The 50,332-nt window shown below is 65.3% G+C and carries 50 protein-coding genes; 34 read left to right on the top strand and 16 right to left on the bottom strand.

The genetic code is table 11. The features are described 5' to 3' along the window. The 3 genes from BLT50_RS17370 to tspO all read left to right on the top strand — a co-directional run. Positions 1-1,499: phytoene desaturase (locus BLT50_RS17370; protein ID WP_090030327.1), on the top strand; the 1,499-nt coding region annotated here is incomplete at its 5' end. Beyond that, entirely contained in the window at positions 1,496-2,539 is a 1,044-nt protein-coding gene (crtB, locus tag BLT50_RS17365) for a 15-cis-phytoene synthase (RefSeq protein ID WP_090030313.1), read from the top strand. The genes BLT50_RS17370 and crtB, both read left to right, overlap by 4 nt. Positions 2,540-2,542: 3 nt before the next feature. Further along, complete coding sequence (tspO, locus tag BLT50_RS17360) at positions 2,543-3,025, top strand: tryptophan-rich sensory protein TspO (RefSeq protein WP_090030312.1); 483 nt, start codon at positions 2,543-2,545, stop codon at positions 3,023-3,025. 136 nt (positions 3,026-3,161) lie between these two features. Here tspO and crtC read toward each other — a convergent pair whose 3' ends face one another. Beyond that, entirely contained in the window at positions 3,162-4,037 is an 876-nt protein-coding gene (gene crtC, locus BLT50_RS17355; protein WP_090030325.1) for a carotenoid 1,2-hydratase, read from the bottom strand. A 41-nt stretch (positions 4,038-4,078) separates the two neighbouring features. Further along, on the bottom strand, positions 4,079-5,584 hold the full coding sequence (gene crtD / locus BLT50_RS17350; protein WP_090030310.1) for a 1-hydroxycarotenoid 3,4-desaturase CrtD: 1,506 nt from the start codon (positions 5,582-5,584) through the stop codon (positions 4,079-4,081). Between the two features lie 95 nt (positions 5,585-5,679). On the opposite strand from crtD, the gene BLT50_RS17345 reads away from it, so the two are divergent. The 13 genes from BLT50_RS17345 to dxs all read left to right on the top strand — a co-directional run bounded on the left by BLT50_RS17345 (position 5,680) and on the right by dxs (position 18,750). Then, complete coding sequence (locus BLT50_RS17345) at positions 5,680-6,552, top strand: polyprenyl synthetase family protein (protein ID WP_090030308.1); 873 nt, start codon at positions 5,680-5,682, stop codon at positions 6,550-6,552. 5 nt (positions 6,553-6,557) lie between these two features. Then, the gene (locus BLT50_RS17340; RefSeq protein ID WP_175491522.1) at positions 6,558-7,685 is read left to right on the top strand and encodes a methyltransferase; all 1,128 of its coding nucleotides are present in this window, start codon (positions 6,558-6,560) and stop codon (positions 7,683-7,685) included. Between the two features lie 133 nt (positions 7,686-7,818). Beyond that, entirely contained in the window at positions 7,819-8,760 is a 942-nt protein-coding gene (bchC, locus tag BLT50_RS17335) for a chlorophyll synthesis pathway protein BchC (RefSeq protein ID WP_090030304.1), read from the top strand. Then, positions 8,757-9,758, top strand: a complete 1,002-nt coding sequence (locus BLT50_RS17330) for a chlorophyllide a reductase iron protein subunit X (protein WP_090030302.1) — start codon at positions 8,757-8,759, stop codon at positions 9,756-9,758. The genes bchC and BLT50_RS17330 overlap by 4 nt, the downstream gene beginning before the upstream one ends. Positions 9,759-9,836: 78 nt before the next feature. Next, positions 9,837-11,399 carry a chlorophyllide a reductase subunit Y gene (bchY, locus tag BLT50_RS17325; protein ID WP_090030300.1) on the top strand — a complete coding sequence of 521 codons (1,563 nt, stop codon included), beginning with the start codon at positions 9,837-9,839 and terminating at the stop codon, positions 11,397-11,399. Continuing rightward, positions 11,399-12,868: a chlorophyllide a reductase subunit Z gene (gene bchZ, locus BLT50_RS17320; RefSeq protein ID WP_090030298.1), complete on the top strand. Its 1,470-nt coding sequence runs from the start codon at positions 11,399-11,401 to the stop codon at positions 12,866-12,868. Before bchY ends, bchZ begins: the two co-directional genes overlap by 1 nt. A 17-nt stretch (positions 12,869-12,885) precedes the next feature. Continuing rightward, the gene (gene pufQ / locus BLT50_RS17315; protein WP_090030296.1) at positions 12,886-13,113 is read left to right on the top strand and encodes a cytochrome PufQ; all 228 of its coding nucleotides are present in this window, start codon (positions 12,886-12,888) and stop codon (positions 13,111-13,113) included. A gap of 126 nt (positions 13,114-13,239) precedes the next feature. Continuing rightward, positions 13,240-13,389: a light-harvesting antenna LH1, beta subunit gene (gene pufB / locus BLT50_RS17310; protein ID WP_090030294.1), complete on the top strand. Its 150-nt coding sequence runs from the start codon at positions 13,240-13,242 to the stop codon at positions 13,387-13,389. A gap of 13 nt (positions 13,390-13,402) precedes the next feature. Beyond that, positions 13,403-13,570 carry a light-harvesting antenna LH1, alpha subunit gene (gene pufA / locus BLT50_RS17305; RefSeq protein ID WP_090030292.1) on the top strand — a complete coding sequence of 56 codons (168 nt, stop codon included), beginning with the start codon at positions 13,403-13,405 and terminating at the stop codon, positions 13,568-13,570. Between the two features lie 121 nt (positions 13,571-13,691). Next, positions 13,692-14,531, top strand: a complete 840-nt coding sequence (pufL, locus tag BLT50_RS17300; protein ID WP_090030290.1) for a photosynthetic reaction center subunit L — start codon at positions 13,692-13,694, stop codon at positions 14,529-14,531. Positions 14,532-14,533: 2 nt separating this feature from the next. Continuing rightward, positions 14,534-15,520, top strand: coding sequence for a photosynthetic reaction center subunit M (gene pufM, locus BLT50_RS17295; RefSeq protein WP_090030288.1), 987 nt, complete (start codon positions 14,534-14,536; stop codon positions 15,518-15,520). Positions 15,521-15,523: 3 nt separating this feature from the next. Then, entirely contained in the window at positions 15,524-16,651 is a 1,128-nt protein-coding gene (pufC, locus tag BLT50_RS17290) for a photosynthetic reaction center cytochrome PufC (RefSeq protein ID WP_090030286.1), read from the top strand. A gap of 173 nt (positions 16,652-16,824) precedes the next feature. After that, the gene (gene dxs, locus BLT50_RS17285) at positions 16,825-18,750 is read left to right on the top strand and encodes a 1-deoxy-D-xylulose-5-phosphate synthase (protein ID WP_090030284.1); all 1,926 of its coding nucleotides are present in this window, start codon (positions 16,825-16,827) and stop codon (positions 18,748-18,750) included. 197 nt (positions 18,751-18,947) lie between these two features. Here dxs and idi read toward each other — a convergent pair whose 3' ends face one another. From idi to BLT50_RS17255, 6 genes are all read right to left on the bottom strand, one after another. Next, the gene (idi, locus tag BLT50_RS17280) at positions 18,948-19,478 is read right to left on the bottom strand and encodes an isopentenyl-diphosphate Delta-isomerase (protein WP_090030282.1); all 531 of its coding nucleotides are present in this window, start codon (positions 19,476-19,478) and stop codon (positions 18,948-18,950) included. Continuing rightward, complete coding sequence (locus BLT50_RS17275; protein WP_090030280.1) at positions 19,475-20,653, bottom strand: geranylgeranyl diphosphate reductase; 1,179 nt, start codon at positions 20,651-20,653, stop codon at positions 19,475-19,477. Before BLT50_RS17275 ends, idi begins: the two co-directional genes overlap by 4 nt. 6 nt (positions 20,654-20,659) lie before the next feature. Further along, the gene (locus BLT50_RS17270) at positions 20,660-21,964 is read right to left on the bottom strand and encodes a BCD family MFS transporter (RefSeq protein WP_090030278.1); all 1,305 of its coding nucleotides are present in this window, start codon (positions 21,962-21,964) and stop codon (positions 20,660-20,662) included. Next, on the bottom strand, positions 21,964-22,869 hold the full coding sequence (gene chlG, locus BLT50_RS17265) for a chlorophyll synthase ChlG (RefSeq protein WP_090030276.1): 906 nt from the start codon (positions 22,867-22,869) through the stop codon (positions 21,964-21,966). The genes BLT50_RS17270 and chlG overlap by 1 nt, the downstream gene beginning before the upstream one ends. A gap of 116 nt (positions 22,870-22,985) precedes the next feature. After that, complete coding sequence (gene ppsR, locus BLT50_RS17260; protein WP_175491521.1) at positions 22,986-24,362, bottom strand: transcriptional regulator PpsR; 1,377 nt, start codon at positions 24,360-24,362, stop codon at positions 22,986-22,988. Between the two features lie 44 nt (positions 24,363-24,406). Beyond that, positions 24,407-25,189, bottom strand: a complete 783-nt coding sequence (locus tag BLT50_RS17255) for a cobalamin-dependent protein (protein WP_175491520.1) — start codon at positions 25,187-25,189, stop codon at positions 24,407-24,409. A 317-nt stretch (positions 25,190-25,506) separates the two neighbouring features. Between BLT50_RS17255 and bchF the strand changes: the two genes are divergently transcribed. From bchF to BLT50_RS17180, 15 genes are all read left to right on the top strand, one after another. Further along, entirely contained in the window at positions 25,507-25,995 is a 489-nt protein-coding gene (gene bchF, locus BLT50_RS17250; protein WP_175491519.1) for a 2-vinyl bacteriochlorophyllide hydratase, read from the top strand. Beyond that, positions 25,992-27,272: a ferredoxin:protochlorophyllide reductase (ATP-dependent) subunit N gene (locus tag BLT50_RS17245; protein WP_090030270.1), complete on the top strand. Its 1,281-nt coding sequence runs from the start codon at positions 25,992-25,994 to the stop codon at positions 27,270-27,272. The genes bchF and BLT50_RS17245 overlap by 4 nt, the downstream gene beginning before the upstream one ends. Further along, positions 27,269-28,816 carry a ferredoxin:protochlorophyllide reductase (ATP-dependent) subunit B gene (gene bchB / locus BLT50_RS17240; RefSeq protein WP_090030268.1) on the top strand — a complete coding sequence of 516 codons (1,548 nt, stop codon included), beginning with the start codon at positions 27,269-27,271 and terminating at the stop codon, positions 28,814-28,816. Before BLT50_RS17245 ends, bchB begins: the two co-directional genes overlap by 4 nt. Next, a complete protein-coding gene (locus tag BLT50_RS17235) occupies positions 28,806-32,378 on the top strand; it encodes a magnesium chelatase subunit H (RefSeq protein ID WP_090030266.1) in 3,573 nt (1,190 codons plus the stop codon). Before bchB ends, BLT50_RS17235 begins: the two co-directional genes overlap by 11 nt. 169 nt (positions 32,379-32,547) lie before the next feature. Beyond that, positions 32,548-33,468 (top strand): ferredoxin:protochlorophyllide reductase (ATP-dependent) iron-sulfur ATP-binding protein, encoded by a 921-nt coding sequence (gene bchL, locus BLT50_RS17230; RefSeq protein WP_090030321.1) that lies wholly within the window; start codon positions 32,548-32,550, stop codon positions 33,466-33,468. Then, entirely contained in the window at positions 33,468-34,166 is a 699-nt protein-coding gene (gene bchM / locus BLT50_RS17225) for a magnesium protoporphyrin IX methyltransferase (protein ID WP_090030264.1), read from the top strand. Before bchL ends, bchM begins: the two co-directional genes overlap by 1 nt. Next, positions 34,163-35,602, top strand: coding sequence for a PucC family protein (locus BLT50_RS17220; protein ID WP_090030262.1), 1,440 nt, complete (start codon positions 34,163-34,165; stop codon positions 35,600-35,602). Before bchM ends, BLT50_RS17220 begins: the two co-directional genes overlap by 4 nt. Positions 35,603-35,624: 22 nt before the next feature. Then, complete coding sequence (gene puhA / locus BLT50_RS17215; protein WP_090030260.1) at positions 35,625-36,395, top strand: photosynthetic reaction center subunit H; 771 nt, start codon at positions 35,625-35,627, stop codon at positions 36,393-36,395. 35 nt (positions 36,396-36,430) lie between these two features. Then, the gene (puhB, locus tag BLT50_RS17210) at positions 36,431-37,072 is read left to right on the top strand and encodes a photosynthetic complex putative assembly protein PuhB (protein WP_090030258.1); all 642 of its coding nucleotides are present in this window, start codon (positions 36,431-36,433) and stop codon (positions 37,070-37,072) included. Positions 37,073-37,084: 12 nt separating this feature from the next. After that, the gene (puhC, locus tag BLT50_RS17205; RefSeq protein WP_090030255.1) at positions 37,085-37,549 is read left to right on the top strand and encodes a photosynthetic complex assembly protein PuhC; all 465 of its coding nucleotides are present in this window, start codon (positions 37,085-37,087) and stop codon (positions 37,547-37,549) included. A 21-nt stretch (positions 37,550-37,570) separates the two neighbouring features. Continuing rightward, a complete protein-coding gene (locus BLT50_RS17200; protein WP_090030253.1) occupies positions 37,571-37,867 on the top strand; it encodes a hypothetical protein in 297 nt (98 codons plus the stop codon). Next, on the top strand, positions 37,864-38,988 hold the full coding sequence (gene acsF, locus BLT50_RS17195) for a magnesium-protoporphyrin IX monomethyl ester (oxidative) cyclase (RefSeq protein ID WP_090030251.1): 1,125 nt from the start codon (positions 37,864-37,866) through the stop codon (positions 38,986-38,988). Before BLT50_RS17200 ends, acsF begins: the two co-directional genes overlap by 4 nt. Before the next feature lie 88 nt (positions 38,989-39,076). Continuing rightward, positions 39,077-39,889, top strand: coding sequence for a putative photosynthetic complex assembly protein PuhE (gene puhE / locus BLT50_RS17190; protein ID WP_090030247.1), 813 nt, complete (start codon positions 39,077-39,079; stop codon positions 39,887-39,889). Next, entirely contained in the window at positions 39,879-41,093 is a 1,215-nt protein-coding gene (gene hemA, locus BLT50_RS17185; protein WP_090030245.1) for a 5-aminolevulinate synthase, read from the top strand. Before puhE ends, hemA begins: the two co-directional genes overlap by 11 nt. 69 nt (positions 41,094-41,162) lie before the next feature. Next, positions 41,163-41,621, top strand: a complete 459-nt coding sequence (locus BLT50_RS17180) for a c-type cytochrome (protein ID WP_139170561.1) — start codon at positions 41,163-41,165, stop codon at positions 41,619-41,621. A gap of 63 nt (positions 41,622-41,684) precedes the next feature. Here the strand turns inward: BLT50_RS17180 and BLT50_RS17175 are convergent, their stop codons facing one another. The 4 genes from BLT50_RS17175 to BLT50_RS19390 form a co-directional block, all read right to left on the bottom strand. Beyond that, the gene (locus BLT50_RS17175; RefSeq protein ID WP_090030243.1) at positions 41,685-41,981 is read right to left on the bottom strand and encodes a CcdB family protein; all 297 of its coding nucleotides are present in this window, start codon (positions 41,979-41,981) and stop codon (positions 41,685-41,687) included. Further along, the gene (locus BLT50_RS17170; RefSeq protein WP_090030241.1) at positions 41,978-42,214 is read right to left on the bottom strand and encodes a type II toxin-antitoxin system CcdA family antitoxin; all 237 of its coding nucleotides are present in this window, start codon (positions 42,212-42,214) and stop codon (positions 41,978-41,980) included. Before BLT50_RS17170 ends, BLT50_RS17175 begins: the two co-directional genes overlap by 4 nt. A gap of 44 nt (positions 42,215-42,258) precedes the next feature. Next, positions 42,259-42,945, bottom strand: coding sequence for a DnaA N-terminal domain-containing protein (locus BLT50_RS17165; RefSeq protein ID WP_090030239.1), 687 nt, complete (start codon positions 42,943-42,945; stop codon positions 42,259-42,261). A gap of 237 nt (positions 42,946-43,182) precedes the next feature. Further along, complete coding sequence (locus BLT50_RS19390; RefSeq protein WP_175491518.1) at positions 43,183-43,341, bottom strand: hypothetical protein; 159 nt, start codon at positions 43,339-43,341, stop codon at positions 43,183-43,185. A 102-nt stretch (positions 43,342-43,443) separates the two neighbouring features. On the opposite strand from BLT50_RS19390, the gene BLT50_RS17160 reads away from it, so the two are divergent. Together BLT50_RS17160 and BLT50_RS17155 are read left to right on the top strand one after the other, a co-directional pair. After that, the gene (locus BLT50_RS17160; RefSeq protein WP_090030237.1) at positions 43,444-44,748 is read left to right on the top strand and encodes an AAA family ATPase; all 1,305 of its coding nucleotides are present in this window, start codon (positions 43,444-43,446) and stop codon (positions 44,746-44,748) included. Continuing rightward, positions 44,745-45,812 (top strand): ParB/RepB/Spo0J family partition protein, encoded by a 1,068-nt coding sequence (locus BLT50_RS17155; protein WP_090030317.1) that lies wholly within the window; start codon positions 44,745-44,747, stop codon positions 45,810-45,812. Before BLT50_RS17160 ends, BLT50_RS17155 begins: the two co-directional genes overlap by 4 nt. Here BLT50_RS17155 and bchO read toward each other — a convergent pair. From bchO to crtA, 4 genes are read right to left on the bottom strand one after another with little or no spacing between them, the layout of a single operon-like run. After that, positions 45,782-46,678, bottom strand: coding sequence for an alpha/beta fold hydrolase BchO (gene bchO, locus BLT50_RS17150; RefSeq protein ID WP_090030235.1), 897 nt, complete (start codon positions 46,676-46,678; stop codon positions 45,782-45,784). The two genes, BLT50_RS17155 and bchO, sit on opposite strands and share 31 nt — an antisense overlap. Position 46,679: 1 nt before the next feature. Continuing rightward, positions 46,680-48,347, bottom strand: coding sequence for a magnesium chelatase subunit D (locus tag BLT50_RS17145; RefSeq protein ID WP_090030233.1), 1,668 nt, complete (start codon positions 48,345-48,347; stop codon positions 46,680-46,682). Further along, positions 48,344-49,348, bottom strand: coding sequence for a magnesium chelatase ATPase subunit I (gene bchI / locus BLT50_RS17140; RefSeq protein WP_090030230.1), 1,005 nt, complete (start codon positions 49,346-49,348; stop codon positions 48,344-48,346). Before bchI ends, BLT50_RS17145 begins: the two co-directional genes overlap by 4 nt. After that, positions 49,345-50,055 (bottom strand): spheroidene monooxygenase, encoded by a 711-nt coding sequence (crtA, locus tag BLT50_RS17135; RefSeq protein ID WP_090030315.1) that lies wholly within the window; start codon positions 50,053-50,055, stop codon positions 49,345-49,347. Before crtA ends, bchI begins: the two co-directional genes overlap by 4 nt. Positions 50,056-50,164: 109 nt before the next feature. On the opposite strand from crtA, the gene BLT50_RS17130 reads away from it, so the two are divergent. Further along, a partial coding sequence (locus tag BLT50_RS17130) for an NAD(P)-binding protein (protein WP_139170560.1) occupies positions 50,165-50,332 on the top strand: 168 nt, incomplete at its 3' end.

Here is a 50,332-nt window from a genome sequence, read left to right as displayed (position 1 = left end):
CGGGGCTTGGCGGGCTGTCGGCGGCGATGCGCCTGGGGGCCAAGGGGTATCGCGTGACGGTGCTGGACCGGCTTGACCGGGCAGGGGGGCGCGGGTCGTCCCTGATGCGCAACGGCCACCGGTTCGACCTGGGCCCGACAATCGTGACGGTGCCGCAGGTATTCCGCCAGCTTTGGGCCGAATGCGGGCGCGATTTCGATCGCGATGTCGATCTGCGCCCGGTGCATCCCTATTATGAAATCCGCTGGGACGACGGATCGCACCTGACGGTGCAGCAGGACGAACAGGCGATGATTGCCGAGGTCGCCCGCCTGTCGCCCGGCGACGTGGCCGGCTATCGCAAGTTCCTGGCCGATAGCGAGGCGCGGTATCGGTTCGGGTTCGAGGGGCTGGGCCGGCGCCCGATGAACAAGCTGATGGACCTGATCCGCGAATTGCCCGGTTTCGTGCGGCTGCGTGCGGATCGCTCGGTCTATGGGCACGCGGCGGCGCGGGTGCGCGACCCAAGGCTGCGCATGGCGCTATCGTTTCATCCGCTGTTCATCGGCGGCGATCCGACCAACGTCACGTCGATGTACATCCTGGTCAGTCACCTGGAAAAGGAATTCGGCGTGCATTACGCGATGGGTGGCGTGCAGGCGATGGCCGACGCGATGGTGCGTGTGATCGAGGATCAGGGCGGCACCGTGCGGCAGGGCGCCGAGGTGGACGAAATCACCACGCAGTCGGGCCGCGCGACGGGTGTGGTGCTGAGCGATGGCGAAAGGCTGCCGGCGCGGGTCGTCGTGTCGAACGCCGATCCCGGCACCACGTATGACCGGCTGCTGCGCAACCACCCGAAACGGCGGTGGACCAAGAAAAGGCTGGACGGCGCGCGCTGGTCGATGGGCCTGTTCGTCTGGTATTTCGGCACGCGCGGCACGCAGGGCATGTGGGGCGACGTGGGCCATCACACCATCCTGAACGGGCCACGCTATCGCGGGTTGTTGCGCGATATCTTTCTGAAAAAGCACCTGGCGGGCGACATGTCGATCTATCTTCATCGCCCGTCCGTCACCGATCCGAGCGTCGCGCCACGGGGCGACGACACGTTCTATGCGCTGTCGCCGGTGCCGAACCTGCACGGCAAGGAGGCGGTCGACTGGTCAGCGATGGCCGAGACCTATCGCCAGAAAGTGGCGCAGGTTCTGGACGAAAAGCTGATCCCGGGTTTTCAGGATCACCTGTCGGCCAGCGAGGTCTTCACGCCGGAAACATTTGAATCGCGCTATCTGAGCCCGCATGGCGCGGGGTTCAGCCTGGAGCCGCGGATTTTCCAAAGCGCCTGGTTCCGTCCCCACAACATCTCGGAAGAGGTGGAAGGGCTTTACCTTGTCGGTGCAGGCACGCATCCCGGTGCGGGGATTCCGTCGGTCGTGACCTCGTCCGAGGTTCTGACGCAGCTTGTGCCCGATGCGCGCGGCGCGGTCGCCGCCCCGATGAAGGTAGCGGCAGAATGATCGCGCCGGCCGATCTTGATCATTGCCGCGAGGCGATCCGCCACGGATCGCTGTCGTTTCACGCGGCCAGCCGTGTGCTGCCCGCGCGGGTGCGCGACCCGGCGCTGGCGCTTTACGCGTTCTGCCGCCTGGCCGACGACGAGGTGGATCTGAAACAGGACAAGGCGGCCTCGGTGCTGGCGCTGCGCGAAAGGCTGGACATGGCCTATGCCGGGCGTCCGCGCAACGCCGCGCCCGACCGTGCCTTCACCGCCCTGATCGAGGATTTCGACATGCCGCGCGCCCTGCCCGAGGCCATGCTGGAAGGGCTGGCCTGGGACGCGATGGAGCGCCGCTATGCGACGCTGTCCGATCTCAACGCCTATTCCGCGCGGGTGGCGAGCGCCGTCGGCGCGATGATGTGCGTTCTGATGCGGGTGCGCGATGGCAACGCGCTGGCGCGGGCCTGCGATCTGGGCGTTGCGATGCAGCTGACGAACATCGCCCGCGATGTCGGCGAGGACGCGGCCGAGGGGCGGCTTTATCTGCCCACCGACTGGCTGAAAGAGGCCGGAATAGAGCCTGATGCCTTCCTGGCGGACCCGCAGCCGACAGCCGCCCTGCGGGGCGTCGTGCGGCGGCTTCTGTCGCGGGCCGATGCGCTCTATCACCGGGCCGAGGCCGGGATCGGCGCGCTGCCGGTGGATTGCCGGCCGGGCATCTTCGCCGCGCGGCACATCTATGCCGGGATCGGCGGGCAGGTGCGGGCGCGCGGATATGACCCGATCAGCGGCCGGGCGCGGACCAACACGACGCAGAAACTGGGTTGGCTGGGGTTGTCGATGCTGCGCGCGGGCGTCACGCTGGTGATGCCGCGTCAGGCCACGATCTATGCCCGCCCGCTGCCCGAGGTGGCATTTCTTGTCGATGCGGCGGCGCGTGTCCGGCCCCGGCAAGAGGACTGGTCGGATCGGGTCGTGTCGCTGTTGGGTCAACTCGAGGCGCAAGACCGGGCGCGCAAGGCAGCCTTGCAAGCGGGGGCGGTTCGCTCTACCTCCTAACGCATGGTCTGGCTTTACTTCGTCATTTTCCTTGCGGCCTGTTTCGGGGCTGGGGCAACCGGTGCGATCTTTCCGCCGGGGCCGTGGTACCGGTCCCTGTCCAAGCCGCGCTGGACGCCGCCCGACTGGCTGTTCCCTGTCGCGTGGACCACGCTTTACATCTGCATGGCGGCGGCGGGCGCGCGCGCGGCGATAAGCGGGCAAGGCACGCTGGCGCTGGCGCTGTGGTCGGTGCAGATCGCGCTGAACGGGCTATGGACGCCGGTGTTCTTCGGGCTTCAGAACATTCGCGGCGGCATGATCGTCCTGTCGCTCTTGTGGTTGAGCGTGGCGATCACGATGGTGGCGCTGTGGCAGGCCGACTGGATCGCGGGCCTGCTGTTCCTGCCCTATCTGGGCTGGGTCACGATCGCAGGGGCGCTGAACCTGTCGGTGATGCGCCTGAATCCCGACGCCGCGGCCAACCCGCCCAAGCCGCAGCGATAGGCGCGCGCATCGGACGCTTGCGCGCCCTTTTTGGCTTTCTCTTTCTGCAAATATCCCGGGGGAGTCCGCCAGGGGCGGACGGGGGCAGCGCCCCCATTTGCGCGCAGAAAGCCCGCAAGGGCTTGATAAGCGCGGCCTAACCCGGAAATTGCCACCCGCTCCGGCGGGGCACGCGCACCGCCAGCATCGGTTTGAGCAGCGGCGAGCGGAACCGGCGCAGGTCCAGCGCCTCGTGCACGCCGATGCTTTGCTCGCCGTTCAGCACCGTTCGCACCATCGAACGGGAATAAAACGGCGCATCCAGCATGTTCATCACCTGCTGTGGGGCGCAGCCGGCATCGCCGCGGGTTTCGCGGCGCACCGCCCAGAGGCTGCGTTTCATCTTTTGCAGCGGCGGCGGGTCTATTTCGGTGGCGCGGCCGTCATGGTCGAAATGGACGGCCTGCGCCAGCCGCGACCCGTCAAGCCGGGTCGCGTCGTAGAAACAGGTCGCCCCGTCTGCCACGGGAAAGCGCCCCCAAGTCCAGAAGGCGAAATCCTGTTCCAGGGCGCGGGTGCCGAAATTGGCGTCGAAATAGCCATGCCCCCGCCATTGCCAGCCTTGCGATTCCAGCGCCACCTCGACACGCGCCACCGGGGCGAAGGGCCGCCAGACATGCGCGCCATCGGGCGTGAGCGGCAGTTCGACCGATGTCAGCGCCCCGGGCACCACCTCGATCGTGCCGCGCACGGGCGTGACCATGGGCAGCGCGCCCCATTCGTTCACCTCGATCACCAGTCGGTCGTCGGTCCAGCGCATGGCCGATGGCCCCACGGTCAGCGCGCCGCCATCGGTGCACAGCGCTGTGCGCCCCCTGTCGGTCATGGTGAAGCGTCCGCCGGGGCCGTATGTCGCCACGTTGATGCAGCAATGGTTCGCCGGGTCGCGCCGGCCCGACCAGGCGTACCAGGGCGAAAAGACCGAGCCGATGAAGCCGATCACCGAAAGGGCGCGTGTGCCGCAATCGCTGATCGCGTCGACATACCACCAGGCATAGCCGTTAGGCGGCACGTCTAGGTCGAAATTGGGGCCTTCAGTATCGCCGCGGCCGCGTGCGCGCCTGAGAGCGTTGCCATCGGCACGCCCGCGCCCGGATGCGTCCCCCCGCCTGCCAGGAAAAGCCCCGTCACCGCCGTCCGCGCCCGTGGCCGTTTCAGCGAGGCGGTCATGCCGTGCGGGCTCTGCCCGTAAAGCGAACCGGCGCTGGCCGGAAACAGGCGGTTGAACCCCGAGGGCGTGGTCAGCGCCTCGGGGCCGGGCTCCGGCGTGAAGGTCAGGCCGAAGCGGGCGAGTGTCGGGAATGTCCTCTGGTGGCATGTCTGGGCCTCCTTGTCGGGGCGCTGCGCGTCGGTGAGGGGGGCGGCGTTCAGGATGATTTCGAACCGTTCGGTTTCCGGGGCAGGGCGGGTCTGGCCGCGATCCTCGGCGCAGATATAGATCGTGGGATCGGCAGGCATCCGGCCCGCGGCGATGGCAGTGAATTCCTCGTCCGGGTCGGCGGCGAAAAAGACGTTGTGATGGGCCAGCTCCGGCCCGGCAACGGTGCTGGCAAAGGTCCAGACGCGGGCCGACAGGCTGCGCGCGGTGGTGCGCGTCTGCGGCGCGACATGGGCGACGCCGGTGCCAAGCGCACAGGTCGCCAGGGCGCGGGGGTCGCCGTTGAAAACGACCGTGTCCGCGGCGATGCGTTCGCCGGTTTGCAGTGTCACGCCCGTGACGCGGTTTTCGCTCACGTCGATGCGGGCGACATCCGCGCCGAGCCGCACTATCGCGCCTTTCGTCTGTGCAAGATCGGCCACGGCGCGGGCCAGCGCGTGCATACCGCCCTGAACGCACCAGACGCCCGATTCTTCGGCGCGCCAGATTAGCGACAAAAGCGCCGGGGTCTGGCCGGGATGCCCGCCGACATAGGTGGCGTAGCGTCCGAACAGCTGGGCAAGGCGAGGGTCATCGAAGCGGCGGCGCAGATCGCCGCGCATGTTCGACAGGGGCGCCATGCGGGGCAGAAGGCCGGGGTCGCGCAGGACGCGCGCCGTCAGCGCGGCGACGGAGGGTTCGGGAGCCCGCATCATCGGCGCGTCGAAAGCGTCGAACAGCCGCTCGGCATCGGTGCAGAAGCGGCGAAACTGGTCGGCGGCCTTGGACCCCGCAAATTCGGCGATGGCATCGGCATTGACCGCGCGGTCATTGGTCAGTGTGAGATGACTGCCGTCGGGCCAGAAATGGCGGGCCAGAATGTCCTGTTCGATCAGGGTGACGTGATCGTCCAGCCGTTCGCCCACATCCGCGAACAGGTTTTCGAAGACGGGCCGCATGGTCAGGACGGTCGGTCCGGCATCCACGGGTCCGGCGGGCGAGGGCAGGGTGCGCATCTTGCCGCCTGGTGCCGCGTGACGGTCCAGTATCGTGACCTCGTGCCCGGCATGGGCAAGGCGCAGCCCGCAGGCCAGGCCGCCGATGCCCGCACCGACGATCACGCAACGGGGCCGGGACGGCCTGGAATTGGAGCTGTCGAACATGGAGACAATTCTTGACTCGTATCGCAAAACTGTCCAGTCTGATTTACACATTGATGTAACATCAAACTGACATTCCACGGCGCAGCGAGGGCAGTATGGGACTCAGCGAACGCATCGACAAGGCCGTAACCGACGCGGTGGCGATAGGGCAGGGCGGTGTCGCGCCGCGGCAGTTGAGCACCGCTCTCAGTTACGCCACGACGCCCGGCGGGGCACGTATCCGGCCCACGATCCTGACCTCGGTCGCGATGGCCTGTGGTGACGACCAGCCGGAGATCACCGATGCGGCGGCCGCGGCGCTGGAGCTGATCCACTGCGCCAGCCTGGTGCATGACGATCTGCCCTGCTTTGACGATGCCGAGTTTCGCCGCGGCAAGCCAAGCGTCCACCGCGCCTATTCCGAGCCGCTTGCGGTACTGACTGGCGACAGCCTGATCGTCCTGGCGTTCGAGGTGCTGGCCCGTGTCGCGCATCTTGACCCGATGCGCAGCGCGCAACTGGTGCTGACGCTGGCGCGGCAGACCGGGATGCCCGGCGGCATCTGCGCAGGGCAGGGGTGGGAAAGCGAACCCGCCGTCGACCTTGGGGCCTATCACCGGTCCAAGACAGGCGCGTTGTTCGTGGCCGCCACCCAGATGGGAGCCATCGCTGCGGGGCAGGACGCGGAAGATTGGGAAGAGCTGGGCGCCCGCATCGGCGAGGCGTTCCAGGTGGCCGACGATCTGCGCGATGCGCTTTATGATTCCGAGACACTGGGCAAGCCGGCGGGGCAGGACGATCTTCACGGTCGTCCGAACGCGGTGGCGCAACTGGGTGTCGAGGGCGCGATCAAGCGGCTGACCGATATCCTGTCCGGGGCGATCGCCTCGATCCCGTCCTGCCCGGGCGAAGCGGCGCTGGCGCATATGGTGCGCATGCAGGCCGAGCGGCTGACCCCCGTCGTCAGCCCCGCCGCAAAACAGGCGTAACAGGCATGGCCGATGCCGCTGCGCCCCGACCGGCAAATGGTATGCGTGGGGTGCTGGCACGACTGATCGCGCGCCCCGGCTTTCAGGCCTGGGCCGCGCGGTTTCCGTTGACGCGCGGCATGGCGCGGCGCGATGGCGCCGAGATTTTTCGCATTGTGCAAGGGTTTGTCGAGGCGCAGGCGCTGGCCTCGCTGGTCGAACTGGATGTGCTGAACCGGTTGACCGGTGGGCCGATGCGCGTAGCCGCGCTGGCCGCTGGCGCCGAGATGCCTGAGGACCGGATGCTGATTCTGTGCCAGGCCGGTGCGGCGATGGGGCTGCTGAAGCGTCGGCGGGACGGACGGTTCGCGCTGGCGCGCAAGGGAGCGGCATTGCTGGGCGTGCCCGGATTGCGCCAGATGATTCGCCATCACCGCGCCTTCTATCGCGATCTCGAAGATCCGGTGGCCTTGCTGCGCGGCGGGGCCGAGACCGAGCTGGCGGCCTTTTGGCCCTATGTCTTCGGGGCGCGCGGTGCGGTCGATCCGACGGTGACGGCCACCTATTCCGACCTGATGGCCGACAGTCAGGCATTGGTGGCGCAGGATACGCTGCGCATGGTGTCGCTCAAGAATGTACGGCGCCTGATGGATGTGGGCGGCGGGACGGGTGCGTTCCTGTCGGCCGCGGGGCGTGCCTGGCCGGGGCTGGCTATGACGCTTGTCGATCTGCCCGCGGTGCTGGAGGGCGCCGGCGCGCGGTTGGCGCGAGCCGGGGTCAGCGATCGGGTGCGTCTGCATCCGGCGTCCTTCCGCGACGATCCGCTGCCAGAGGGTGCCGATGCGATCAGCCTGATTCGCGTGCTTTACGATCACCGCGACGACACGGTGCGGGCGCTTTTGGCAAAGGTGCATGACGCGCTGCCCGCCGGCGGCCGCCTGATCATTTCCGAGCCGATGTCGGGCGGCGACCGCCCCGATCCGATCACGGATGTGTATTTCGCCTTTTACACGATGGCGATGGGCACAGGCCGCACACGCAGCGCGGATCGAATCGCCGAACTGTGCCGGGAGGTCGGATTCGAAGACATCGCGATTCCCCGTGCCGGGCGCCCCTACGTCACCTCTGCGGTGACATGTGTCAAAGCAGCTTGACGGTTTCTGGCGCCAAACAGTCAATAATTATTGACAGACCAAAGTGTAAAGTTAAACTGACACTATCGAAAAAGCGGTGCGCCTGAGTCTTCCACAGGGACGGCGCCGCGCCAGTGGACAGAGTGAGGGGGCCATGCAGACATCCGTCGTCCTCCTGAACGGACCAAAGGATCTGAAGATCGAAACCGTGCCGCTGACGGCGCCGGGGCCGAACGATCTGGTTGTCCGCATCGCGCATTCCGGCATCTCCACGGGCACCGAGAAACTTTTCTGGTCCGGCCAGATGCCGCCGTTTCCCGGCATGGGGTATCCGCTTGTGCCCGGTTACGAGGCCGCGGGCGAGGTGGTCGAGGCCGGTTCGGAAACCGGGTATCGCCCGGGCGACTGGGTCTTTGTGCCCGGCGCGAATTGTTACGAAGGGGCGTTCGGCCTGTTCGGCGGCGCAGCCAGCATGCTGGTGACGGACGCCGCGCGCGTATGCCGTATAGATGCGGGCCTGGGTGCGCAGGGGGCCTTGCTGGCCCTGGCGGCCACGGCGCGTCACGCGCTGGCGGGGCTGGACAAGGCGGTGCCCGACCTGATCGTGGGCCATGGTGTCCTGGGCCGGCTGCTGGCGCGGCTGACCGTTGCCGCCGGTGCGCCCGCCCCCACCGTGTGGGAGGTGAACCCCGACCGCGCCACCGGCGCCGAAGGATACGACGTGATCCACCCCGATGCGGATGAGCGCCGGGATTACACCGCGATCTACGACGCCTCGGGCAACGGGGCGCTGCTGAACGATCTGGTGGGCCGCATCCGCAAGGGCGGCGAGATCGTGCTGGCCGGCTTTTATACCGAGCCGCTGCAATTCGCCTTTCCGCCCGCATTCATGAAAGAGGCGCGGTTCCGCGTCGCCGCCGAGTGGGAGCGTGACGACTTGTCCGCCACCCGCGCGCTGATCGAGAACGGCGCGCTGAGCCTGGGCGGGCTGATCACACACGAAGTTCCGGCGGCCCGTGCCCCCGACGCCTACACCACGGCGTTCGAGGATCCGGCCTGCCTGAAGATGATACTTAACTGGGAGCAAGCCGCATGAAGGACGAAGTGCCGAACCTGAAAGGGTATGACCAGCGGCTGAAGGATGAAGCCACGCAGGAGATCGAAGAGATCCCCGTCACCGAACCGACCAGCAAGACGCAGATCATCGCGATCTACGGCAAGGGTGGGATCGGCAAGTCGTTCACGCTGGCCAATCTCAGCCACATGATGGCCGAGCAGGGCAAGCGTGTGCTGCTGATCGGCTGCGACCCGAAATCCGACACCACCAGCCTGCTGTTCGGCGGCAAGGCGTGCCCGACGATCATCGAGACATCGACCAAGAAGAAGCTGGCCGGCGAAGAGGTGCAGATCGGCGACGTGTGTTTCAAGCGTGGCGGCGTCTTTGCGATGGAGCTGGGCGGGCCCGAGGTGGGCCGCGGCTGCGGCGGGCGCGGCATCATCCACGGTTTCGAACTGCTGGAAAAGCTGGGCTTTCACGACTGGGATTTCGATTACGTCCTGCTGGATTTCCTGGGCGACGTCGTGTGTGGCGGGTTCGGTCTGCCGATTGCGCGTGACATGGCGCAAAAGGTGATCCTAGTCGGGTCGAACGACCTGCAATCGCTCTATGTGGCCAACAACGTCTGTTCGGCGGTCGAGTATTTCCGCAAGCTGGGCGGCAATGTCGGCGTGGCGGGTCTGGTCGTGAACAAGGACGACCATTCCGGCGAGGCGCAGGCCTTTGCCGAAGCGGCGGGCATCCCGGTGCTGGCCTCGATCCCGCAGGATGACGACCTGCGCAAGAAATCCGCCAATTACCAGATCGTCGGCACCGATGCCTCGCCCTGGGGAGCGCTGTTCGCGGAACTGGGCCTGAACGTGGCCGAGGCGCCGCCGATCCGCCCCAAACCGCTGAGCCAGGATGAATTGCTGAACCTGTTCGACGGGTCCGACACCGGTGCGGGCGTGGTTCTGGAACCGGCAAGCGATGCCGACATGCGCGGCAAGTATGCAGCGCCGAAGAAATCCCTCGAAGTGGTCTACGACGATGTTTGATCTGGATGAACTGGCCCGCTGGGACCGGGCGCTCAAGCAACTGGAACGGGCGCCGCAGCCGGCGCCGAAGGGCAAGGAATGAGCCGCGAAGAAACATACGACACCGCCCATGAGGCCGAAGTGATCGAGGGCGCCCCGCGCGAGGACGCGCCGGTGCTGGAGGGCGATCCCGGCCTTGGCTGTCATTCCGGTTCGACCATGGCCGAGGCCGCGCGCGCGGCCGGCCAGTCCGAGTTGCTGGACAAGTTCGCCGCCGATTATCCCACCGGCCCGCATGACAAGCCGCAATCCATGTGCCCGGCCTTCGGGTCGTTGCGGGTGGGTCTGCGGATGAAGCGCGTGGCCACGGTTCTTTCGGGTTCCGCCTGCTGCGTTTACGGCCTGACCTTCGTGTCGCATTTCTATGGCGCGCGCCGGTCGGTCGGTTACGTGCCGTTCAATTCCGAAACCCTGGTGACCGGCAAGCTGTTCGAGGACATCCGCGACGCGGTGCACGAACTGGCCGATCCCGACCGCTATGACGCGGTGGTCGTGACGAACCTGTGCGTGCCAACCGCAAGCGGCGTGCCGCTGCGGCTGCTGCCGGACGAGATCAACGGCGTGCGCATCGTGGGCATCGACGTGCCAGGTTTCGGTGTGCCGACCCATGCCGAGGCCAAGGACGTTCTGGCCGGTGCAATGCTGAAATACGCCCGCGAAGAAGCCGAGGCCGGCCCCGTGCCGCGCCCAGAAGGCGGGGTCGAGGACCGACCGACCGTATCGCTGTTGGGCGAGATGTTCCCGGCCGACCCGATGATGATCGGCGCGATGCTGGCGCCGCTTGGCCTGGCCGCCGGCCCTGTCGTGCCATGCCGCGAATGGCGTGAATTGTATTCGGCGCTGGATTGCGGGGCAGTGGCGGCGATCCATCCGTTCTATACGTCTGCCGTGCGCGAATTCCAGGCGGCGGGCCGTCCGGTTGTGGGCTCTGCCCCGGTGGGCATTTCCGGCACGCATGACTGGCTGGCCGCCATCGGCGACGCCTTCGGCCTGTCCGAGGCACAGGTCGGCGCGGCGCAGAACGCCTTTGTTCCCGCGATCAAGGGCGCGCTGGCGCAATCGAAGATCGAAGGCACGATTACGCTCTCGGGCTATGAAGGCAGCGAATTGCTCGTCGCGCGGCTGCTGATCGAAAGCGGTGCGGACCTGCCCTATGTCGGTACGGCCTGCCCCAGGACACCCTGGAACGCGCAGGATGCCGCCTGGCTGGAGGCGCATGGCGTGAAGGTCAAGTTCCGCGCCTCGCTGGAAGACGACTGTGCCGCGATGGAGGCCATCCGCCCCAACCTTGCGATCGGCACGACGCCGGTGGTGCAGAAGGCCAAGGAACTGACCGTTCCGGCGCTCTATTTCACCAACCTGATTTCCGCGCGCCCGCTGATGGGGCCGGCCGGTGCCGGCAGCCTGGCCGAGGTCATCAACGCCGCGATGGCCAACAAGGACCGCATGGATCACATGGCCGAGTTCTTTGACGGAGTGGGCGAAGGCGACACCGCCGGTATCTGGGAGGGCAGCCCCAACCTGCGCCCCGATTTCCGCGCCCAGCATCAGAAAAAGCTCGATAAACTGGCGCGTGCCGCCAAGGCGCAGGAGATGATCTGATGCTTATCCAGGATCATGACCGCGCCGGGGGATATTGGGGGGCCGTCTACGCCTTTACCGCGGTGAAGGGGTTGCAGGTGGTCATCGACGGCCCGGTAGGCTGCGAAAACCTGCCGGTCACGTCCGTCCTGCATTATACCGACGCGCTGCCGCCGCATGAATTGCCCATCGTCGTCACCGGCCTGGCCGAGGAAGAGCTGGGCCGCGACGGCACCGAAGGCGCGATGAAACGGGCCTGGGAAACGCTCGACCCGGCGTTGCCGTCGGTCGTCGTCACCGGGTCGATCGCGGAAATGATCGGCGGGGGTGTCACGCCGCAGGGCACGAACATCCAGCGCTTCCTGCCGCGCACCATCGACGAGGACCAGTGGGAAAGCGCGGATCGCGCGATGACCTGGATCTTTACCGAGTTCGGGATGACCAAGGGCCGGATGCCGCCCGAGAAAAAGTGCGAAGAGGGCGCCGCCCCGCGCGTGAACATCCTGGGCCCGATGTACGGCACCTTCAACATGCCGAGCGACCTGGCCGAGATCCGCCGCCTGGTCGAAGGGATCGGCGCCGAGGTCAACATGGTGATGCCGCTTGGCAGCCACCTGGCCGAAATGCGCAACCTGGTGAACGCCGACGCCAATATCGTGATGTACCGCGAATTCGGACGCGGCCTGGCCGAGGTTCTGGGCAAGCCCTATCTGCAGGCGCCCATCGGGATCGACAGCACGACGAAATTCCTGCGCAAGCTGGGCGATATGCTGGGGCTCGACCCTGAACCGTTCATCGCGCGCGAAAAGCATTCGACGATCAAGCCGGTCTGGGATCTGTGGCGCTCGGTCACGCAGGATTTCTTTGCGACCGCCAGCTTCGCCATCGTCGCGAACGAAACCTATGCCCGCGGCATCCGCCACTACATGGAAAGCGACCTTGGCCTGCCTTGCGCCTTTGCCGTGGCCCGCAGCGCCGGCACCAAGACCAACAACGAGGAAGTGCGCGCCCTGATGGAGCAGCGCCGCCCGCTGATCGTGATGGGGTCGATCAACGAAAAGATCTACCTGGCCGAGATGAAGGCCGGGCACGGGCCGCAGCCGGCGTTCATCCCGGCGTCGTTCCCCGGTGCCGCGATCCGGCGCGCGACCGGTACGCCGTTCATGGGCTATGCCGGCGCGACCTACCTGCTGCAGGAAGTATGCAACGGGCTGTTCGATGCGCTGTTCCACATCCTGCCGCTGGCCAGCCAGATGGATGCCGCGCCCGCGACGCCCACGCCGCTGCGCCGCGATTTCCCCTGGGATGCCGACGCCCAGGCCGAGCTGGACCGCATCGTGGCCAGCCACCCTGTTCTGACCCGCATTTCCGCCGCCAAGCAATTGCGCGACGCCGCCGAAGAGCGCGCGCTGGCGCAGGGCGACGAGCGCGTGGTGATCGAAACCATCCGGGCCCTGGCGCCAAGCCGCGCCCCGGCCGCAAGCGAATAACGAGAGGAGCAAGACACATGACAGATGTGACCTCGAAACTGCCGACCCGGGCCAGCCGGAACATCTCGCGCCGCAGCGCCGAGTTCCGGGTGTTCTTTGCCCTGTTCTTCGTCGTGGCGATCCCGTTCGCGACGATTTCATGGGTCCGGGCCGTGGCGCGGGAACGCACGCTCATCACGCGGGGGCCGCTGGCCCGCGCATGGGCCGAGGCGGACCGCATCACGCCGATCGTATTCTCGGTCTGAAAGGACCGAACCCGAGACTGGCCATTCCGAGAGGGGTGGACAGGCCCGAAGGGCCCGGCAACGGGCCCCGACGGACCCTGCCGCGAGGGGTTCGCGGCGTCAGCATAACGTTCCGGAGGAAAGTTCATGGCTGATAATAACGACCTGTCCTTCACGGGTCTTACCGACGAGCAGGCTCAGGAGCTGCACTCCGTCTATATGAGCGGCCTCTGGCTGTTCGTGGCGGTCGCAGTGGTTGCCCACCTGGCAACCTACATCTGGGCTCCGTGGTTCTGAGGGGAGCGAAGAAATGGCAAAGTTCTACAAGATCTGGCTCGTCTTCGATCCGCGCCGTGTGTTTGTCGCACAGGGCGTCTTCCTTTTCCTGCTGGCTGTGATGATTCACCTGGTGGTTCTGTCGAACGGTATCAACTGGTTCGAGAACGCCGCCGCATCGCGCGCCGCAGCAAGCGAGTGACCACGGGCGAGAGCCTGGAAAAGACCGCTGCGGGCGGTGCGCCCGCCCGCAGCGAACCCAACCAAAACACGACGGCTAAGGTCTGAACAGGCCGCGCCGCCAAACGCGGAGACTTAGGAAGATGGCGCTGCTCAGCTTCGAGAAAAAGTATCGCGTCCGCGGAGGGACGCTGATCGGCGGCGATCTGTTCGACTTCTGGGTGGGGCCCTTCTTCGTGGGCTTCTTCGGGGTCACGACCGCCTTTTTCGCTACTTTGGGGACGATCCTGATCCTGTGGGGCGCGGCCCAGCAGGGAACGTGGAACCCCTGGCTTATCAACATCGCGCCGCCCGACCTGTCCTATGGTCTGGGCATCGCACCGCTGAACGAGGGCGGGCTTTGGCAGTTCATAACGATCTGCGCAACGGCCAGCTTCATCAGCTGGGCGCTGCGCGAGGTCGAGATCTGCCGCAAGCTCGGGATCGGCTATCATGTGCCGTTCGCCTTCAGCTTCGCGATCCTGGCCTATGTCACGCTGGTGATTTTCCGCCCCCTTCTGATGGGCGCCTGGGGGCATGCGTTTCCCTATGGCATCTTCAGCCATCTCGATTGGGTGTCGAACACTGGCTACGCCTATCTGCACTTCCACTACAACCCGGCGCATATGCTGGCGGTGACGCTGTTTTTCACCACCACCCTGGCGCTGGCCCTTCATGGCGGCCTGATCCTGTCGGCGGCGAATCCCGAAAAGGGCGAGATCGCCAAGACGCCGGATCACGAGGACACGTTCTTTCGTGACTTCATCGGCTACTCGGTCGGCACGCTGGGCATTCACCGGCTGGGGTTCCTGCTGGCGATCAACGCCGTGTTCTTTTCGGCGGTCTGCATCATCATCTCGGGCCCGGTCTGGACCAAGGGCTGGCCGGAATGGTGGAACTGGTGGCTTGAGCTGCCGATATGGCCCTCTCAGGTGGGGATGTAACAATGGCTGAATATCAGAACATATTCACACAGGTGCAGGTGCGCGGCGCCCCGGAATGGGGCACCGACGACCTGGGCACCCTGACAGAAGACCGCGCAGGCACGCCGTTCTTTTCCAACCTCATGGGCTGGTTCGGCAACGCGCAGATCGGGCCCATCAACGTGGGCATGGTCGGGATCGCCTCGATCGCGTCGGGCCTTGTCTGGTTCGTCATCGTCGGCATGAACATGCTGGCGCAGGTCGACTGGTCGATCCCCGAGTTCATCCGGCAGCTTTTCTGGCTGGCGCTGGAGCCGCCCAGCCCCGAATACGGGCTGCGCATCCCGCCGCTGAATGACGGGGGCTGGTACATCATCTCCAGCTTCTTCCTGCTGGTGTCGGTGATGTTGTGGTGGTTGCGGTCCTGGCAACTGGCGGCCGAGCAGAAGATGGGCAAGCACATCTTCTGGGCCTTCGGGTCGGCGATCTGGCTGTTCCTCGTGCTGGGCCTGTTCCGCCCGATCCTGATGGGATCGTGGTCAGAGGCGGTGCCTTACGGGATCTTCCCGCACCTGGATTGGACCACGGCCTTCTCGATCCGCTACGGCAACCTCTACTACAACCCGTTCCACTGTCTTTCGATCGTGTTCCTTTATGGTTCGGTGCTGCTGTTCGCAATGCACGGCGCCACCATCCTGGCCGTCACCCGCTTCGGCGGCGACCGCGAGCTGGAACAGATCTACGACCGGGGCACGGCCACCGAGCGGGCGGCGCTGTTCTGGCGCTGGACCATGGGCTTCAACGCGACGATGGAAGGCATCCATCGCTGGGCGTGGTGGTTCGCGGTTCTGACCCCGATCACGGGCGGTATCGGCATCCTGCTGACCGGCACCGTGGTGGACAACTGGTTCATCTGGGCGCAGGAGCACAATTTTGCCCCCATGTATGACGGCTCCTACGGATACGAGGACTTCCGGTCCTACGGATCCTTCATCGGACAGGAGGGCTGAGTTATGCTGCCTAAATGGTTCAACGAATGGAACCGGGACAACCCGACCAACATCTACACACCGGGTATCCTGGTGGGTGTGGTGGGTGGCGCGGTGTTCGTCGCGGCGATGCTGGTGGCCTGGGGGCAGCCCTTTGCCACGGACAGCCTGCAGACCGGCCCACGCGGGACGGGGATGTCGGTGCCCGAGTTCAAGGCCGACCTGGCCACGCCGGACCCCGATATCGCCAACATCATCCCTGACGAGCCGTATGTGCCGGCCGGGGGTGAGCCGCTGGCCCGCGACATCTATCAGAACGTCCAGGTGCTGGGCGATCTGACCGAGGACAATTTCAACCGCCTGATGAACGCGATGACCACCTGGGTCGCGCCGGATGCGGGCTGTGCGTATTGCCACGGGGATGTCGCGCTCGAGGAATACGGCAACGACGACCTTTACACCAAGGTCGTGGCGCGCCGCATGATCGAGATGACGCAGAACATCAACGAAAACTGGGATGGCCATGTGAACGCCAACAAGCAGGTGGGCGTGACGTGCTTTACCTGCCACCGTGGCCAGAACGTGCCCAGCGAAATCTGGTTCCGGCTTGGCCCGGTAAACACGGCGACGGCGGGCTGGTCCGCCAACCAGAGCAGGGTGACGGTGCAATCGCAATACACCTCGCTGCCCTCGGATGCGCTGGAAAGCTATCTGCTGAACTACGAGCGGATCGCGGTGCATGACCTGGAAAGCCGTGTGGCAGGCAGCCCGTCCAACCCGGACATCCCTGCCATCCAGAACGCCGAGCGCACCTATTCGCTGATGAACTATTTCGCGAACAGCCTCGGGGTGAACTGCGTCTTCTGCCACAACACGCGGGCCTTCTATGACCCGGCGCAGGTGACGCCGCAGTGGTCCACGGCCAGCCTGGGCATCGCCATGGTGCAGGAGCTGAACAACGACTACCTCGTGCCGCTGCAGGATGTGTATCCGCCGCATCGTCTTGGCCCGGTCTTCGGCGATGCGCCCAAGGCTGCGTGCAAGACCTGCCACAAGGGATACCAGCAGCCCTTGCAGGGCACCAACGTGATCGCCGACTGGCCCGAACTGGCCACCACCGGCGCGCCGTCCTACGAGGCGGCAACGCAATAGGGCGGGGCGGCCGGGCGCGGCCGCACCCCCTTGCCACGTTCGGTCCCTGATTGTGTCCCAGGGGCCGGACATCGGGGGAAACCCCGGGTCCCTTCCTGTTGGCGACAGGAACCTGGCGCCGCATCCGGGACATCTGGATGCGGCGCCTTGTACTTCACGAAAGGAATTCTGCCATGACCCGTCCCGTTACACCGCTTCTCGATCGTGTGGCCGGCCCGGCCGATCTGCGCGCGCTGAGTGATGGCGATCTGCGGCGATTGTCCGACGAGTTGCGGGCCGAACTGATCTCGGCCGTCAGCGAAACCGGCGGGCATCTCGGATCGTCCCTGGGCGTTGTGGAACTGAGCGTGGCGATCCACGCGGTGTTCAACACGCCGATGGACAAGCTGGTCTGGGACGTGGGGCATCAGTGCTATCCACACAAGATCCTGACCGGCCGGCGCGACCGCATCCGCACGTTGCGGCAAAAGGACGGGCTGTCCGGTTTCACCAAGCGCGACGAAAGCGACTACGATCCGTTCGGCGCGGCGCATTCCTCGACCTCGATCAGCGCGGCGCTGGGGTTCACCCTGGGCCGGGACATGGGCATGCCCACCGGCGATGCGATCGCCGTGATCGGGGATGGTGCGATTTCCGCCGGCATGGCCTATGAGGCGCTGAACAACGCAGGCGCCGAAGGGCGTCGGATGTTCGTCATCCTGAACGACAACGAAATGAGCATCGCCCCGCCCGTGGGCGCGATGTCGGCCTATCTGTCGCGGCTCTACGCCAACGAACCGCTGGCCAAGATGCGCGCCCTTGCCGAAGGGTTCGAGGCCGCGCTGCCCCCGCCGATGCGCGAAGGCGCACGCCGGGCCAGGCAGCTGGTGACCGGCAGCATGGGCGGGCAGGGCACCTTGTTCGAGGAGCTGGGGTTCGACTATATCGGTCCGATCGACGGGCATGACCTGTCGCAGCTTTTGCCCGTTCTGCGCGCCGCCCGTGCGCGGGCGACGCGGCCGACGCTGATCCATGTCTGCACCGTCAAGGGCAAGGGATACGCGCCCGCCGAAAGCGCCGCCTGCAAGTATCATGGCGTGTCCAAGTTCGACCCTGCGACCGGCACGCAATCGAAATCAGGCGGAGGCGCGCCCAGCTATACCTCGGTATTCGGCAAGGCGCTGACCGACGAGGCCGCGCGAGATCCGCGCATCGTCGCCGTGACCGCGGCGATGCCGGGCGGCACCGGCGTCGACATCATGGCCGAGCGGTTCCCCGCGCGGGTGCACGACGTAGGCATCGCCGAACAGCATGCCGTCACATTCGCCGCCGGGATGGCGGCCAGCGGGCTGCGGCCGTTCTGCGCGATCTATTCGACCTTTTTGCAACGCGGCTATGACCAGGTGGTTCACGACGTTTCACTGCAAGGGCTGCCCGTGCGGTTCGCCATCGACCGGGCCGGACTGGTGGGCGCGGATGGCGCCACCCATGCCGGCGCCTACGACCTGGCCTATCTGTGCAACCTGCCCGGCTTTACCGTGATGGCGGCCGCCGACGAGGCAGAGCTGATGCACATGGTCGCCACCGCCGCCGCCTTTGACGAGGGGCCGATCGCGTTCCGTTATCCGCGCGGCGCAGGCGAGGGGATCGAGATGCCCGAGCGCGGGCAGATCCTGGAGATCGGCAAGGGCCGCATCATTTCCGAAGGCACCGACATCGCGATCCTGTCGCTGGGCGCGCATCTGGGCGAGTGCCGCCGCGCCGCCGCCGAATTGGAAGGCGAGGGCGTCAGCGTGACGCTGGCCGACGCGCGTTTCGCCAAACCGCTGGACCGTGACCTGCTGCAGCGGCTGGCCCGCGAACACCGTGCGCTGATCACGGTCGAGCAGGGGGCCCAGGGCGGGTTCGGCGCGATGGTCCTGCACGATCTTGCCGCCAGTGGCCTGTTGGACCGCGGGCTTGCCGTGCGGACGATGACGCTGCCCGACCGGATCATTCCGCAGGCAAGCCCGGCGCACATGTATGCCGACGCGGGCCTGACGGCCGACAGCATCGCACAAACCGCGCGGAGCATCCTGCGCCCCGCTGCAAGCGTCGTGAGTTTGTCGAGCGTCGTCTGATCCAAATGCGCGCCTTGCGGCGCAAGCTGTATCTCGGAACCGGGCCTTTGGCCCGGCCCTCGGGCCGCCTGCGGGCAGCCTTGCGTCCAACGCAGGCGCTGCGCCCGTTCCGGTCGTCGCATGAGTATTTTCAGCAAGATGAAGAGGCGGGGTCGCGCCCTATGCGCGCCTAGGCGCATAATCCGTCTTATGGTAAGTTACTGCGCGGGCTGCGTGGCGAAGATCTTGTCGCCGTGTTCTGCAAGATAGATCCGCAGCCACGGCGTGAACCGTTCGGGATGCTGCGCCACCTCTTCGGCCAGCACGTCGGCGGCCACCCAGCGTGTGTCCATCACTTCGTCCGGGTTCGGTGACACCTTGAGATCCGCGCCCGCACGGGCAAGGAAAAGTTCGACGACTTCGTGCTCGATCAAGCCGCCGCCGACATCCGCCCGGTATTCGACCTGGCCGCGGTAGTCGCATGTCACACCGGTAATCCCCAGCTCTTCGCGCAGGCGGCGCGTGGCGCAGGCGGCCGCGTCCTCGCCCCAATCGGGGTGGGTGCAGCAGGTGTTCGCCCACAATCCCGGCGTATGATACTTGCCCAGGGCGCGGCGCTGGATCAGCACGCGGTTGCCATCCATGACAAAGACCGAAACGGCCTTGTGGCGCAGGCCGCGTTTATGCGCGTCCAGCTTTTCCACCGGTTTCAGATCTCCGTTCACCCAGGCCGGGATCATGATCGTCATACATACTCCGCCCGTACGAGCCCTGTCAGATGTGCGAGGTTCTTAACCCCAATCTTGAGGTGGGCCAAGGGCCGGGCCTTGACCAGTTCCTTGTTCATGTACGCCTCGAACGTCAGGCGCTGCACGTCGATATCGTGGCACAGGCTGACGAACCTTTCGCGGCGCTCGTCGGATTTGTAATAGGCGTTCTGCATCGCGCCCAGCACCTTGAAGACGGATTTATGCTCTTTCATGAAGAGCTTGCGCGCCAGGCCGAGGTCGCGGATCAGACCGGTTTTCAGCTTGGATTCGGCCGCGGTGGCGGCGACGCGGCCGCCCATCATTGCGTAATATATCCCTTCGCCCGAGCTTGGCGCGACGACCCCGGCGGCATCGCCCGCCAGAACGACGTCGCGGCCATTGTCCCACCGGTCGAGCGGTTTCAGCGGTATCGGCGCGCCTTCGCGGCGGATCGTCGGGCAATCGGACAGGCCCGATGCCGCGCGCAGATCGGCGGTGGCCTTTTTCAGATCGACCTCTTTCACGAAAGAGCCCATCCCGATCGAGGCCGATTTGCCATGCGGGAAAACCCAGCCGTAGAAATCTGGGCTGATCCGCCCGTCATAGATCACGTCGCAGCGGTCGGGATGATAGTCGCCGCGTGGGCCGGGGGCCTCGATGATCTCGTGATAGGCGATCACGTAAGGGATGCTGTCGCCGCCCGGCACTTCGGTGCGGGCCACGTTCGAACGCGCGCCATCGGCGCCGATGACCAGTTTCGTGGTCAGGCTGCGTTCCTCTCCGCTTTGCTTGTCGCGATAGATGACATGCGTGCCGGTCCTGTCGCGCGCGATGCGCAGGTAGGTGCCTGTCAGGCGCTCGGCCCCGGCATCGGCGGCGCGGGCGCGCAGGTATTCGTCGAAATGCTCGCGGTCGACCATGCCGACGAATCCGTTTTCGATCGGTATGTCCACGCGGCGTCCGGTGGGCGAGATCATGCGCGCGGTGGTGATCTTGGCGACCAGCTGGCTTTGGGGGATGCGGAAATCGCGGATCAGGCGCGGCGGGATCGCGCCGCCGCAGGGTTTGATCCGCCCGCCCCGGTCGATCAGCGCCACCTTGCGGCCCAGCAGGGCCAGGTCTTCGGCGGCTGTGGCGCCGGACGGCCCCCCGCCCACGACAACGACGTCAAACATGTGTCCTTACTCCCCCGGTATCAGGTCGGCGGCAGGCGCCTGTTTCGGTTGGGTTCCCAACGACATGGCCAGGAATGCGGCAATCAGGAATACGCCCCCTTCGGCGGCAAAGACGCTGCCATAGGCCAACGCGTCCGAGGCGGTCAGGCTGCGCATGATGTCGGCGGCCGCCGTCCCCAGGAACGACCCCGCGCCAAAGGCGATGGCCTGTGCCGCGCCGAACAGGCCCATGCGGATGCCTTCGCGGGATTCGTCGCCTTCGCGGGCAAGGCCCATCATCGCGCCGATGGCGGCCACGGCAAAGGCGCCGTTGGCCAGCCCCAAAGTGAAGATGTTGGGCGCGATGGGCCAGCTTGCCGCATGCAGCCCGCCCCAGGCCAGCGCGATCAGCGCTGCGCCGGACAACAGGCAGCCGCCCACGATCCAGACCCGGATCGGCACGGTGAACCAGCGCGACAAAAGCGTGCCCGACAGAAGAACCGCGATCATGCCCACCAGCGCCCCGGCATGGTGCATTCCGCCCAACTGCGTGCTTTCGCCCACCGTCATGCCGAATACATGGCCGGCAAAGGGTTCGAGGATCAGATCCTGCAGGTTGTAGGCCAGCATCGAGGCGAAGACGAAGATCGTGAAACCCCGCACCCGGCGGTCGGCCCAAAGCTCGGCCGCGGAGGCACGGAACGCCAGTTTGCGGTTCTGGTTGGGTTTTTGCGGTGCGGGGCTGCGTTCCTGGCCCACCACGCCGACCAGCGTCAGCAGCAACGCCACGCCCGACACACCCGCCGTCACGGCCAGCAGCCGCGCGGGGCTGTAGGGATCGAGAAGCAGGCCCGCGGTGATGCCCGTGGCGGCAAGGCCGAAGATCATCATGATCCAGACCGCGCTGCCGGCGGCGGCCTGCCGCCCTTCGGCCACGCGGGCGGCCAGCAGCGCCAGCAGGTTCGTGCCCGCCGCGCCAATGCCCAGGCCGATCAGCAGAAAGGCCGGGACAGCCGTGGCAATCCCCAGCGCCGTAGCGCGTTCCATCACCCCGACGGCAAAGGCCGCCAGCATCGCGCCTGCGCCCAGAACGGCCACGCCGCCAATGATCCAGGGGGTGCGCCGCCCGCCGGCATCGGCCCCGTGTCCGAAATGCGGGCGCAGAAACTGCGTGCCGTAATAGAGCGAAACCAGAAGGCCCGGCAGGATCGCCGGCAGGGCCAGCTCGACCACCATCACGCGGTTCATCGTGGCCGTGGTCAGCACCACGATCATGCCAAGCGCCATCTGCACAAGGCCCAGACGCAGGATCGACAACCAGCTGAGTGTCATCACATCACCTCCAACCCGCGCAGGGCGAAGGCGGCAACCATCATCCCCGAAATATACATCAAGACGCCTGTTCCGTTGTACCAGGGCGCCTTGGCCCTTGGGTCGCGCAGCATGACGGACATCGCCCAGACCTGCCCGAGACCCAGCGCCAGCACCGCGAAGGCGTGGATCGGACGATCCCATTGCGCCAGCAGCATCACGACGACCGCCTGCGGGATCAGCATGACCGCGCAGGCCACCTTGGCCGCAAGCTCCGGGCCAAGCGTAACCGGCAAAGAGTTCACACCCATCTGCCGGTCGCCTTCCAGCGCCTTGAAATCGTTGAGTGTCATGATCCCGTGCGCGCCTATGCCGTACAGCAGGGCGATCCAGATGATTTCGTCGGCGGGGCGGCCCGCGGCCAGCACGGCTGCCCCCGTGAACCAGGGCAAGGTTTCATAGCTCAGCCCGACCAGCCCCGGACCCAGCCAGCCGGACCGTTTCAGGCGCACCGGTTCGGCGGAATAGGCCCAGGCGGCCAGAACGCCCACCACCGTGGCGGCAAATCCCCAGGGACCGAGCAGCGCGCCGACCATCAGCGACAGCACCGACATCGCAAGGGCGATCCAAAGGCCCCACCGGCCCGGAATGCGCCCCGACGGGATCGGGCGGTCGGGTTCGTTGATCGCGTCGACATGGCGGTCGCACCAGTCGTTCGCTGCCTGGCTCATGCCGCAGACGATCGGCCCGGCCAGGATGATGCCCAGACCCACCAGCGCAGGCTTTTCCAGCGGAGACACACCAGACGAAACCGTGCCGCACAAATAGGCCCACATGGGCGGAAACCAGGTGATCGGCTTTATCAGGCGCAGCATCGCCGCCGGTTCGGGATAGGCGCGGGTGTGTAAATCTGATGTAACGCTCATGTGTCTAGTTTGCCTGACACTTCGAGTCGTTGCAAGAAAACTCGACACCCTGCGACAGCCCGGCACCTGGCGGGTCAGTCAATTGAAAAAGCAGGGGAATTTCCCGGTCCGGCGGCTTAGTCTTCGCCGTCCTTGTTCAGCAGGCCGTATTTGCGCAGCTTGACATAAAGGCTCTGGCGCGACAGGCCCAGCATTTCGGCGGCCGCGGCGCGGTTGTTACGCGTCAGATCCACCGCCGCCTCGATACAAAGCTTTTCGATCACTTCCGAGGTTTCGGCCACGATTTCCTTGAGCGAAGCCGAACCGACCAGTTCGATCACGCTGGAATGCGCGCTTTCGTCCCCACCGATCACCGGCGGGCCACCGCGCAGCGCCTCAGTCCGGCTGACATCGCGGATGATGAACCCCATAGACGGCTGTTCACGGTTGTTCAGGTGCACAACCGATACTTCGACGGACACTTTCGCGCCGAATTCGTTTGTCACGCGGGTCGCATAGGTGCGCATGTGGCCGGCGCGCATGGCGTTTTCCAGCATCACGCTCAGGTCGATCTGACCACGCGCCAGGAAATCGGCCAGGCTGCGGCCGCGCAATTCGCGCAGCTGCGCGGCATCGACCATTTCCATGAAGGATTCGTTGGTGTCTTCGATCACGCCTTTCGGATCGGTAAAGACAAAACCGTCGGTGCTGCCGCGATAGATCGCAGACAGGTTCATCGCCAGACGATCGTCAACCGCCTGCCCGTCGGCCTCGGCGTCAAGGCGGCAGATCAGGATGCGTTCGCCCGCCGCACGAAAGATCGACGGCTGGATATGCAGCTTTTTGCGGGACCGCCGCGCCGTCACCATCAGGTTGCTGGTGGTTTCCGACATGGCCAGGCTGATCAGGTTGTCGACGAACTCACCCGCGCGCCGGTCCTTGAATTCCTGCGCAAAGACGACGCCGGTCAATTCATCGCGCGCCGCGCCAAGCAGGCTGGCCGCCGGCGCGTTGAGATCCTTGATCCGCCCGTCCGATGCCGAAACGAAAACCATCGCATCGCGGGTTGTCGCCAGCAGCATCCGATAGCGCGCGTCGTATTCGCGGCGTTCTTCGTATCCGCGTTCCAGCGCGATCTGCGCCTGCACAAGCTGCTGTTGCGTTTCCGCGATCACGCGCAGGTCGCGCCCCAGCATCAAAAGCGTATCGTCCTTGCCGGTCGGATGGATCGAATACCGGACGGGAAAGGACGACAACGTGTCGTTGTGATTGACCTCGATCGCACGGGGAACGGTCTCGCCATCGGCGATGCGCGTCAGCAGGGCGTCGATCTTGGGCACGCTTTCACTGCTGAGAATGTCGCGGATCGACTTGCCTTCCCACTTCTCGACCTTGGGGGCGAGGGGCGATGACGGATCGATCAGGACGGACATGACCTGCCCTGCCCCCGAAAGCACCAGAACGATATCGGACTCCGACGCCAACAATCCATTCAGAAGTTCCGGCTCGATCATGGGGATCGATCCGCCCTTCCATTTTGGCGCACTTCCAGAGTTCATCACTCAGCTACTTTCAATTCCATCGGTGTTACAGCTCGATTGCACAGGCTGAGCGCCTTTTTGATGTCACGCGTGACCAGGTCGACGCCCGTTGTTTCGCGGATATTTTCCGCATGGTCGATCACTGGCCCGCCCAATACCAAAGGTGGCACCACACATGCCTCTTGGCGGATGTGTTTAACGAGATGGGTCGCAGTTTCAAGGACTTCCAGAGAGGAACAGGAAAAAACGACAATATCGTAAAAGCCTTGATTGATCCTAGACGACAATTCCGCGCCCGTTTCCGCCGTCACCAGAGTGACCGAGCAGTTCGCGCGGCGCAGTTGATCCGCCAGTAGAACCGGGCCCAGGATATGGGTCTGTTCGCGGCACACGACCAACAGAACCGCAAAGCGTTGATCGGACCTGGGCGACGGCACCCATTCGGCACTTATCCGTTTGACAAGATTGTATAGTCTCGCCCCGGACAGGCTGACTTGCCAGAACGAGACCTGGTCTTCGATCCAGCCCTGCCCGACAAGCAGCGCGGCCTCCGGGATACAGTAATCCATGATGTCGGCATTGCTGAACTTGCGGCCCTTCAGATCCTCCATGATCGCCTCGGCGTCGAAGATCCCGGAACTGATGGAAAGTGACGCAAGGTCACTTGCCGCCAACGAAAGTTTTGCCCGCAAATCCGGCGAAGGGTAAGTCCTGAGCGATGTCAGGACCGATCTGGCCAATGCATCGACGTGGCGACTGACCGCGCGCTGGAACTTCTTCGGAGAAACGTCGCTAGTCATGGGCCAACTCCTCGCTGCCGCCGAGTATTCCGCCAAAAGCGCCGCGTGCGCCGCCGGAACCCGAGTCCGCGACATGAACAAGTGTCACGTAAGCTTGGCAAAATGTCAAAGACAATAGACACAATGGAATGTCTCTGCCGGCAAGATCTGTCAGGACTTGAGCGATTTTCCCTTTTAAACAAGGCTTTAGGCCCTGTCTTTCCTCGAAAAACCGCGCCTCACCCATCCATCGAATGTCAATTCATGAGTGTAACTTTTAATTGACACTTTGACTTTCTGACCGCTACGCTTGGGCCATGGCAAGGAGGGAATCGGCCATGCCCACGCATCATGGCAGCGAGATGCCCGCCACGGGGCTTTACACGCCCGAGCAGCGCGCTCGGCGCGATGCGACGGTCTGGACCCTGGTTCAGGGAATACTCGCGCCTCTGCAGTTCCTCGTCTTTCTCGTCTCGCTGGCGCTTGTGCTGCGCTATCTCTGGACGGGTGACGGGTACTGGGCGGCGACAGCGTCGATCGTCGTCAAGACGGGTGTGCTTTATACGATCATGGTCACCGGCGCGATCTGGGAAAAGATCGTGTTCGGGCAATACCTGTTCGCGCCCGCATTCTTTTGGGAAGACGTGTTCAGCTTTGCGGTGATCGCATTGCACACCGCCTATCTCTGGGCGGTCTGGAGCGGATCCCTCGGCCCCACGGAACAGATGGTTCTCGCGCTGGCGGCCTACCTTGCCTACGTCATCAACGCCGGTCAGTTCCTGTGGAAACTCCGCATGGCCCGGCTTCAGGCAGAGGGCCGGGTATGAAGGATGTTCCAAACACCGGCCAGGGCTGTCGCAATGCGCCCATCCTGAAAGAGCGTGGCCAGCGCGAGGTGTTCTGCGGGCTGACATCGATCATCTGGCTGCACCGCAAGATGCAGGATGCGTTTTTCCTGGTCGTGGGCAGCCGCACCTGCGCGCACCTGTTGCAATCCGCCGCCGGTGTCATGATCTTTGCCGAACCGCGTTTCGGCACCGCGATCCTGGAAGAAACCGATCTCGCCGGCATGGCCGATGCGCAGGACGAGCTAGACCGAGAGGTTGGCCGCCTGCTGGAACGGCGCGGCGATATCCGCCAGCTTTTTCTTGTCGGCTCCTGCCCTTCCGAGGTGATCAAGCTGGACCTGGAAAAGGCAGCCGAACGGCTGTCGGCACGGCACGGCCCGCATGTGCGTGTCATCAACTTCTCGGGCTCGGGGATCGAAACCACCTTTACCGAGGGCGAAGACGCCTGCCTTGCCGCGATGGTGCCCGGCCTGCCCGAAACCCAGGACCGCCAACTGATGCTGGTGGGCGCCCTGCCCGACGTGGTGCAGGACCAGGCGCTGGACCTGCTCGACCGGTTGGGCGTCGGCCCCGTCACGGTGCTGCCGTCGGCGCGCGCCGACGATCCCGTGGCCGTTGGCCCGAATGCCGTTTTCGCGCTGACGCAGCCCTTTCTTGGCGACACGCACGCCGCGCTGGTCCGCAGGGGCGCACGCCACATCGCGGCGCCTTTCCCGTTTGGCGAACAGGGCACCACCGCCTGGTTGCGCGCGGTGGCCGATGAATTCGGCGTATCCGACGAAAAATTCGCCGAAGTCACCGACGCCCCCCGCGCCCGCGCCCGGCGCGCCGTGGCGCAGGCGGCAGAGGCGCTGGAAAACAGGTCGGTCTTTTTCTTCCCGGACAGTCAGCTGGAAATCCCGCTCGCCCGGTTCCTGACCCGCGAATGCGGTATGACCGCGATCGAGGTCGGCGCCCCCTTCATCCACAAGGATCTTGTCGGCCCCGACATGGACCTGATGGCCGAAGGCCCGGTCTTCTCGGAAGGGCAGGATGTCGATCTGCAGCTTGATCGCGTGCACGACGCCAAGCCCGACCTGACGGTGTGCGGCCTGGGCCTTGCCAACCCGCTCGAGGCCGAGGGGCTGACCACCAAATGGGCGATCGAGCTGGTCTTTACCCCGGTGCATTTCTACGAACAGGCGGGCGATCTGGCAGGGCTATTCTCACGTCCGCTGCGCCGCCGCGACCTGCTGAAACTGGAGGCCGCGGAATGAAGCTGACGGTCTGGACATACGAAGGCCCGCCCCATGTTGGCGCCATGCGCGTCGCAACGGCGATGAAGGATCTGCACTATGTCCTTCATGCGCCGCAGGGCGATACCTATGCCGACCTGCTGTTCACCATGATCGAACGGCGCAATCACCGCCCGCCGGTGACTTACACCACCTTCCAAGCGCGCGATCTGGGCGCCGACACCGCGAACCTGTTCAAGTCGGCCGCGCAAGATGCCTATGACCGGTTCCAGCCGCAGGCGATCATCGTCGGCGCGTCCTGCACCGCCGAGCTGATCCAGGACGATCCCGGCGGCATGGCCGAAACCATGGGCCTGCCCATCCCGGTGATCCCGCTGGAATTGCCCAGCTACCAGCGCAAGGAAAATTTCGGCGCGGATGAAACCTTTTACCAGATCGTCAAGGCACTGGCGAAGCCGGTCGAAAAGTCGGCACACCCGACGGCCAACCTGATCGGCCCCACAGCGTTGGGGTTCCGCCACCGCGACGACATCACCGAGATCACCGCCCTGTTGGGCGATATGGGGATCGGGGTCAACGTCGTGGCGCCCTACAACGCCACACCGCATGACATCACCCGAATGGGTGCCGCGCATTTCAACGTGCTGATGTATCCCGAAACGGCCGAAACCGCGGCCCGCTGGATGGAGCGGGAACTGGCCCTGCCCTACACGAAAACCGTGCCGATCGGCGTCGGCGCGACCCGTGATTTCGTGGCCGAAGTGGCGGCGATCACTGGGCGCAACACCGTTCTGGACGAAAGCCGCCTTCGCCTGCCCTGGTATTCGGCCAGCGTGGACAGCACCTATCTGACCGGCAAGCGCGTGTTCCTTTTCGGGGACGGCACGCATGTCGCCGCCGCCGCCCGCATCGCGCGCGACGAGATGGGCTTCGAAGTGGTGGGCATGGGCTGCTACAACCGCGAACAGGCCCGCACCATCCGTACGCTTGCCAAGGATTACGGCGTTCCGGCGCTGATCACCGACGATTACCTCGAGGTCGAAAAGACGATCGAGGATCTGGCCCCCGAAATGATCCTCGGCACCCAGATGGAGCGCCATATCGGCAAGCGCCTCGGCATCCCCTGCGCCGTGATCTCGGCCCCGGTCCACGTTCAGGATTTCCCCGCCCGCTATAGCCCGCAGATGGGGATCGAGGGCGCCAACGTGATCTTCGACACCTGGGTGCATCCGCTGGTCATGGGGCTGGAGGAACATCTTCTGCACATGTTCCGCGACGATTTCGAATTCCACGACGACGCTGGTGCCAGCCACCACGGCCACAAGGCCAAGCTGCGCGATCTGGACGCGCCCGCCGCGACGGACGGGCCCGAAATGGCCCCCGCCCCTGTCGAAAGCAGCGTCGAGGTCGTCTGGCTGCCCGCCGCCGAAAAGGAACTGAAAAAGATCCCCTTCTTCGTGCGCGGCAAGGCGCGGCGCAACACCGAAACCTTCGCCGCCGAACGCGGCGTTTCCGAAATCAGTGTCGACACCCTTTACGAGGCCAAGGCCCATTATGCGCGGTGATGATGTGACAACGGGCGTCAAGCCCTACAACATCGTGATTATCACGCTCGACAGCCACGCGGCCGGCCCCGTGGCCCGTGCGGGCCTGCGCCTGGTGCAGGATTTTCCGGGGCTCACCGTCACGGTGCACGCCGCCGCCGAATGGGCCGAAACGCCGGACGCCCTGGCCGAGACCCGCGCCCGCATCGCCGAGGCCGACATGGTCGTGGCGAACCTTCTTTTCCTCGAGGAACATATCCGCCCCGTCCTCGCCGACCTCCAGGCCGTGCGCGACCGTGTGGATGGCATGATCGGCGTGATTGCGGATGCCGAGATCATCAAGCTGACCAAGCTGGGCCGCCTGGATATGGCGCAGCCCGCCAGCGGCATGATGAAGCTGATGAAAAAGCTGCGCGGCGGGTCGAAACCCAACAGCGACAGCGGCGAAAAGCGCATGAAGCAACTGCGCCGCCTGCCCCGCATCCTGCGGCTTATCCCCGGCAAGGCGCAGGATCTGCGCAGCTGGTTCCTTGTCATGCAATACTGGCTGGGCGGGTCCGACGACAACATCGAACAGATGGTCCGCTACCTGCTGGGTAAATACGCCGCAACCCGCCCGCAATGGCTGGGCGCGCAAGCAGCCGAGCCGCTGGAATACCCCGAGGTCGCGCTGTATCACCCCGATCTCAAGGACCGGATCACCACCGACCCGACAGACATCAAGGGGCCGAAAAACCCTGTCGGCACCGTGGGGCTGCTGATGATGCGGTCCTATATCCTCAGCTCGGACACCGCGCATTACGACCAGGTGATCCGCCAGCTTGAATCGCGCGGTCTGCGCGTCCTGCCCGCCTATGCCGGCGGGCTCGATGGCCGCCCCGCGATCAAATCCTTCTTCGCTGACGACGATGGCGCGGCAAAGATCGACGTTCTGTTGTCCCTTACCGGGTTCAGCCTGGTGGGCGGCCCTGCCTATAACGACAGCGCGGGCGCGGTCGAGGTGCTGAAAAGGCTCGATATTCCTTACATCACCGCCCATCCGCTGGAATTCCAGACGCTGGGCCAGTGGTCGGCCAGCGAACAGGGCCTTGGCCCCATCGAAACCACGATGCTGATCGCGCTGCCCGAACTGGACGGGGCGACCAGCCCCACGGTCTTTGGCGGCCGCCACGGCGCCGAAGGCTGCACCGGATGCCAGCATGCCTGCCCCTGCGCGGGCTCGGACAAGGCGATGGCGCCCTGCCGCGAACGCATCGACAGCCTGGCCGAAAAGGTCCAGCGCCTCGCCCGCCTGCGCCGCCGCAAGGTTGCCGAAAAGAAAATCGCAATCGTGCTGTTCGGCTTTCCTCCCAATGCCGGGGCCGTGGGTACGGCCGCCTATCTCAACGTATTCGAAAGCCTGCACAACACGATGAAGCGCATGAAGGCCGAGGGCTACACGATCGACGTGCCCGACACGGTAGCCGAACTGCGCGCCGCCGTGCTGGAAGGCAACGCCCGCCAATACGGGCAAGAGGCGAATGTCGCCGCCCATGTCAGCGCCGACGACATCGTGGCGAACACCCCGCCGCTGAAGGTCATCGAATCCGTCTGGGGCCCCGCCCCCGGCAAGGTGCAATCCGACGGGCGCGGCGTTTTCGTGCTGGGCCAGCATTTCGGCAACGTGTTCGTCGGGGTGCAGCCCACGTTCGGCTACGAAGGCGACCCGATGCGCCTGCTGTTCGAAAAGGGCTTTGCGCCCACCCACGCCTTCGTGCAGTTCTACCTCTGGCTCAAGAACAGGTTCCAGGCCGATGCGGTACTGCATTTCGGCATGCATGGCGCGCTGGAGTTCATGCCGGGCAAGCAGGCCGGCCTTGGCGCACGCGACTGGCCCGACCGTCTGATCGGCGAGATGCCGAACATCTATCTCTACGCCTCCAACAACCCGTCCGAAGCCTCGCTTGCGAAACGCCGTTCGGGTGCGGTGACGGTGACGCACATGACCCCGCCGCTGGCGGCCTCGGGGCTTTACAAGGGCCTGGCCGAGCTGAAGGACAGCCTGTCGCGCTGGCGCGGCATGGAAGACGGCCCCGACCGCGACGATCTGGAAACCCTCATTGCCGAACAGGCCGAAGCGGTCGACATGGGTGGGATCGGCCCGGCCCAGATGTGGCTGAAGCTGCTCGAAACCGAAGACGCGCTGATCCCCGACGGCCTGCACATCCTGGGCAAGGAACTGACCGACGCGGAACGCGCCGCCTATGCCGACGTTATGGAGGATGCCGACGACGACACCCGCGCGCGGGTGCAGGCGATCCTGCAGGAAGATCACGAAATCCCGGCCCTGCTGCGCGCGCTTTCGGCGCGCTATATTCCGCCCGTGCATGGCGGCGACCTGATCCGCAGCCCCGACATCCTGCCGACGGGCCGCAATATCCACGCCTTCGATCCGTTCCGCATGCCCACCGAATATGCCTGCCGCGAAGGCGCGAAACAGGCGCAGCTTCTGCTCGATACACACCCGGAACTGCCGCGCTCGGTGGCGCTGGTGCTGTGGGGGTCGGACAACATCAAATCCGACGGCGGCCCGATCGGCCAGGCGCTCGCGCTTTTGGGGGCGAAACCGCGTTTCGACGCCTTCGGGCGGCTGTCGGGCGCCGATCTGATCCCGCTGGCCGAACTCGGCCGCCCGCGCATCGACGTGGTGATCACGCTGTCGGGCATCTTCCGCGATCTCCTGCCGCTGCAAACCCGCCTTCTGGCGGATGCCGCATTGCAGGCCGCACAGGCCGACGAACCGCTTGAGATGAATTTCATCCGCGCCCACGCCATTGATTACATGGAAAAAATGGGCACCAACATCGAAACCGCCGCGCTGCGCGTCTTTTCCAATGCCGAAGGCGCCTATGGCTCGAACGTCAACGCGCTGGTCGATAGCAGCGCCTTTGGCGACGAGGACGAACTGGCCGACGCCTACGAGGCGCGCAAAAGCTTTGCCTATGGTGTGAACGGCAAGGCCAGCGCCAATCCCGCGCTGCTGCAACAGGCCCTGAAAGACGTCGATGTGGCCTATCAGAACCTTGAATCGGTCGAACTGGGCGTCACGACGGTCGATCACTATTTCGACACGCTCGGCGGCATTTCCCGCGCGGTCAAGCGCGCCCGCGGCGGACAAGAGGCCGCCGTCTATATCGGTGACCAGACCCGCGGTGCGGCCAAGGTGCGCACGCTAGCGGATCAGGTCGCGCTGGAAACCCGGTCGCGCAGCCTGAACCCGAAATGGTTCGAAGGCATGCTCAAGCATGGCGCAGAAGGCGTGCGCCAGATCGAGGCGCAGGTCACCAACACGATGGGCTGGTCGGCCACCACCGGCAAGGTCGAACCCTGGGTCTATCAACGGCTCAGCGAAACCTTCGTGCTGGACCCCGATATGCGCGCGCGGCTGGCCGAGCTGAACTCGGTCGCTTCGAGCCGGATGGCGAACCGCCTGCTCGAGGCAAGCGACCGCAATTACTGGCAACCCGACGCCGAAACGCTCGCCGCCCTGCAAGAGGCCGCAGACGCGCTCGAAGACCGGGTCGAAGGGGTGGCTGCCGAATGACCACGCAAACGACATACCGCACCGCACTGGCGGCAACCCGGGCGGGGGCCCTGCCCCCGCACCCCCGGGATATTTTCGGAAAGAGAAAGATGCAGGCCCGCCCTGTATCGGAAGGGAAACCGACATGAGCCCACTCGACGCAAAGAACCCGCCGGCCACACGGGCCAACATGCGCGAAGCCGCCGGGTTGAAAGCGCGCGGCATCGGCGCGCCCCCGGTTCTGAAAGGCCAGGACGGCGAAGGATCGGTGCAGGTGCACCAGGACGAGACCATGAAGATCGAGGGCGCAAAGGTGTTTTCGGTCTATGGCAAGGGCGGGATCGGCAAATCGACGACCAGCTCGAACCTGTCGGCGGCCTTTTCCAAGCTGGGCAAGCGGGTGCTGCAGATCGGCTGCGACCCCAAGCATGACAGCACCTTCACCCTGACCGGGCAGTTGCAGCCCACGGTGATCGACATCCTGAAAGAGGTCGATTTCCACGCCGAGGAACTGCGCCCCGAGGATTTCGTGACCGAAGGCTGGAACGGCGTCAAATGCGTCGAGGCCGGCGGCCCGCCCGCGGGCACCGGCTGCGGCGGCTACGTGGTGGGGCAGACCGTCAAGCTGCTGAAACAGCACCACCTGCTCGAAGACACCGACGTGGTGATCTTCGACGTGCTGGGCGACGTGGTCTGCGGCGGGTTCGCCGCGCCCCTGCAACATGCCGACCGCGCGGTGATCGTCACCGCCAACGATTTCGACTCGATCTACGCGATGAACCGCATCATCGCCGCCGTGCGGGCCAAGTCCAGCAACTACAAGGTGCGGCTGGCCGGCTGCGTGGCGAACCGGTCGCGCGACACCGACGAGGTCGACCGCTTTTGCCGCGAGGTCGGGTTCAAGCGCATCGCGCACATGCCCGATTACGACGCGATCCGCCGGTCGCGGCTGAAAAAGAAGACGCTGTTCGAAATGCCGGACGAGGACGACATCGTCATGGCCCGCGCCGAATACATCCGGCTGGCCGAACAGCTTTACGCGGGGACCGATCCTCTCAGCCCCGCGCCGATGGAAGACCGCGAGATTTTCGAACTTCTGGGGTTTGACTGATGACCGACGCCTCGGGCCACAACACCGGCAGCTATGACGCCACCCGCGCGCGGGTCGAGACCTATTTCGACAAGACCGCGACACGGGTGTGGGACAGGCTGACCAGCGACGCCCCCGTCAGCCGCATCCGCGAAACCGTGCGGCGCGGGCGCGACGACATGCGCGCGCGCATGCTGGCGCGCCTGCCCGAGGATCTGACCGGCGCGCGCGTTCTGGATGCCGGGTGCGGCACCGGAATGATGACGCAGGAACTGGCCGCGCGCGGCGCGGATGTCGTGGCGGTCGATATCTCTCCGCAGCTTGTCGGCATCGCCGAAACCCGGATGCCCGGCGCCCTGCGCCCGCGCGTGACGTTCCACGCGGGTGACATGCTCGACCCGTCGCTGGGCCGTTTCGATGCGGTCATGGCGATGGACAGCCTGATCTATTACCGGGCCGGCGACATACGCAACGCGCTGTCGGGCCTAGGCAAACGCTGCGGCGGGCCGGTTGTGTTCACCGTGGCCCCGCGCACGCCCTTGCTGATGGGCATGTGGTATGCGGGCAAGGCGTTCCCCCGCTCCGACCGCTCGCCCGTCATGATCCCTCATGCCCCTGCCCGACTGGCGCAGGCGGTGCGCGATATCGGCAGGATCAAGGATATCGGCCGGGTCTCGGTCGGGTTCTACATCTCGCAGGCGCTGGAGTTCACGGCATGAGCAAGGGCGCACGGATTCTCAAGCAATTCAGCCTCTCGATGCTGCCGTTCTCGGACGCGGCGAGCGACGAGTTGCCGCTGATGCAGCTTTTGCGCCTGTCGCTGTTCCAGGTCTCGGTCGGCATGGCGGGCGTGATGCTGCTCGGCACGCTGAACCGCGTGATGATCGTGGAGCTGACGGTCCCCGCCACGATCGTGGCGATCATGATCGCGCTGCCGGTTCTGTCGGCGCCGTTCCGCGCGCTGTTGGGGTTCAAGTCCGACCACCACCGCAGCGCCATCGGATGGAAGCGCATTCCATACCTCTGGTTCGGCACATTGTGGCAGTTCGGCGGGCTGGCCGTGATGCCCTCGGCCCTGCTGGTCCTTGGCGGCAACACCGTGCATGACGTGCCCTTTGCCGGCGAAGTGCTGGCCGGGCTGGCCTTTCTGATGACGGGCCTCGGGATGCACATGACGCAAACCGCCGGCCTTGCGCTGGCCGCCGACAGGGCAACCGATGAAACGCGCCCGCGCGTGGTCGCGCTGCTCTATGTCAGCTACCTCGCCGGCATGGCGATTTCGGCCATCGTGATCGGATGGCTGCTGCGCGACTTCAACGACCTGCTGCTGATCCAGGTGGTGCAAGGCACCGCCGTCGTCACCATCACCCTGAACGTGATCGCGCTCTGGAAACAGGAACGCGTCCGCCCCATGACCCGCGAGGAACGCGAGGCCCCTGCCCCGTCCTTCCGCAACGCCTGGGCCGACCTGGCGCGCGGCGGCACGGCGGGCCGCCTTCTGGCGGTGGTGTTCCTGGGAACGATGGCCTTCAACATGCAGGATGTCCTGCTCGAACCCTATGGCGGCGAGATCCTCGGCCTGTCGGTCAGTTCGACCACGCTGCTGACGGCAGCCTGGGCCGCCGGCGCGCTGGTGGCCTTTGCGCTTGCCGGGCGCGGCCTGGCACGCGGGCGCGATGCCTATCGCATGGCGGGCACCGGCCTGCTGACCGGGCTTGTTGCCTTTTCCGCCGTGATCTTCGCCGCGCCACTGGGATCGAGCGCGCTTTTCTTTGCCGGGGCCACCCTGATCGGGTTCGGCGGCGGGCTGTTCAGTGTCTCGACCCTGACCGCCGCCATGACCATGCCGGCCGAAGGGCTGGCAGGCCGCGGTCTGGCGCTCGGCGCCTGGGGCGCTGCGCAGGCCACCGCCGCAGGTTTGTCCATCGCCATCGGCGGCACGTTGCGCGACGTGGTCAACGCCCACGCCCTGTCAGGCGACTGGGGCACGCCGCTGATGTCGCCCGCGACCGGGTATTCCTTTGTCTATCACACCGAGATCGCACTGATCTTTGTCACGCTCATCGCGTTGGGGCCGCTGGTGCGGTCGCATCGCCCATCCCTTCACCAAAGCGGGGAGACCGGTCGCATCGGGCTCGCCGATTTCCCCACCTGAACCTCACCGAAAGGACAGGACCATGACTGAAGCATTCTTTGGCAACTTCGATCTGGCAAGCCTGACTCTGTGGCTTTTCTGGATCTTCTTCGCGGGGCTGATCTACTACCTGCAGACCGAGAACATGCGCGAGGGCTTCCCCCTTGTCGACGAAGACGGCAACGAGGCCGCCAACCAGGGCCTGTTCCCCCTGCCCAAGGACAAGACCTTCGTTCTGCCCAACGGCCAGGGCGAACTGACCGTGCCTTCGGGTCAGCCGGGCGACCGCAAGGACATCGCGCTGGCGCGCACCAATGCCGCGAACGGGTTTCCCTTTGTGCCGACGGGCGATCCGCTGGCCGATGGCGTCGGTCCGGCAAGCTGGGTCAACCGCAAGGACGTGCCCGAGCTGGACGCCCACGGCAAACCCAAGATCGTGCCGATGGCCGCCTCGGATCACTTCCATGTCGCGGCGGGCCGCGACCCGCGCGGGCTGCCCGTGCAGGCCGGTGACGGCGCCATCGTGGGCCGGATCAGCGACATGTGGGTGGACGAACCCGAACAGCTGGTGCGCTACCTCGAGATCACGCTGGACGGCGAGGCCGGCAGCGGCAAGCGCCTTGTCCCGATGACGCTGGCCCGGATCAAGTCCGACCGCGTCGCGATCCACTCGATCTACGGCAAGCATTTCGCAGGCGTGCCCAGCACCGCCTCGGACAGCCAGGTCACCAAGCTCGAAGAGGACAAGATCAGCGCCTACTACGCGGGCGGCAAGCTCTATGCCGACGAAAGCCGGCTGGAACCGCAGCTCTGATCCCCTGACTGCCACGCTCACCGGAGGACACAACCATGAGCCACGATGATTTCGCCGTAGAACCGGTCAAAGGCCTGCCGGAACGTCCGCCAGAGGGGGAACAGATCCTCTGGCAGGGGCGGCCCGACTGGTGGGCGCTGTCCAAGGACGCGCTGAATCTCTGGTGGGTCATGGGCTATTTCGTCCTGCTGGGGGCGTGGCGCTTCGTTTCGCTGGTCGACCAGCGCCCGCTGATGGAAGTCATCGCGCTGACCGTGCCCTTCCTGATCGCGGGGCTGATCGTCTGCGCCCTGCTGATGATCGTGGCCTATGTGCAGGCCCGAACCACGGTCTACACCGTGACCAACCGGCGTGTGGCGATGCGGATCGGCGCGGCGCTGACGGTGACGCTGAACCTGCCCTATACGCAGATCGTGAACGCCTCGCTGCAGATGCGGCGCGGCGGGCGCGGCACCATCGCCTTCGAAGTGCCGGACGACGTCAAGCTGGGCTATCTCACCTGCTGGCCGCATGTGCGGCCCTGGCGCGTGCCCGCGCAACCGGCGCTGCGCTGCATCCCCGAGGCCGAAAAGATCGCCACCATGATCTCGGACGCGGCCGAGGCGCGGATCGCGGCACCGGTCATCGCCCGCAAGGGCAGCACGGCCGGGGCGCCTGCCCCGGTGGCGGCGGAATAAGGAGGCCGGATCATGCAGTATCAATCCGCCCATACCAGCCACCGCCGCGCCGAGCCCGACAAGATCCCCGTGGGCCTGATGCGCGCGGTCGTGTTCCTGATCGTCTGTTCACTGACGATCGTCACCGCGGCCACCATTTCGAAACGGCCCGTCACATCGACCCCGCCGGTCAGCGCGACGGTGGACCAGACACAATTCGTGCTGGATGCCGAGATGTCGGGCGCCGTGCGCATCACCGCGCCCGACGGCACGCTGATCGCCGATCTGGCCCCCGAACAGGGCGGGTTCATCTCGGGTGTGGCGCGCGTCATCGAATTCAACCGCCGCAAGGCCGGGCTGTCGATGGACGCCCCCGTCACGCTGACACGCGGCGAAAACGGCCGCCTTGCCATTCACGACCCCGAAACGGGGTGGAGCGCCGACCTGATGGGGTTCGGTGCGGATAACGCCAGGGCCTTCGCCAGGCTTCTGGACTGACCTAAAGGGAGGACACACACCATGGGTCTGATTACCAGGGAAATAGAAAGGGCGCCTTGCACCGTCGAGGTCAGCCACTGTTTTGACAGCCTGCACGCGCATGTGCGGTTCAACAATGGCGCCGTCGTCTATCCGGGCGACGAAGTCAAAGTCGAAGGCCCCGAGATCATGGCCCCCTTCGGCGAAATAGTGCGCGAGGATCGCGAGGCGATCATCGTCCGCGCCAGCAAGCTCGAACAACTCTGGACCCGCCTGACCGGCGATTTCGAGGTGATGGAGCTGTGCGAATTTTCCTTCTCCGAGGAGGTGAAGCTATGAACATCCAGGCCAAGCACTCAGCCGATGCGACCACCGTCGAAGAAGGACTTGCCATCCAGGAAGAGCAGGCGAAATTCGACAGCGTCGCGGCCACCGAAGTGGCGATGCAGAACACCCTGCTGACCCCACGCTTCTACACCACCGATTTCGACGAGCTCGACGCGATCAACGTCGAACCCGTGCGCGACGACTGGGACAAGCTGATCGCCCAGATGGTGGCCGACCCCAACAAGGGGCATTTCAAGAAGAACGAGGACTGGGACCATATCGACTGGGACGGCATGGACCCGGAACTGCGCAAGGAGTTCATCGACTTCCTGATCTCGTCCTGCACGGCCGAGTTTTCGGGCTGCGTTCTCTACAAGGAAATGAAGCGCCGCGGCAACAACAAGGACATCACACAGCTTTTCCAGCTCATGGCCCGCGACGAGGCCCGCCATGCGGGTTTCATCAACGACGCCCTGCGCGAGGCGGGCGTGGCGGTGAACCTGGGGTTTCTGACGCAGAAAAAGAAATACACGTATTTCCGGCCCAAGTTCATCTACTACGCCACCTACCTGTCGGAAAAGATCGGCTATGCCCGCTACATCACGATCTTCCGCCACCTCGAGGCGCATCCCGAACAGCGGTTCCACCCGATCTTCAAATGGTTCTGCGAATGGTGCAACGACGAGTTCAGCCATGGCGAGGCCTTCGCCCTGCTGATGAAGACCGACCCCAAGCTGACCAGCGGCGTGAACGTGCTGTGGATCAAGTTCTTCCTGACCGCGGTCTACGCCACGATGTATGTGCGCGACCACCAGCGCCCGGCCTTTCACAAGGCGCTTGGCGTCGATCCCGACTGGTACGCGCACGAGGTGTTCACCAAGACATCCGCGCTGAGCCAGCAGATCTTTCCGATCACGCTCGATATCGAGCACCCGCGCTGGCAGCGAAACCTCGTACGCCTGCACCACGCCAACGTGCAGATCGCCGAGGCGAAGGAACGCGGCGGGCTGGGCGGAAAGCTGAGCCAGATGGCCGGATCGGCAAAGGCGGCGCTGGCCTTCGTGTCGCTTTACACGATCCCGGCCCGCAAGCACACGGTGCCTGCGAGCACCCGGCTGGAGCCGGTCTATTGAGTGGTTTCGACGCCTTTGGCGTCGACCGGCTGGGGGGCGCTGCCCCCCAGACCCCCCGGGATATTTTCGGAAAGAGAAAGATGCGGGAATGAGCCTGGCCGACCCCTGGATAGCAGCCCTTGCGGCCCTTTTCCTGTGGTGGTTTTCCACGGGCGCGATCCTGCTGGTCGTGCGCCTGGCCGACCGCATGGGCGGGCGCGCCGGCGCGGTGGCGGCACTGGCCGGGCTTCCCCTGCTGGGTCTTGGTATCTGGGGCTATCTGGTGACGCTGGATGGCGCCGGCCATGCGGCGGCCTATCACGGGTTCCTGGCGGCGCTCGCGATCTGGGGCTGGATCGAACTCGCCTTTCTGACGGGGCTGGTCACGGGGCCGAACCTGCGGCCCTGCCCTGCAACCCTGCCGGAATGGGAACGGTTCCTGCGGGCCTGGGGCACCGTCGCCTATCACGAGATGGCGCTGCTTGCCGCGCTTTTGTGGATGTGGATCGCCAGCAGCGAAGCCGCCAACGCGTTCGGTTTCTGGACCTTCGCGGTGCTCTATTTCGCCCGGATATCCGCCAAGCTGAACCTGTATTTCGGCGTGCCGCGCATCAATACCGAGTTCATCCCCGGTGCGCTGCAACACCTGCCCAGTCATTTCCGCATCCGCCGCGCGAACTGGCTGTTTCCGATCTCGGTCACGGCGCTGTCCTTTGCCGTGGCCTGCTGGCTGGAGCGTCTTTTCGCTGTCGATGCCGCTCTCGACATCGTGGGCTTTGCGCTACTGACGGCGATGACCGCGCTTGCGCTTCTGGAACACTGGCTGATGGTGGTGCCGCTGCCTGATGCGAAACTCTGGCGCTGGATGTTGCCCGCGCCCAAACAGACAAAAGGGAAAGTGGAGGGTCACCATGGATTTTGACGCCATGTTCAATGCGCAGCTCGATGCGCTGAAAGAAGAAGGCAACTACCGCATTTTCGCCGAGCTCGAGCGCGAATGCGGCGCCTTTCCCCAAGCCCGCAGCCACGATGCCGACGCGCCCGACAAGGTGACGGTCTGGTGTTCCAACGATTACCTCGGCATGGGCCAGAACGAGGTCGTGCGCCAGGCGATGAAGGATGCGATCGACCGGTGCGGCACCGGCGCGGGCGGTACGCGCAACATCTCGGGCACCGCACGGCACCATGTGGCGCTGGAACACGAACTGGCCGACCTGCACGGAAAAGAGGCGGCGCTGCTGTTCACCAGCGGCTACGTGTCGAACTGGGCGGCCCTGTCCACCCTGGGCGCGCGCCTGCCCGACGCGGTGATCCTGTCGGACGCGCTGAACCATGCCAGCATGATCGAAGGCATGCGCCATGCCCGCTGCCAAAAGGTGATCTGGAAACACAATGACCCCGAAGACCTGGACCGCAAGCTGGCCGCCCTGCCCGCCAACGCGCCCAAGATCGTGGCTTTCGAATCCGTCTATTCGATGGACGGCGATATCTGCCCGATGGAGGAAATCGTCGAAGTGGCCGAAAAGCACGGCGCGATGACCTATCTCGACGAGGTGCATGCCGTGGGCCTCTATGGCCCGCGCGGCGGCGGCGTCAGCGAGGAACGCGGGCTGGCCCACCGCATCGACCTGATCGAAGGGACGCTGGGCAAGGCCTATGGCTGCGTCGGCGGCTATATCACCGGCTCGGCCGCGCTGTGCGATTTCATCCGGTCCTTTGCCAGCGGGTTCATTTTCACCACCGCCCTGCCCCCGGCCGTGGCGGCGGCGGCGCAGGCCTCGATCCGGCACCTCAAGACCTCGGATGCCGAACGCCGGCAACAACGCCGCCAGGTCGCACAGCTGCGCGCGAAACTGGATGCGCGCGGCATTCCGCACCTGGACAACCCCAGCCACATCATTCCGGTGATGATCAAGGATCCGGTCAAGTGCCGGCAACTCGCCGATATCCTGATGCGCGACTACGGGATCTACGTCCAGCCGATCAACTATCCAACCGTGCCGAAAGGCACCGAAAGGCTGCGCTTTACCCCGGGCCCGCTGCACACGGATGCCGACATCGACCACCTCGTCGAGGCGCTGACCGTGCTGTGGAAGCAGTGCGCCATCGCCCACGCGGTTGCCTGATCCGGTTGACAGCCCTCACAACGGGCTAGGTTGTGTCACCCGGAAAAGAAATCAGGGGGAGCAAGACCCATGAGAACCATTCTGACCACAGCGACCTTCCTGGCGCTATCGACCGCTGCTTATGCAGGTGGCCATGCCACGGGCGATGCCGAAGCCGGCGAAAAAGAGTTCCGCAAGTGCAAGTCCTGCCACATGATCCAGAACGCCGACGGCGAAGACGTCGTGCGCGGCGGCCGCACGGGGCCGAACCTGTGGGGCGTCGTGGGCCGCACGGCGGGCACCTACGAGGATTTCCGCTATTCCGACTCCATGGTTGCCGCGGGCGAGGCTGGCCTGGTCTGGAGCGAAGAGGAATTCGTGAAATACGTCCAGGATCCCACCGCGTACCTGCGCGATTACCTGGATGATGACAGCGCGCGCGGCAAGATGAGCTACAAGCTGCGCGATGTCGAGGACGCGGCCAACATCTGGGCCTACCTTGCAAGCGTGTCGCCCGAACCCGAAGCCAAGGAAGAGATGAGCAACTGATTTTCCGGTTGCGACTTGCGAACAGGGCGCGCCTGCGGGTGCGCCCTTTTCATTTCCGCGTGATCAAACGCCACTCAACAGCAAATCCAGCGCGCGGGTGATTTCGTACCGGTGCGCGCCCAGATCGGCGACAGGAGGGCCCTGTAGCTGGCTTTCCAGGATCGCGGCCATCTCGGCCGTGCGCAGGGCGTGGGGCGCGCCATCGACCTCCAGCACCGGCTCCAGCCGTGGAATGGCGGCAGGCCCCTGCCCCAAGGGTATCAGCGGCGCCACGACACGGCTGCCAACCTCCACGAGATCGGATTGCAGATCCAGCACCAGCAGGCCGCCAGCCAGGCGGTAGACGCAGTGTTGCGTCATTCCGCCTGCCACAGCCGGTGGCGATCCAGGGCCAGCCCCTGACGATCGACATGGGCACGCCGTTCCGCCAGCGCATCGGCGTTGTCACGCGCCCATGCCTCGGCCTCGGCACGGCGCACGGCCTGCCCCAGCGCCTCTTCGGCGATGGCGGATATGTTCAGCCCGTGGGCGCGGGCCGACTGCAAAAGGCTTTCGTCCAGGGTCAGGTTGGTGCGGCGCTTGGTGGCAGTCATGGGGTCACTCCGGCTATGCGCATGATCATACACACATTCCCACGTCAGTCCACGATGCGGATTTCCGCGACAGTGTCATCGACCTCTTGGCAGGCGGCCAGTATGCGCCCCGCAAGGTGTGTCTGCACATAGGCTGCGTGAAACCGGCTGGGTGCGCGCAGGGTCAGCCGCCCCCCTGCCCTTTCGGCCCGCTTCAGCCCCCGCACCCACGAGGCAAAGCTCGCCTGATCCTGCGCATGCAGCAGCCCCTGCGCCAGCGCCCATTCCGTGCCGGGCGACAGATCGGGCGGGGCCACGTCGCCCTTGACGGGCAAGGGCACCACCTGCTGCGGCGCCTCGCCCTGCCCCGTCTCCATCCGCAGCACGAAATCCGGCCCGACCGAGGCCCAGGCCGGGCGCGTATCCGCCAGCAGCCGCGCGATATCCATCCGGTATTCCGTCACGCGGCCACGCGCGCCTTGCCGTTTCACCACCAGCCAGCCCCGCGCCCGGAGTTCGGCCATCTCGCGTTTGACGGTGCGTTCGTCCACCGACCAAAGCTGCGCGATCTCGCGCTGACCGACGGCCAATTCGTCCCGTCCCCAATTGTACCGCGCCGTGACCAGTGTCATCAGGCGAAGAACGCGGCGCTGCTCGGCCTTGGGCTGCGCCAGCGCGTGTGCACCGAGCGCGGTCAGTATGTCGTATTTCCTGGCACTGGCCCCGCGGCCCACCGGGCGGATGGCGTGCATTCTCTGCTCTCACTTCTCCGGTCTGGTAGCCGGTTTCTGCCTCTGGCCGGTTAACTCGGGATGAATAGACCGACCCAATTATGATGCCCCGTTATTCGGCGCTTTTCCTTATCGTGTCCTGATTTGCGTCCTGAATTGCGATTCTGTCAAGGGACAAACCTGAAAGCAGCCAATTCGATCCCAATTCAAAAATGAAAAATAGGTATCAATGGTATTGGGGGACATACAGGCTGTCCCCTATTCGCGCCCTTTTGTCCCCCAATCTGTCGTGGTTGCCGTCAAAGCGTCCCCCAATTGGTTGTGGTTTTCTGCGGCAGGCGACTCGCCGTTTTGCGAATCGTTCAGGTGCGTCGGAACCAGGAATGAAAGGCCAAAACGCAAATTCACGAAATCCATGGATTTACGATATTCGCTTTTGCGTTTTTTGCAAATTCAGCGTAAATCAGGAAATGCAAGGAATTTGCGTCCCCGCGGGGACAGGCACCAAAGAGGCAGAGCATGTTCACACATAAAGACCTTGAACGCCTTCAGGCGCAGTCGCTGAAACTGCAAGGTTATATCAGGCAACAGACCTACAGCCCCGAACGTGAAAAGACGCTGCGCCGTTTTTCCAGCTGGGAGGTGGCCGAGCTGATCCTGAAGGTCAACCAATCCACCCTGCGCGGCAAGCTGGCCGCCGATCCGTCCCTGCCCCAGGGCCTGGTCGAAGAGGACGGCCGCCAACGCTGGTACACGCTGGATGAGGTAAACGAGATCCGCCGCAAGCTGCGCATCAACCGCAAGTCGTTGATGCCGCCGCGCCCCGCGGGGAAGCGCGCGATCCGCGCCGCCATCGCCAACTTCAAGGGCGGCGCCGGCAAGTCGACCGTGGCGCTGCATTTCGCGCATGCTGCCGCGCTCGATGGCTACCGCGTGCTCTGCGTCGATTTCGACCCGCAGGCGACGCTCAGCCATTCGATGGGCCTGACGGACGTGTCCGAGGAATATACCGTCTGGGGCATCATGGCCCGCGACCTCGCCCGCGAAACCGAGAGGATGAACAGCGCCGCGCGCGGGGCGGAATCGGGCACCGCCCTGCCCCAGCGCCGCCTTCCCTCGGCGATCACGGAAATGGGCCTTGCCGATCTGCGGCTGTCCGATTTCATCAAGCCGACGAACTGGTCCACGATCGACATCGTGCCAAGCTGCGCCAACGCCGCCTTCGTGGAATTCGCCAGCGCCCAATACCGGCACATGAACCCGGAATGGTCGTTCTTTGCCGCCGTGGCGCGGTTCCTCGATCAGCTTCCCGACGACGCCTACGACCTGATCGTGTTCGATTGCCCGCCCGCGATCGGGTATCAGTCGATGAACGCGGTCTTCGCAGCCGACGTCCTCTATATCCCGTCGGGGCCCGGCTATTGGGAATACGATTCCACCACGTCCTTCATCGGCCAGCTTGCCGAGGCGCTCGAGGATCTGGGCCGGTTTTCCGGGCTTGTCCCCGCGGGGACAATGGGCCTGCCCAAGGCGTTTCTCGACATCCGCTTTCTGCTGACGCGGTTCGAACCCAACAACGACTTGCACCGCGCGATGCAGTCAGCCTTTGGCAAGGTGTTCGGCGACAGGTTGGCGGACCACCCGATCGAACTGACCCGCGCGGTCGAACAATCCGGCCGCTTTCTCAGCTCGGTCTACGAAATCGACTACCGCGACATGACGCGGGAAACCTGGCGGCGCGCCCGTGGATCCTTCGATCGCGCCTATGACGAATTCAAAACGAACCTGATCGCCGCATGGGATCGGATGGAGGCCACGACATGACCAAGAAACGCCGCGTATTCGATATCGATTTCGACGCCCCGCTGGACGATGTCCCCGCGGGGACAGATGCACCCGAGGCGCGTCGCGGACCGATGGCCGCGGCCATCACCGAAAACGCCGAGGCCCTGGCCAGCCGCCAACAGGCCGAGGCCGCGATCCGTGAGGAAAACGACCGGCTCGCCCATCAATTCGTCGAGTTGAAAAAACAGGGCCTGATCGTCGATCTCGTTCCGATCGACCAGATCCGCACGGACAAGCTGATCCGCGACCGTGCGCCGAAACGCGACCACGAAATAGACGAGCTGAAGGACTCGATCAAATCGGTGGGCCTGTCCAACCCGATCCGGGTCGAAGAACACGAAGACGGCTGGGAACTGGTGCAAGGCTGGCGCCGTCTGACCGCCTATCGTGAGCTTTACAAGGAAACCGGCAATCCGGCCTATGCGCGTATCCCCGCGGGGCTGGTGGCGCGCGGTGCGAAGCTGGACGAACTGTATATCCGAATGGTCGACGAAAACCTGATCCGCCGTGACATTTCCTTTGCCGAGATGGCGCAGCTTGCCGTCGCCTATGCGCGTGAGCCGGAAACCACCGTCGCGGGGCCGCTGGATGCCGTGGATAGGCTCTATGCCAGCGCAGGACGCCAGAAACGGGCCTATATCAAGCATTTCACCACCTTGATGAGGGCCATCGGCCCGGCGCTCAAACACGCCGAGGCCATTCCCCGCAGGCTGGGCCTGGAACTGGTCAAGCGGCTTGAGGAAAACCCGGATCTGGCCGTCGACATCCAGCACGTCCTGCTGAACACGCAACGCCCCGATGTCGAGACCGAACTGGCCATCCTGCAAAGCTTTGCCAAGCCTGTCCCCGCGGGGACAAAACCCAAGCCCGCGCCGCGCAGCACGGCGAAAACCACCTTCAAGCTCAGCCGCCCCGAAGGCGTGGCGAAATGCACCGCCGCGGATGGGCGGCTTGAACTGCAGGTGAACCGGGATTTCACGGCGATGGACCGTCGCCGCCTGGAAGAGGCGCTTCAGGCGTTTCTGGATACGCTGTCAGACTGATCCAAACCAACGAACCCAAGGATGCGCCCGGCCACAAGGTCGGGCGCTTCTTCGTGGGCGAGATGGCCAAGCCCGGGCAAGGTTTCCACCGTCGCATCCGGTATCGCATCCCCTGCCCGTTCCGCCACCCTGACCGGAACCGCCCTGTCGTTCTCGGCAGCCAGGAACAGGCAGCGCGCCGTGATGTTAGGCAAGTCGGCAATCAGCCCATCCAGAACCCAGCTTGCCATCATCTGCAACGTGCCTGCCACATGGGATCGGTCGCCCATCAGGCGAGAATAGAGCCTGTATCCGTCCGGTGTCAGCTGCGATCCGGTGCCCTCGATCAGTTGCCTTGCCCGCCGCTCTGATGCGCCGCCCATCGTGAAAAGCCACGGGGTCAGCGGGTTCAGCGCCAGCGCCTTTGCCAGAACCGGGAAAAGCCACCCGGCGACACCTTCGAACTTGCCAAGCGCGGGGTTGATCCCGATCACGTCCGGGGGGTGTCCCCGCGGGGACAGCAGCGTTTGCGACAGCCGCAACGCAATCGCCGCGCCCGCCGAATGACCGACAATCGCGGCCGGTGACCAACCTTCCTGCGCACAAAGCGCGGCGATATCCGCCGCTGTCGGGTTCAACCCCGAACGGGCGCGCGTGCCCGCCTGGGTGAATCCCTGACCGGGCAGGTCGACCGCGACGACATGGGCCTGTTTCGCCAGTATCGGCATCACGTCACGCCAGCTATGCGTTGCGCCGCCGGCCCCGTGGATCAGCAGGATCGTCGGCCCGGTGCCGGTCTCCTGCACATGCCAACGGTGCGGGCGGCAGGTGACACGGCGTGACAGCGCGCTCAGCGGCCAGGTCGGAAGGTCGCGCGCCCAATCCATCTCAGGCGTCCAGGGCGGCTGTCACGGCCGCGCTCAGCCGTTCTGCATCGGCACGGGGCAGGGGCAGGTATCGCGCACCCATATGTGCGGCCAGATCGCCCAGTTGCCGCGTCGGGCGGTTGCCCATGTCCAGAACCACGCCGGGCAACCCGCAGGCCCGCAGCCAGGTGCCGATGCGGGTGGCGTCCTCGGCCGCCTGCGCACGGTCCGCGCTGCCATCAAGGGCAATATTCGCGCGCCCATCCGTCAAAACGGCGATGGCGGGCGACAAGCCCTGACTGCGCGCATGCTCGGCAAGCTCTCCGGCGGCCTGCAACCCGGCGGCCAAAGGCGTGCCGCCGCCGCCGGGCAGGGCGGCCAGGCGGCGTTTTGTCTGAACCAGCGACCGCGTCGGGGGCAGCAGCAGGTCCGCCCCCTCGCCACGAAACGCAATCAGCGCCACGTGGTCGCGCCGTGCATAAGCCTGCACCAGCAGCAGTTCCACCGCGCCCTTCGCCTCGGCAAGGCGGGCCAGCGCGGCGCTGCCAGATGCGTCGACGGTAAAGATCAGCAACCGGTCCGAGCGGTCTTCGAACCGCTTCAGATGGATGTCGCCGGGGTGGATCAACAGCTTCTGTCCCCGCGGGGACAATTTGCGCCGGATGGGTTGCCAAGGCGCCGCGGCGCGCAGTGTTGCGACAAGATCGATCCGGGCGCGGCCATCCAGACGTCCGGGCCGCGAGGGCAGGGGACGTCCACGCCGGTTGCCCTTGCGCCGCGCACCTGCGCCAGAACCCCTTGCGCCACGGGCTGTCCCCGCGGGGACAAGGCTTTCCAGCATCCCGTCGGGCAGCATGGCGCGCACCGCTTCGATCAGCATTTCCTGCGAGATTTCCATCTGGTCCTCGCCCTGATCCTGCGGGCTGTCGCCCTCGTCCTCGGGTGGGGGCGGGGGGGCGTTGTCCTCTTGCTCGGCGTCTTGCGGCATCTGCGTGGCACGGTGCGCGAACACCAGCCCGGCTGCTGCGGCAATATCATCCGATGTGAGACTGTTTCGCCCGAAAAGCGCCGCATGGGCGCGCGCCGCGCGCAGGGCGAACAAGGGCGCGCGCAGGCTGTCGACACCGTATCGCGCCGCAAGTGCGGTCAGCGCCTCGATCGCTTCGGCCGTTGCCGCGATGCGGGGGTAAAGCGCGCGGGCGATCGCCGGGTCGGGCAGGTCGCCGGGCGTGGCCTGCAGCCGCCCGATTGCTTCCAGATCCACACGGAATGCCAATCGTTCCGACAGGGCAGGGGGGCAGCGTTCGTCCGGCTCGGCCCCTTCATCCAATGCGATCAGACAATGGGTGCCGTCCAGATCCAGCCGCTGCGCCAGCTTTGCCGCCAGGTCCGCGGGCGTGCGTTCTGCCATTGTCAGGATAAGCGCCGCAGGGTCATGCATAACCCCTTGTGAAAAAACAATTTTTTTCGATGCAAGTGTCGCCGACAGGTCCAGACCGCCAAACAGGCCGTCATCCGAGATGTCGGGATGAATACGCCGGCGGGGCAGGGGAATCGACCCTAATTCAGCCAAAAACGCGTCACGCACCGGGCCGGAGCGCGCACGGACAACCATGCCGCCCAGCCCGACGGGATCGACCGACAACAGCGCCAGCGCCAACTGCGCGGCGTCCCATTGTGGGGCTGTCATCCCAGCACCTCGGACACGGTGCGGGCGACACGGGCGGCGCTGCCGGCCTCGTCCAGGGGATCGCGGCGCAGGCGGTGCGACAGGGCCAGGGGCGCCACGCGGCGCAGGTGGGGGCGGGCAAGGGCGGTGTCGCCGTCGAACGCCGCAAGGGCCCGGCCGGCGCGCAGCAGCGTCAGCTCGCCGCGCAGGCCATCGGCCCCAAGGGCCACGCAGAGTTCCGCACAATCGCGCAGGGCAGGCTTTTTCGTGTCTATTTCGGCCAGTTTCGCCCGTGCGGCCAGAATACGATCACGCAGTTTGCGGTCTTCCTTGCCCCATTTGCGCATGAATTTTGCGGCGTCGGTTTCGAAGGCATCCCGGCGCTTGATCACCTCGATCCTGTCTTCGATGTTGTTGGGGCTGCGCACCTCGACGGACAGTCCGAAGCGGTCCAGAAGCTGCGGGCGCAATTCGCCTTCTTCGGGGTTGCCTGACCCAACCAGCACGAACCGCGCGGGGTGCCGGATCGACAGGCCCTCGCGTTCGACGACGTTTTCGCCCGATTGCGCCACGTCCAGCAGCAAATCGACGATGTGATCCTCAAGCAGGTTGACCTCGTCAATGTAGAGATAACCGCGGTTGGCCTGGGCCAGCAGACCGGGCTGAAACGCCTTTTCGCCCTGCGTCAACGCGCGTTCGATATCGAGCGCGCCGGTCACGCGGTCTTCGGTCACGCCAAGCGGCAGATCGACCACGGGGGTGGGGCGTTCAACCATCTCATGCGTGTCTAAACCAGCCCAATCCGGCACTTCCGAGGGGTCGGCGGCATTGACCGGGCAGGCCTTGACCGCCTGGATCGGCGGCAGCAGCGCGGCAAGCGCGCGCACGGCGGTGGATTTGCCGGTGCCCCTGTCGCCAAAGACCAGGACACCCCCGAGTTTCGGGTCGATCGCGGTCAGGATCATGGCCAGTTTCATATCGTCCTGACCGACGATGGCGGAAAACGGAAAGGCGTGTTTCATGCGTGTCCTTTTACCGGGGCCAGCGGGCTTGCCCCGCCCCATGTCCCACGTTCGCCGGTCACGCGAAAGCGGGCGTAAAGTTCCTCCTGGAACCAGTTTTCATCGCGCACCGCACGGATGGCCCTGGCGTGGGGTCCGTCGCGGTCGCGGGCGAAGGCGGCCATCGTCTGCGCATCCGGCCAGATTGAAAAGGTCACCTGGTGCAAAAGGGGCACTTCTCCGATGCCGATCTTGAAGATCACGTTCGGATCGGCCCCGATGACGGCTGAAATGTCAGGCACACGCGCCCAGAACCGCAAGGCGCGGCTGGGCCGTACCGAGGCGCGTGTCATCGCCGCCAGCGGCCCGGTTTCGGGCGCGGATTGGGCGTGGAACGGGATGGTGCCCGACCATTGCCCACGCACCGATGTGGGGGTCAGGAACACGGTCCAGTCCTCGACCGCGCGGGCGCGGTAGCGGCGAAAGATCCGCGCGGTTTCCAACCGGGTGCGCGCGGTTTCGGCATCGGGCCAGGCGCAGAGGATGGCGTAGACATGGGTGTTGGGGTGCGGGGTGAACCCTTCGCCGGTACCTGTGCCGCACAGCTTCCAGAATTGCAGCCCCGGCACGCGGCGCAGGGCGAATCGGCCGGCGCCCATCATCCCGAATGCCCACAGGCGCGCAGCGATGCTGTCAAAGCGGAAAAGGCTGAGGGTCACGGTTTGCACGTGCGACTCCCACAAAAGTGTCAATTAAGTCTGACACATATTGATTTCAGATGGAAGGTGTCGCAGAAAGAATGTAAACTAAACTAGACATTTTGACTGGGAGGCCGCCATGACACGGATAGACACCTCGCTGCCCGAGCAGGCCGCCAGGGCCACGGCCCCTCATGCGGTGGTGATCGGAGCGGGGCTTGGCGGGCTGTCGGCGGCGATGCGCCTGGGGGCCAAGGGGTATCGCGTGACGGTGCTGGACCGGCTTGACCGGGCAGGGGGGCGCGGG

The sequence above is a fragment of the Lutimaribacter saemankumensis genome, assembly GCF_900100005.1.
Lineage (GTDB): Bacteria > Pseudomonadota > Alphaproteobacteria > Rhodobacterales > Rhodobacteraceae > Lutimaribacter > Lutimaribacter saemankumensis.
This window is presented reverse-complemented; position numbering and strand designations above follow the sequence as displayed.

Excerpts from the sequence above, each read along its gene's own strand:
- puhC (WP_090030255.1), top strand. The coding sequence starts at position 37,085 with ATGCAGTATCAATCCGCCCATACCAGCCACCGCCGCGCCGAGCCCGAC.
- bchL (WP_090030321.1), top strand. The coding sequence starts at position 32,548 with ATGCGCGAAGCCGCCGGGTTGAAAGCGCGCGGCATCGGCGCGCCCCCG.
- hemA (WP_090030245.1), top strand. The coding sequence starts at position 39,879 with ATGGATTTTGACGCCATGTTCAATGCGCAGCTCGATGCGCTGAAAGAA.
- BLT50_RS17340 (WP_175491522.1), top strand. The coding sequence starts at position 6,558 with ATGGCCGATGCCGCTGCGCCCCGACCGGCAAATGGTATGCGTGGGGTG.
- pufL (WP_090030290.1), top strand. The coding sequence starts at position 13,692 with ATGGCGCTGCTCAGCTTCGAGAAAAAGTATCGCGTCCGCGGAGGGACG.
- pufM (WP_090030288.1), top strand. The coding sequence starts at position 14,534 with ATGGCTGAATATCAGAACATATTCACACAGGTGCAGGTGCGCGGCGCC.
- bchM (WP_090030264.1), top strand. The coding sequence starts at position 33,468 with ATGACCGACGCCTCGGGCCACAACACCGGCAGCTATGACGCCACCCGC.
- BLT50_RS17245 (WP_090030270.1), top strand. The coding sequence starts at position 25,992 with ATGAAGGATGTTCCAAACACCGGCCAGGGCTGTCGCAATGCGCCCATC.
- BLT50_RS17155 (WP_090030317.1), top strand. The coding sequence starts at position 44,745 with ATGACCAAGAAACGCCGCGTATTCGATATCGATTTCGACGCCCCGCTG.
- chlG (WP_090030276.1), bottom strand. The coding sequence starts at position 22,869 with ATGAGCGTTACATCAGATTTACACACCCGCGCCTATCCCGAACCGGCG.
- BLT50_RS17165 (WP_090030239.1), bottom strand. The coding sequence starts at position 42,945 with ATGCACGCCATCCGCCCGGTGGGCCGCGGGGCCAGTGCCAGGAAATAC.
- BLT50_RS17255 (WP_175491520.1), bottom strand. The coding sequence starts at position 25,189 with ATGACTAGCGACGTTTCTCCGAAGAAGTTCCAGCGCGCGGTCAGTCGC.
- acsF (WP_090030251.1), top strand. The coding sequence starts at position 37,864 with ATGAACATCCAGGCCAAGCACTCAGCCGATGCGACCACCGTCGAAGAA.
- BLT50_RS17180 (WP_139170561.1), top strand. The coding sequence starts at position 41,163 with ATGAGAACCATTCTGACCACAGCGACCTTCCTGGCGCTATCGACCGCT.
- BLT50_RS17170 (WP_090030241.1), bottom strand. The coding sequence starts at position 42,214 with ATGACTGCCACCAAGCGCCGCACCAACCTGACCCTGGACGAAAGCCTT.
- puhB (WP_090030258.1), top strand. The coding sequence starts at position 36,431 with ATGAGCCACGATGATTTCGCCGTAGAACCGGTCAAAGGCCTGCCGGAA.
- dxs (WP_090030284.1), top strand. The coding sequence starts at position 16,825 with ATGACCCGTCCCGTTACACCGCTTCTCGATCGTGTGGCCGGCCCGGCC.
- bchZ (WP_090030298.1), top strand. The coding sequence starts at position 11,399 with ATGCTTATCCAGGATCATGACCGCGCCGGGGGATATTGGGGGGCCGTC.
- BLT50_RS17345 (WP_090030308.1), top strand. The coding sequence starts at position 5,680 with ATGGGACTCAGCGAACGCATCGACAAGGCCGTAACCGACGCGGTGGCG.
- bchY (WP_090030300.1), top strand. The coding sequence starts at position 9,837 with ATGAGCCGCGAAGAAACATACGACACCGCCCATGAGGCCGAAGTGATC.
- BLT50_RS17275 (WP_090030280.1), bottom strand. The coding sequence starts at position 20,653 with ATGTTTGACGTCGTTGTCGTGGGCGGGGGGCCGTCCGGCGCCACAGCC.
- bchB (WP_090030268.1), top strand. The coding sequence starts at position 27,269 with ATGAAGCTGACGGTCTGGACATACGAAGGCCCGCCCCATGTTGGCGCC.
- idi (WP_090030282.1), bottom strand. The coding sequence starts at position 19,478 with ATGACGATCATGATCCCGGCCTGGGTGAACGGAGATCTGAAACCGGTG.
- BLT50_RS19390 (WP_175491518.1), bottom strand. The coding sequence starts at position 43,341 with ATGGATTTCGTGAATTTGCGTTTTGGCCTTTCATTCCTGGTTCCGACG.
- BLT50_RS17145 (WP_090030233.1), bottom strand. The coding sequence starts at position 48,347 with ATGACAGCCCCACAATGGGACGCCGCGCAGTTGGCGCTGGCGCTGTTG.
- BLT50_RS17175 (WP_090030243.1), bottom strand. The coding sequence starts at position 41,981 with ATGACGCAACACTGCGTCTACCGCCTGGCTGGCGGCCTGCTGGTGCTG.
- bchC (WP_090030304.1), top strand. The coding sequence starts at position 7,819 with ATGCAGACATCCGTCGTCCTCCTGAACGGACCAAAGGATCTGAAGATC.
- bchF (WP_175491519.1), top strand. The coding sequence starts at position 25,507 with ATGCCCACGCATCATGGCAGCGAGATGCCCGCCACGGGGCTTTACACG.
- BLT50_RS17220 (WP_090030262.1), top strand. The coding sequence starts at position 34,163 with ATGAGCAAGGGCGCACGGATTCTCAAGCAATTCAGCCTCTCGATGCTG.
- bchI (WP_090030230.1), bottom strand. The coding sequence starts at position 49,348 with ATGAAACACGCCTTTCCGTTTTCCGCCATCGTCGGTCAGGACGATATG.
- crtB (WP_090030313.1), top strand. The coding sequence starts at position 1,496 with ATGATCGCGCCGGCCGATCTTGATCATTGCCGCGAGGCGATCCGCCAC.
- ppsR (WP_175491521.1), bottom strand. The coding sequence starts at position 24,362 with ATGATCGAGCCGGAACTTCTGAATGGATTGTTGGCGTCGGAGTCCGAT.
- tspO (WP_090030312.1), top strand. The coding sequence starts at position 2,543 with ATGGTCTGGCTTTACTTCGTCATTTTCCTTGCGGCCTGTTTCGGGGCT.
- BLT50_RS17235 (WP_090030266.1), top strand. The coding sequence starts at position 28,806 with ATGCGCGGTGATGATGTGACAACGGGCGTCAAGCCCTACAACATCGTG.
- BLT50_RS17200 (WP_090030253.1), top strand. The coding sequence starts at position 37,571 with ATGGGTCTGATTACCAGGGAAATAGAAAGGGCGCCTTGCACCGTCGAG.
- puhE (WP_090030247.1), top strand. The coding sequence starts at position 39,077 with ATGAGCCTGGCCGACCCCTGGATAGCAGCCCTTGCGGCCCTTTTCCTG.
- pufQ (WP_090030296.1), top strand. The coding sequence starts at position 12,886 with ATGACAGATGTGACCTCGAAACTGCCGACCCGGGCCAGCCGGAACATC.
- pufB (WP_090030294.1), top strand. The coding sequence starts at position 13,240 with ATGGCTGATAATAACGACCTGTCCTTCACGGGTCTTACCGACGAGCAG.
- crtD (WP_090030310.1), bottom strand. The coding sequence starts at position 5,584 with ATGTTCGACAGCTCCAATTCCAGGCCGTCCCGGCCCCGTTGCGTGATC.
- BLT50_RS17270 (WP_090030278.1), bottom strand. The coding sequence starts at position 21,964 with ATGACACTCAGCTGGTTGTCGATCCTGCGTCTGGGCCTTGTGCAGATG.
- BLT50_RS17330 (WP_090030302.1), top strand. The coding sequence starts at position 8,757 with ATGAAGGACGAAGTGCCGAACCTGAAAGGGTATGACCAGCGGCTGAAG.
- pufC (WP_090030286.1), top strand. The coding sequence starts at position 15,524 with ATGCTGCCTAAATGGTTCAACGAATGGAACCGGGACAACCCGACCAAC.
- BLT50_RS17160 (WP_090030237.1), top strand. The coding sequence starts at position 43,444 with ATGTTCACACATAAAGACCTTGAACGCCTTCAGGCGCAGTCGCTGAAA.
- bchO (WP_090030235.1), bottom strand. The coding sequence starts at position 46,678 with ATGGATTGGGCGCGCGACCTTCCGACCTGGCCGCTGAGCGCGCTGTCA.
- puhA (WP_090030260.1), top strand. The coding sequence starts at position 35,625 with ATGACTGAAGCATTCTTTGGCAACTTCGATCTGGCAAGCCTGACTCTG.
- pufA (WP_090030292.1), top strand. The coding sequence starts at position 13,403 with ATGGCAAAGTTCTACAAGATCTGGCTCGTCTTCGATCCGCGCCGTGTG.